The following is a 57,671-nucleotide window of genomic DNA, read 5'->3' as shown; positions in this document are numbered from 1 at the left end:
CGGAAATATTGAGGAAATCAAACGTATTACCCGCCTCGGATTAGTGGATGGCGTAACGACAAATCCGTCGCTTATCGCCAAAGAAGGCAGACTTTTCAAAGATGTAATCAAAGAAATCGTCGCTATTGTGCCAGGCCCGGTCAGCGCCGAGGTCATCGGTCTGAAGGCTGAAGAAATGCTTAAGGAAGCTTACGAAATTGCAGAATGGGCACCGAATGTTGTCATCAAGCTGCCAATGACTGAAGATGGTCTGGAAGCTTGTTATGAATTAACCAAAAAAGGCATCAAAACCAACGTTACTCTCATCTTCTCCGCAGCTCAGGGTCTGATGGCTGCCAAAGCCGGGGCCACCTATATCAGCCCGTTCGTTGGACGTCTGGATGATATCGGTGTAGACGGCATGAAGCTGATTTCAGATTTGAAGACCATTCTGACCAATTACGGCCTTCAATCGGAAATTATCGCCGCCAGCATCCGCAATATTGCCCATGTTGAGCAGGCAGCTATTGCCGGAGCGCATATCGCAACCATTCCTGGCTCACTTCTGCCTTCCCTGTGGAAGCATCCGCTGACAGACAACGGCATTGAACGTTTCCTGAAAGACTGGGAGAAAGTTCCGCAAGCCTAAACATACTTTCAAATATGTATTACAAGCCTTTTCCCGCAGCTGCGGGGAGAGGCTTTTTTGAATTACAAACTGTCTTCATGAAAAGATGCCGCCGCCGATTCTGCTTCTCAAACGTTGACAGGATTAATTGTCTTAATTATAATTGTCATGACAATTAATTTGAGAGGACGAACTGCTATGCCGCATACTTCACCCCAGGAGTTCCTCGGATTTCTGCTGGGCTCTACACACCGGAGGATTTCCAATGCCTTTGCCCGGGTCCTGAAACCCTATGACATCACCCCGGAACAGTGGTCTATTCTGCTGATGATCTGTGATCGTGAAGGCATTAACCAGAAGGATGTTGCCGCCGCTGCCGCCAAAGACCAGCCGACTACAGCCAGAATCGTAGAGCTGCTGCAGAAGAAAGGTTTTATATACAAGACCATGAGCCCTGCCGACCGGCGTGCCTTTCAACTCTATGCGACAGAGACAGGCAAGTTATTGATTGAGCGTACCGTATCCCTGGAGCAACAGACCATTGCTGCGGCGGTCAACGGGCTCAGCACCGGGCAGGTCGAAGACCTCCGCTCCATGCTGGAACTAATCTACCACAACACCGGAAATACACAACAAGAATAGGAGACGCCCCTTTGAATCATTCATCTGAACGACTATGGACACCGTCATTTATAACGCTTACCCTATGCAATCTGCTGCTGTTCATGGGCCTGCAGATGACTCTCTCCACCCTCCCGGCTTATGCCGAAGGAACGCTGCAGGCTTCTTCTGTGCAAGTCAGTCTTGTGACCAGCCTGTTTGCACTGAGCGCTATCGCCTCCCGGCTGTTCTCCGGCAAAGCTATGGAGAAAGGCGGCCGCAATCTGCTGATCTTCCTGGGTCTGGCCGTCTCCATTACTGCGGTAGCCGGCTATTACTGGGCAGGAAGCATTCTTGCGCTCCTGCTCCTGCGGATGCTGTTCGGGATTGGCTTCGGCATGGCCAGCACCGCCTTTCCGACGATGGCCTCCGACATTATCCCGATCCAGCGGATGGGCGAAGGCATGGGCTACTTCGGCCTGTCCACGAGTCTAGCCATGTCCGCCGGCCCGCTGATCGGACTCAGTCTGCTGCAAGGGCCAGGCTTTGGGTCGCTGCTGATCTGCACTGCTGCAGCACTGGTGCTAATTTTGCCGCTCAGCTACCGCCTGACCACGAAGCTGCCTGCACACCATAAGGAGCCTGCCGCTCCTCAGGTAACAGAACTCAAGGGCGGCGCCTTCCGGAGACTGTTTATCCCCTGCCTGCTTAACTTTCTGCTGTCTGTCTCCTATGGCGGACTGCTGGGTTTTCTGGCTCTCTACGGTGCTGAGGCTCATCTGGAGCACATCGCTTACTTCTTTCTGTTCAATGCTGTAGCGATAGTAGTTGTACGACCACTCTCCGGTAAGATTTACGACCGTTTCGGGCCTCCTGCCCTGCTCATTCCGGGGAGCCTCTTCATTGTTGCAGGACTGCTGCAGCTCTCCTTCGCTTCTTCCACGGCTGCACTGTTTCCGGCGGCCATTTTTTACGGAATCGGCTTTGGTTCGATGCAGCCCGCATTGCAAACCTGGATGATCCAATCCGTGGAGCCCCGCCAGCGCGGGATGGCGAACGGCATGTTCTTCAACTCTCTGGATCTCGGTGTGGCTATTGGGACCATGATCCTCGGCTCCATTGCGCTGTACACCAGCTATGGCGTCATGTACCGTTATTCAGCGCTGGCTCCCGTTCTGCTGCTGTTAATATATACAACCCTATTGCTCGCTAAACGTTATAACCGTCAAAAATCTGCGCCGAAGACTTCCACTAGCCACTCTGTGGCCAAATAAGCGTCCAAACTCTTCGTTATGTGCTCCCTCACCAATTGTATTTGCATTCGTTACCCTTCATGTACAGCAACAACCAAAAAACCGTCCCCATTGCCGGAGGCGGTCTTTGTCTATCAAAATATTCCATTCAGGCTGTCTTAGTGCTGCATCACTCCGGCAGCCACCGACTCGCGGACTTCGGCGGGCAGGAAATGATTAGGCTGGCCCAGACTGTAAATATGCAGCAAATGCATAGCCCTGGTGCACGCGGTATAGAACAGCTTGCGTTCACTTTCCCGGCCATATTTAGCTTCGGAGCCGTCATATATGATGACGGCATCAAATTCCACCCCTTTGGCCAAATATGCGGGAAGCACCAGCGTCCCTTTTTGGAAATTGGGCGTATCCTTCGTAACCAGCCTGACCGGAAGCCTGCTCTGCAGCTCGGCATGGACGCGTGCACTCTCCTCTGCCGTTTTGCAGATGACCGCCACGTAATGATAGCCCATGGAGTGCAGATTCAGCACATCCTGCTCAATGGAACCAAGCAGCCCCTCCTCGTTGTCCACAACCGTCAGCAGCGGTGATTCTCCCCGCCGGTTGAAGGGGACAATCTTTTCCCCGCCGGGAATCATTGCACGCGTAAATTCAACAATCTCATAGGTGGAGCGGTAGCTGCGGGTCAGCGAGATGACCTCCGTATTCTCCTTGCCGTAGATGCTGACCAGCCCGCCCAGATCACCAAGCACCTCGCCCTGGGCATAAATCGCCTGATTGAGATCGCCAAGCACCGTCATTTTGGCCCGGGGAAACAGGCGGCGCATGAATTCAAGCTGGAACGGGGAATAATCCTGCACCTCATCGACGATGACATGACGGATTTGCGTATTGGTCCGGAAGCCCTGGCTCAGCTCCTTCAAATACAGAAAAGGTGTGGCATCTTCATAGGCAAGCTCGTTCCGGCTCAAGGACGCCACCGTCTGGCGGCAGATCGAGTCCCAGGCATCCGGCAGCTCCCGGCCGTTACCCAGGCGCTCCATTAACTCGCGGTCAGCAAAAAGCAGACCGTACAGCCCCTTCACATCCACGAACCTGCCCCGTTTGGTCCAGCCGCGCAGCGGCTTCAGACGCTGGCTGACAATGTACCGGGCCAGCACCGTTTTCTCCATATCAAAGTCATCAAAGCTGTCATTCTGCCCCCCGCCCTTGCGGCGGAGCATATTGTATGCCCGTTGGTAGTCACTGGAATCCAGCAGTTCCATCTGATCCTCTACCCACTTTGATTCCCGTTCCTCCACACTGAATGCAGCGATTTTTTTGAGCAGCCAGCCTGTCATCAGATCGATCCGGTTCGCCAGTTTAATACTGGGATCAAAGCTGTAGAATTTTTGCTGCATCTCTTCTTTACTGACGACTGCCCGGCCTTGGAACACAAGCGGTTTAAACAGCATCCCCTCATGCTCCAGAAGATTGACGTAACGCCGGATCACGTCCAGAAAAGCTACGGAGGACTTGTAGGTAATTCCCGCTCTCCGTGTAGCCGCTTCAGGCCCTTCCGGGGCATTCAGCAGGCTTTCTGTCTGGCTGAAGACATCCTCCAGCTCAAATTCCTGGCCCAGACGGTGCTCAAGATACATCTGGAACGTAGTCTGCTGCATATTTTCTTCACCCAGCTCCGGCAGTACAGTAGATACATAGCTGTTAAAAAGCGGATTCGGCGAGAACAGCAGCATTTGATCCGCCTGCAGCACCTCGCGGTATTTATAGAGCAGATAAGCCACGCGCTGCAGCGCGGCTGAGGTTTTCCCGCTGCCTGCAGCGCCCTGCACGACGAGCATCCGGCTCCGGTCATTGCGGATAATGGCATTCTGCTCCTTCTGGATCGTTGCTACAATGCTTTTCATCCGGTCGTCCGCGCTGTGGCTGAGCACCTGCTGAAGCAGTTCGTCGCCAATGGTGACGCCGGTGTCGAACATGACCTCAATCGTACCGTTGTCGATTACGAATTGGCGTTTCAGCTCCATTGTCCCGGAGACAAGCCCGCCCGGTGTTTCATAGGCTGCCGGTCCCGGAGCCCCGTCATAATACAGACTTGAGATCGGGGCGCGCCAGTCGTAAATCAGGAACGAGCCGTTATCCTCCATCAGCGAGCCGATACCCAGATATATCCGTTCTGCCTCCGCATCCGCTGTCTCCTTAAAATCAATCCGTCCAAAATAAGGCGATACGACAAGCTTTCTATATTTTTTGAGCGCTTTGCTTGACTGCAGATGATGGCGCTCGCGTTCATTCAGAATTTGTGCCTGCTGCCGCAGACTTGTCGAGGTTTCCCCCAGGTCATCCGGACTGCTGAAGTTCACTGTAACCTCTTCCCAGAAGTCTTTGCGCATATCCACAACATCACTGCGATGAAGACCAAGCTCTTCGGATAGCCGCCTGATATGGGCCGACAGCAGCTTTGTAATTCCGTTTACCCGTTTCTGCTCTTCTTCCCACTCACTATCATGTTTCTCCATTGCAATTCATCCCCTTCGGAAGGTTGATTATCCTTGCCTATGTCAAGTACAGCATCCTTTTTCACGTCTCTTTATCCATTGATACATAATGATCCGGTCCCTTCAGGGGCCGGATCTTTTGCTATTACCAAACATTGCCCTTCCATGCTATATGCTATAAAGTATGCGCCAATACATGCTTGACAGTCAACGTTGTGCACCTCAAAAACAGGATTCTGATTATTCCTTCTCATCGGCAGTAAGCCGGTTAATCTGGTCCGCAACCTTATCCAGCCGCTCCAGCTGGTATCCATAGTCATAGATCGCAGCCGCCACTACGGAGAGACGCAGCTGGCCGGACTTCTCTGTATCGTAGCCGTTGATTGCCGCTTGGAGAAAGCGGTCGTTATCTTCCGCAAGCGGATCAATATCATTTGCTCCCGGTTTCAGCTTATCTTCGAACTTGAGCAGAATAGTCTCGTGGTATTTGATCAATTGCTCCAGATGACGGTCAAACAGCTCATCGGTCTTCCCGGTGCGCTCCGCCTGGAAGTAATGCCGGTCCACCGCCTCCAGCACTTCAAACCCTTTTTGCAGCGAAGCCAGCAGGTTCTTATAGACCACCATCTGCCGGGTCTGGCTGTATTTGGCCCGGCGGAGCTGTTTCTGCTCTTCCTCGAACAAAACGTACTTATCGGCAAGCGACCGGATGGAGCCCTCCAGCGCATTTTTTTCGTCGCGGAAGACGCTCTCCTTCATTTCATGTGACACAGCCGTCCGCAGCAGCAGCGACAGGCTGCCGAATACATTTTCTATCTGCTGGATATACTGCTTCCGCGGCTGCGGAGGAAATACAGCAATATTGATAATAAAAGCAGCGACAATACCGGTCAGCGTCAGTAAAAAGCGGGTTAACGCAAACTCCCATTGCCCTGAGGCTTCCATAACCGAAATTACGGTGACCAGGGTTAACCCGATCGTATCGGCCCGTTTCATTTTCATACTGATCATAATCACCAGAATACATACCAGCCCGACGGCAATCGGCTCATTGGACAGCAGCATTCCGCCCAGCAGCGCCAGTACCGCACCTATGGTACTCGTCTGAATCTGATCCAGAAAGTACCGCCAGGATCTGTATATGGAGGGCTGCATCGCAAATATTGCCGCAATCGCTGCGCCTACAGGAGAGGAAAATTGAAACAGAGCGGATAGATAAAGTGCAAGTGTTACGGCCAAGCCGGTTTTGAGTATACGGGCGCCAAAAGCCAAATCCATCCCTCCTAAAGTTTTGTGAGCATAACTTCATTGATTTACTTCGTACAAAACTCGCTTCGGAAGCATACACTTAAGTTTTGTGAGCGTGACTTCTCCGATATTACTTCGTGCAAATATGTATAGCCTGACGCGGTTTGGTTCATTTCTAAAAAGGTACAGACATTATTACCCAGGAAGCGGGCTGGCGAATTTTAGTATGGCTTAAGCCGGCTTTCAGGATTCTTTCAGCTTTCGGGGAATACTGGATACAGCAGTCCCCACAAATTCAAGTACGAGGTGAATCATGAGCAACAATGTCAAAAGAATTACAGCCTTCGCTGCAGCGCTTCTGCTCTGCCTGGCACCGGCTGCCGCCTTTGCGGAGAATGCTGCCGGAAGTACACCCACTGCTGCTCCCGGTTCAGCAGTCCGGGGTGAACAGAACCATCGTCATCCCCATCCCCCGGGCATCGATAAAGGCTTCCGGGCCGGAGGCGGACATTTCATTATCAATGAAACGTCCAAGCTGCTGGAGATCGACCGTCATGAGCTGATCCGCAGCCTGAGATCAGGTACAACCTTGTATGCGCTGGCCAAAGAGAAGAAAGGCTGGACCGAAGAGCAATACATCCAAAAGCTGAGCGAAGCAGCTGTCATGAAGCTTGAGACCTCCATCAAAGATGGCCGACTGACCCAGAGTGAAGCAGATCAGCTAAAAGCCGGACTGCCGGCACTTCTGAAGCTGGGCATCAGCCGCATGAATGATTTTCAGAAGTCCAACACTGAAACACCTGCCAGAACCTCTTGAATTCAGGCACCGGCTGCAGCGCTAAAAGAGGCTGAAGAAGGACATTAATATGGCGGATATGCGGATTCCCATGCGAGCGGGAATCCGCTTTTTTATAACAGGTTCTAATTGCTCTTCCGGCAACTCCGGTAGGCCTCAAAGCAGGCAATACATAACATCATCCAGGCTCCGCTGGCCGCATAGCCGCCAATGACATCACTTGGGTAGTGTACCCCCAAATAGACACGGCTCCAGCCAATCCCCCCTGTCATAAGCACGGTGAACAGAATTAGCAGCACCCGCTCACTCCCCCTTCTCATATGCCGCCACAGCAGGTACGCAATGATGCCATACAGCGAAAACGCCGCCATGGAATGCCCGCTAGGAAAGCTGTATCCAGCCTGTTCAATAAGGCGGTGGATATTCGGGCGTTCCCGGTGAAACCACAGCTTCATCCACGTGTTCAGCAGCTGGGAGCCTGCCCCTACGGCAAGAAACAGGATCAGCTCGATACGATGCTTCAGCACAAAGTACAGCAGCACCATAGCCAGTAATGAAATGCCGATTGCAAGACTGGACGCTCCCACCAGGGACAATCCCTTGGCCAGGGAAGTGAGTGCCGGGGATTCTGCTGACTGCACGGCTTGAATAATGAAATTGTCAAACCCGGAGATCCGGTCCATCTTCACGAACACAGCGATTACCGCAAAAACCAGAAAAAAACCGGTAAACCCCCGAAAACCTCTTGACCAGTATTGGTATTGCAGCTTAACTACCCCCTTGTCTATTTTAAGCCGGATGACCCTATTTCCAGAGAAGGTCTTACCCGTGGTATAATGTCCTGGAAGACAATTCAAAAAAAATGGAGTGCTGCCAAAGTGGAAACTCTGAAATTACAGGAGCGTGTGTTGAACCAATGCATCTCAACCAAGGTTCCCGTGACGATCTTTACAACCAATGGAGTTAAGATGCAGGGACTTGTAACCTCTTATGACGCGTATACCATCACATTGCAAGGGCAAGGTGACGGCAGACAGAATGTGCTGTTCAAATCAGCTGTCTCCACAGTTGTACCGCTGAAGCCTGTCTCGCTCAAATAAGCATTCAGTTCAGCATTCCCGTTAATCTAAAATTACAGCCCCTTTTCAAAAGGAACACCGGAGCGTTGTGCTCCGGTGTTCCTTTTGCTTGAAATATAAGGAATCGCCGCATCTTACAAAAAACATCTTCCTTGTATTTGCCGCAGAGCAGGGTTCTTCCGGGACTATTCGGCTGCCGGAAAATATGCAGGTTTGACACACACCGGTCTGGATATCCCGGCGGTGTTTCCGGTGAAGCTGAGCCGCCCGCTGGCGCGGTCAACGCTAAACACCACCAGATTATTGCCATCCCGGTTCGCGGCTATCAGATAGGCGCCGTCCGGAGTGAGGGTAAAGTGGCGCGGATGCCCACCTTGTGTAGAGACATGCTCCACCAGTGTAAGTCTGGCGGTTGCAGGGTCAACGGCGTAAACCACAATGCTGTCATGTCCGCGGTTCGAACCGTACAAAAAGAGTCCATCTGCAGACAAAGCGATTTCCGCACAGCTGTTGCCCGCCGCAGTGTGGCCCTCAGGCAGTGTAGAAATGGTTGCAGCCGTCTGAAGTGTACCTGCTGCACTGTCATACAGGAATGAGGTAACCGTGGAGTCCAGCTCATTGATTACATAAGCAGATTTTCCGTCCGGATGAAAGACAAAATGACGCGGTCCCGCTCCCTCATGCAGCATGGTGTCGCCCAGAGCTTCAAGTGTCTTCGTGTCATGGTTGATTGTATAGGTCCGGATCAGATCCAGACCCAAATCGGAGACGAACAGAAATTTCTCGTCCGGGCTGAAGATGGCGGAATGCGGGTGGGGCTTGTCCTGCCCAGGCAGGTTTCGCTGACCCGTATGTACAGCGGTATCCTCCAGACGTACCGGCAGTCCTTCCTGATCCAAGGACACCAGACCCACAAGGCCTCCATGATAGCTGCATACGATAATAAATTCATTGCGGGAATCTCTTGAAATATGGCAGGTTGTCGTTTGGCCGCTGCCTGCGGCAGGCATAGTGGAAATGCGGTTCATTTCCGTGAGCTTGCCATCCTGCGGATCTATCGCAAAAGATACAACCTCGCCTTCCTTGCCGCCTTCTCCGTTAGCCTTTTCTCCTATGGCATACAGCCGTCCTTCTGCGGCATCTACATTCACAAAAGTCGGGTTAGTAATGCCCTGCACCTTATCCAGAAGGGTAAGCGTGCCCCCTGCTTCCCCATTGAATTCAAATACCTGAACCCCGCTTTCGTCAGCGCTAGCGTAGGAACCGGTAAACAGCAGCAGTCTTGTATTCTTCATCTCGGTAGTCCTCCTCCAATGGTCTTCAGTCTCGTTGCCTCAAGCAGCCCAAATTCGGACCGGCCATTTATATAATTTACATTTTTTCAGCGTCTATGACAAATCGCGTAGTAAAATTTCACAAAATATTTTAAAAGTGAGGCTTTTCAAGGGCAGACCGTTATGTTATAATGAAAGCGCTAACATCAAGTTTTTACTATTTATTAAAGGGGGAACATGAATGAGCAGCCTGCTGGAAGCCAGAAATGTGTATGAGGACTTCGAGGTGGATACGGACATTCTGTTCTTTAAGGTCGGGGACCATGATTTGGTTATTTTTCACGGCAGAAACTATAATATAAAAAAGAGAATGACTGCCGAACAGCTTAACCGTTTAGTATCTAACCCCAATTACTATCATGTGTACGGGGGCTGTTACGTCAATCTGAACAAGATCAGCTCCATCGAAGACGACAGTATCTATTTCGGGGAGATGGGCCTGTTTGCCAAGACTGTACGTGTGCCAAGACGGAAGCAGGAAGGCATACGTCATCTGCTGAGAAGCCTCAGCTCTTAGGGTGATCTACATCCGCTTGAAGCAGAGAAATATGGAGCCTTCCCAAAGCCGGAGCCGCATGTTCTATTCATGCGGCTCCGGCTTTTTCTTGTATCTTAAGAGAAACTTAAAAAGTAAATCGGCTTTTTTATACTTTCTTAAGGTTTGGAATCCTGTTTTCTGGTAAAGTTGTAGAAAGACAGGCAACACCTATATTGAAGGGAGTCATTAATTCTAATGGACAAAAAAGATTTCAATGAGAATGAACATCTTGACAACAATGGAACCCCGGAAGAGAACAACACTTCCGATATTCGTGAAGGAGCACTGGAGGGAACAGCATCGGGTCCTGAGCCGGAACCGGAAACCGCTCAGAAAGCTCCAGAAGTATTTGAGCAGACCGGCGCACCTGACAGCGCTGCCAATGTTCCGGTAATGAATAAGGTTGGCGGCGGCACCCCTCCTTCCTCTCCGGCTTCCACAGGCGGACGGGGCTGGATGATCGCATCGATTGTGCTGGCTGCAGCACTTATCGTCGTTCTCATCGTACAGCCTTTCAAGAAGGATGACAGCAAGGTAGCTGTCGCTTCTGTGAACGGAACCGATATTACCAAGGCACAGCTTTACGATAAGCTGGTTGAAGCCGGCGGTGAAGCCACTCTCCAGAACCTGATCACCTCCACTCTCGTAGACCAGGAGGCCAAAAAAGCCAACATTACGGTGACCGATGCCGACATCCAAGCCGAGCTTGAAGATCTGAAGACCCAATTCGGCGGTGAAGAAGCCCTGAATAATGCGCTGCAGCAAAGTTCGATGACGCTGGATGACCTGAAGAAGCAAATGCCGATGCAGGTTAAAATCCGTAAATTGGTTGAGCCAAAAGTGAAAGTAACGGAAGATGAAATTTCCAAGTACTACGAAGAGAACAAGGCTTCCTTCAATCAGGAAGAAGAGGTCCGTGCTTCCCATATTCTAGTAAAAACCAAAGCTGAAGCGGATGCGATTGTAAAACAATTGGCGGGTGGAGCAGATTTTGCCGCACTGGCGAAAGAGAAATCTGCAGATACCGGCTCCAAGGATAAAGGCGGAGATCTTAATTTCTTCAAAAAAGGCGATATGGTTGCAGAATTCTCCAACGCTGCCTTCAAACTCAAGGTTGGTGAAACCAGCGGCCCGGTCAAGACGGACTATGGCTACCACGTTATCAAAGTAACCGACCGTAAAGATGCCCACAACTATACGCTTGCCGAGAAAAAAGAAGAAATCACCAAAACACTGAAAGCAAAAAAAGTATCTGAAATGTCTTCCACTTGGCTGCAGGAGCTGAACGCTGGGGCGAAGATTACCAACACGCTTACGGATAAACCAGAAGTATCCCCTTCTGCTGATGCCAGCGCAGCACCAGATGCAAACAAAGCACCTGATGCCAGCGAAGCTCCGGCAGCTACAGAAGCTCCAGCTACGAAATAAGACATTTCCACTGCTGCAGCTCGAATCTGCAACACAAACTATACAAAGAGGACAAGCGGTCATCCCCGCCTGTCCTCTTTTTGTTTATTCACCATAGCGATCCATGGTGCTAATGGTTTTTTTTGCGGATCTGCTTCTCATGATTCTCGCCCCACTCTTTGGCCTGTGCCGTGGCAATTGAGATTGCCCTGCCCTCTTCATATCCTTCTTCCAACAGGGCATTGGCGATCTCAATCGCCTTATTCCGCACTGGAGCCATAAAGTTCTTCAGAGAATCCGGATAATCATCTTTGTTCCATGGCATCGCAAAAACCTCCTTAATCGGGCTATAGATATCATTAGCCGGATCAGGGAGGTTTTAAACATTTGGCTTATTTAATCACTTTTACGCGTTCTTCAATCGGCTGGAATTCTTTTTCACCCGGTGCAGTGACCGTTTTACCGAAAGGCATTTGAGCGATCAGCTTCCAGTCAGCCGGAATATCAAAGGTTGCTTTCACTTCATCATCAATGAGCGGGTTGTAATGCTGCAGCGAAGCACCAAGACCTGCTTCAGCAAAAGCAGTCCATACTACAAACTGCAGAATGCCGGAGGATTGGTTCGACCAAATCGGGAAATTATCAGCGTACAGGGCAAAGTTTTCTTGCAGATGCTTCACGACGGCCTGGTCCTCGAAGAACAATACTGTGCCGTAGCCGGCTTTGAACGAAGACAGCTTCTGTGCAGTGCCTTCAAATTGTTCAGTAGGTACAATTTTGCGCAGAGTATCTGCCGTGATATCCCATACCTTATCGTGCTTATCTCCCAAGAGCACTACCGCTCTGGAGCTTTGGGAGTTGAATGAAGTTGGGCTATGTAGGACCGCAGCTTCAACAATCTCTTGAATCTCTGCATCGGAAATCGGGGATTCTTTGCTGATGGCATAGATAGAACGTCTGTCTTTTACCGCTTCAAGAAATTTTTTAGACATAATATAATACCTCCATTTATTTAGTAACTTACTTTTTTAAATCTTAACACTTTTATTCTAAAAACACAATATCCATTCACAACTTCTTCCTCTTGCTTGTTTCCATACCCACTTTATTGTCGCTGTCTCAGAGGATATTTATTCACATTCCACTATTTTCAATAAGCAAATCTGGCGATTAAGAAACAGTTACTCACTTTTCGATATACAATTCTGTACCAAATAGGCTACAATAGTTCAGCAAAAGTGCAGAAGGAAGGTTGAGATTGATGAGAAAGCCTATCGTTAAAGGCTCTTTTTCTTTGCAAAAAACAAACATGTATACCATTACCGTGCTTCTGGCCGCAGGGTTCATCCTCGCGGGCTGCCGGGACACAAATTTGACAATACCGGATAAGACAGTGTCAACCGTAGTACAGGAGGAAGCAGAAACGGCACCGGTGTCCTTCTGGGTGGCAACAGATACCCATTACCTCGACAAAGAACTTCAGGATGGCGGTGCAGCATTTCAGGCCTATGTCAACGGCGGGGACGGCAAAATCCTCCCCTACAGCGATGAACTAATGGAAGCGCTCGTCTACGACGCAGAGCAAAAAAAGCCGGAATTCCTGATTCTCAGCGGAGATCTGACCAACAACGGGGAAACCAGCAGCCATAAGAAGCTCACAGAGAAGCTAAAGCGCGTGGAGGAAGCAGGAACCGACGTCTATGTGATTCCTGGCAATCATGACTTGAATAACCCCTGGGCAAGATCGTTTAAGGGAGACAAGCAGATCGTGGCAGAGCATATTACACCAGAGGATTTCACCAAAATGTATGCCGACTTCGGTTATTCTGAAGCCCTCTCGCGGGATAATGACAGCCTTAGCTACCTTGTCAATGCAGCCCCGGGGCTCTATCTTCTGATGATCGACAGTAGCCAATACGCAAACAATGAAAGTTATGGCTTCCCCCAGACGGACGGGCGCATTCTCCCTTCTACCCTCTCCTGGATGGATGATTGCGCAAAGCTCGCTGCCGGGGAACATGCCTCCATCATTACGGTAATGCACCATAATCTGCTCAGCCACACCTCCATGTCTGTTGCCGGCTTCAAGCTCAACAACAGTCAGGAAACGATGAAGACGCTGCGCAGGAATAATCTGAATCTGGTATTGTCCGGACACATTCACATGCAGGATATCGCCCGCGATCCGTCAAGCGGAAATGAGGGTACAGCAGGCTCAGGAGAATCTCCGGTCTATGATATTGCCACCAGTGCCTTCGCCGTTAATCCGCATCAATATGGAGCGATGACGTTCGATCCCGTTACACGGGCAATTACCTACCATTCTACTTCAGTAGATGTGGAAGGCTGGTCCAAGGCGAATGGCATTACCGATCCCAACCTGTTAAACTTTACAGCTTATGCGGAGAGTGTATTCGCCGGACAATCGTATAACAAGGCGATGGCCCGCCTCAAGGAATCCACCTTCAGCGAGCGTGAAAAGCAGTCCATGGCAGAAGTCATGGCTAAGCTCAACGTGAATTATTTTGCCGGGACCGCTTCGGGTGCACTGGATGAAATTAGGGCTATGCCGGGCTATAAGCTGTGGATGGGGATGGATGGCGGCTTCATGTCCGGCTATATCCAGAGCATGGCCGCAGATAAAGCGCTCAGCAATGTCTCCTTGGAAATGAACCTGACCAAGCCTTGATCTTCCAAAAAAGCCGGAGCCTCTTTTAACAAGAGAGTCCGGCTTTTGTTGTTTATATTTGTTTAAGGACGGTCAATATAAATGTAGCCATCCTCATCTGTTTCTACCTTGGCATGAAGCGCCTCTGCCAGCAGACGAAGCGGCACATAAGCATCACCGTATTCATCGATGAACACCGCCTGCGGAAGCTTCACTGTGGCTCCGTTAATCTGAACCTTGTCAGATCCGATTTTGAACACCAGCTGGTCACCGTAGACATCATCGGTTACCTTAATGGCGCGGTTTGCAGCATCCCATTCCACTGCCGCATCGAGATCTTCAGCCAGATACCGCAGCGGCACATAGGTTGTGCCACCTTCGACAATCGGATAATAGTAATCATCATCCGGAGCAATCACTAAGGATTTGGAGGTAATCCCCATATCATTCTTGAGCAGGTTGTACAGATCAGAACCTTGCTCAAAGCTTCTTAGCGTTTCTCCCGGAGTCAGGTCGGCGGAGGACATATCCAGCGCGCCTTCCGTAGAAATCCGATCAGCGGTCACCGGACCGTTCACATTCCAGGTCTGAGTTCCCAGCTTGAGAGAAATACTCTGAAGCGGCAGGTCTTCGCTCGCTGGCAATGCGACATTCAGATCGATATTCTGCTTGCGGATATGGAACGCGTTGTCCACGTACAGATCGACATTCAGCTTGGTATCTTTGCTGAGTACAGTTTTCAGTTCAGGCGTGGAAGAATAGAGATTATCCAGCTGTTTGTCATAGACAAGCAGAAGTGCATCTACAGCCAACTTAGCCGCATCATGCGCTACAGTCACTACACCTTCCTTATTTTCCAGCGGAATATCGCCCAGTCCCAGATCGCTGAGCTCATTTGCACCGATACCATTGGCTTCCAGCAGCGGATACAGATAATCATAAAGGCCGGAGATGAATGCCGTGAACCCTTCGGTATCCTTGGAAATGGATTTCAGGAAGCTTTTCACCAATGCCGGCATTTCTTCTCCCGTAATCTCCGTATGTAGCTTAGTCAAACTCAGCTGCTCGCCATATACAGATTCACTTACAGAAGCTACGCTGATCGCGCCGGGATTCGGCAGATTTTTAACGACAAACTGGGTAAGCAGCTTGGAAAGCTCAGTAGTTTTATTCTGGTCAAACCCTTTAAGGCCAAGTGATTCCTCGTACCCTTCAAGCGGGTAGTAGAAAGGCTGTTTCGCACCTTTTGCGGTAAAAACAACAGCGGTAGTATCCATAAAGAATGTAAAAGGAATGGATAATTGCTTATAGCCAACAACTCCTGATGCGGAAATGTTGCCATTGTCCTGAAGCTTCACATGGCTGATGTTCAGGGAGAAGGAATTAATCAGATCCACCATTTTCTGATCTTCTGCGCTAATTCCGGCAGCAGGTACAGCATTCACCGACAAGGTGGTGCTGGATTCAGAAGATTTTACATCCAGATCCCCCAGGAGCGCCTTGTTGACATCGAATCCTGCAACCGACTGGCAGCCTGCCAGAATCAGCAGCAATGCGAGAATCGGAAGCAACCACTTGGTCCTTGCTTTCATTTTCTTCATAGCATGTCTCCTCTTGTTAAATTTTGCATTCTATATCCATCAACTCATAAGAGGGAGGATCAGGGTTCAAGTTTCTGCAGCCGCTGCAGGATTATATTGTAAACAGACTCCGCCAGTCTATAGTTACCCATTCCTGGAAAAGCAGAATCTTCACCAAAGCCAGCACGGCTAAATGCAGGGGATAGAAGGACCACCAGATCCAGCGCGGCAGCCGTTTGTTCTCCAGCAGACGCCAGAATCCCGGGGCTCCAGCAATCAGAAGGGTAGGAACTATACTGAGCATTTGCACCAGCCAGCCATAATAGAACAGATAGATGCTGTTCAGCAGGAAATGGGCCAGAATAAGCCAGTAGGAGCGGACGTAACGGAAAATCAGCACGAGCAGCAGACCGTAAGCATTGTAATCCAGCGGCAACCGGTCCATCAGAATAAAAGCAAGAATCACTACAGGAATACCGTACCACGGATTGGGCAACTTATCCAGAACAAACAGAACAAGCGCCGACAGCAGTAAGGTAAAAACGACATTCCAGCCTCCAGGATCAAGCGCCAGATTATAGGGAATTTGTGTTAACAGCGCAATCCAGAGCAGCCTCCGCAAATAACGCGGCCTCGATGATGTATGTATATGCCCTTGCACGAGCGCGTAGCAGTATATTGGAAAAGCAATTCTCCCCACAAACCTCCAACCCATCTCTCCCGGAAAAAATATATAGCCGATATGATCAATCAGCATGGTCAGCATCGCAATAATCTGCATCTCTGGCCTCCAGTGGGGTGAATGGCTGGCAGTTCACACTTATGTCGTTCAATTCGAGTAAGGCTATGGGATTCCAAATCATGTCTCATCTCCTGAAGAATTCAATCTCACCATTACTTCTCCATAAGCATGATGCTAACATTATAGCAGAGAAGTAAGCTTTTCTTCAAAATTGTACAAAAATAGTGCATTAGTCCCTATTAAAAATTACTACATGCGCTTCGAATTCATTCTGTTCTGAAAATTCAGTCTTGACAGCTACCCAGAAGCTGAGTAGTATTTTAAAATACTTCTATATTATCGGAAGGTTATCGAATACAAAGGAGGCCCTATATGATTGAAGCCCTACGGAAACTCGGTTTGTCCGATCTCGAAGCCCGCTGCTATCTGGCGCTGCACGGTCAGCCGCCCTCCTCAGGCTACGAGGTCTCTAAGCAGGTATCCGTTTCACGCTCCAACGTGTATGCCGCACTCCGCGGCCTGGTGGAGAAAGGTGTCTGCCGTGCCGAAGAAGGGGAACCGGTTAGATTCGCGGCGATCCCGATCGGACAAGTGGTGAAACTGCTTCAATCCGAGTTCGAACGCACTGCCCGCATACTGGAGAATGAGCTGACCCCTCTGCCGGATACGCCGCCCTTCTTCAGTAACTGGAAGGGAGATCAGCAAGTGGATCTGGCGATCCGCCGCCTCGCCGCCAATGCCAGGGAGGAGATTCTGGTCGATCTCTGGGCAGAGGACCTGCACCGGGTTGAGGAATCGCTGCTCGCAGCCGAGCGTCGGGGAACCGCCGTTCATCTGATGGTCATCGGTGAAGCGCCGACGGAGCTAAAGCGCGTTATCGTACATAGTGTGCCGCCCGGTGGTCCGCATAAATCACGGAACTTCTCCATGCTGCTGGACAAGGATATGGTGATCCTCGGCAGCTTCAGCCGACACGCACCGGCAACAGCGCTGGAGAGCAACCACCCGGCGGTGCTGAACGTGCTGCAAACCTCGTATTTCCACGATGTGGTGATGATGCGGATCGAGAAGGATTTTGCCAGGGAGCTGGAGGAACGATACGGGAAGGATTACGCCCTGATCCGGCAAGAGCACCCCGAGATGCACCCGAAGAACTTGAATACCTGATATCAAGAGAGGATGACTTGCATTGAATCCAAACGGCTCGTCCGTGCTACATAACCGCTCGTTCCTGCGACTGTGGATCGCGCGGATATTTTCGACCAGCGCTTTTCAAATGCTGTCTGTCGCCATCGGCTGGCAGATGTATGCGCTGACTGACAGCGCCTTCCAGCTTGGCCTCGTCGGCCTGGCACAATTCCTGCCCATGCTGCTGCTGACGCTGCCGGCCGGCCAGATCGCGGACCGCTATGACCGCCGTACTATTGTCTATCTCTGTCAGCTTATGGAGAGCGTTGTGGTCCTGCTCCTTGTCCTCGGCAGTATGCAAGGCTGGCTGGGCTCGCTTCATCTGCTGACCGCCGCCGCCATTCTGGGTGCATGCCGCACCTTCGAAGGCCCTGCCTCGGCAGCACTTGTGCCGGACATCGTGGACCGCGAACAGCTGCCGAAGGCGGCAGCCTGGTCTGCCTCGGCGATGCAGACTGCGATGATTGTTGGTCCGTCTCTCGGAGGTGTGCTCGTAGTCTGGGGTACCGCCGCTGCCTACATTGCGTCGCTGGCCGCGCTCCTGGTATCGACTGTTCTGATCTTCTTCGTCAAGACTGTTCACTTCGTGAAGAAGCTGGACGCCGTCAATATGGACACGTTCCTCAGCGGGCTGCGGTTTGTATTTGCCCGAAAAATCATTCTCGGCACCATTTCGCTCGACCTGTTCGCCGTGCTGCTTGGCGGCGCAACTGCCCTGCTGCCGATCTTCGCCGAGGATATCCTGAAGACCGGTTCACTCGGTCTTGGTCTGCTGCGCTCGGCGCCAGCGGTAGGGGCGATCGTCGTCTCGCTGATCTTAACCCGGTATTCGGTGGAGAGAGCGATTGGTAAGACACTATTCGCCGCTCTCGTTGTGTTCGCCTTGGCGACAATCCTGTTCGGTGTGTCCCACAACCTCTGGCTCTCGCTCTTCGCGTTGTTCCTCATCGGCGCTTCCGACGTCGTAAGTGTCGTAATCCGTTCGACGCTCGTTCAGGTCAACACGCCGCAGGAGATGCAAGGCCGTGTCAACGCCGTCAACTCGCTGTTCATCGGCACCTCGAACCAGCTGGGCGAATTTGAGTCGGGTACGATGGCCGGACTGGTCGGTGCCGTGCCTGCGACAGTTATTGGCGGGCTCGGTACTCTTGTCATCTCTGTGATCTGGATGTACTGGCTCTTCCCCGTCCTCCGGACCCAGAATACGTATACGGCGGAGAAGGGGTAATAGCCAGTGCCGTATTAAACCCAAACAAGCAGATCAAGGACGGCTGCCTTAATCTGCTTGTTTGGGTTATTTGTGCTTCAATACAGTTTTGCCGCCGCATCAGGAGTAAAGGCTTGAATCTCCTCCAACCTGCCCTCCCGGATTTTCTTCGCCCATGCCGGATCACCCAGGAGCGCGCGTCCGACCGCTATTAAATCAAACTCTTGGTTGTCCAGCCGCTTCAGCAGTTCCTCCATTCCTTGGTGGTCCGCTTCCTCTCCTTCCGCGGGATCATTGTCCATGCCTACAGAACCGACAGCAATCGTTGTCTTCCCGGTGAGCTTCTTCACCCAACCGGCTAGGCCCAGCTCCGAGCCTGCGAATTCCGGGTCCCAGAACCGGCGCGTCGAGATGTGGAAGATATCCACCCCTGCTTGTACCAGTACATTCAGGAATTGCTCGAGCTGCTCCGGTGTATCCACCAGCTTCGCTGTGTAATCCCCCATTTTCCACTGGGACAACCGTATGGAAACCGGATAATCCGGGCCGACTGCAGCGCGGACAGCCTGGACAACCTCGGCTGCAAACCGGGTACGCTTCAGGAAATCGCCGCCATAACGGTCCGTCCGCTGATTGGTTTTTTCCCAGAAGAATTGGTCAATCAATAAGCCGTGGCCGCCGGAAAGCTCTATCCCGTCGAAGCCTGCCTGCTGTGCATTCACTGCGGCATCGGCATAGGCCTGAATGACCTTGGCTATTTCTTCTTCCGTCATCGGCTCGCTTATCTTGTTCCCCTGCATATCGAGTCCCGAGGGTCCAATCGATGGAGCATCCGGGTAAGGCTGGGAACCCATGGAACGAATCATTCCCATATGCGACAATTGCGGTACAATCCTCCCGCCGGCTTCATGAACCTGTCTGATCACTTCACGCCAGCCGTTCATAGCGGCTTCTCCAAAGATATTAGGAAGTCCCGGATCACTGGTTGCAGCCGGATGGTCAATCATCCCTACGGTGATGATAAGCCCCACCTCATTCTCTGCACGGCGGCGGTAATAAGCTGCCATATCCTCACCCGGCACTCCCTCCGGTGAAAAAGCACGCGCCATCGGTGACATTACAATCCGGTTAGGTACAGTTAATTGATGAATCGTATACGGTTCAAATAAGGTCTCCAGGGAGTAGATTTGCTCCTGTTGTTCGGTCATGTATAACGCCTCCTATAGGTTCAATGATGATTCTCAGAGCGGGTATGAAAGCAATAGTAACAAGCACCAGCCTGCCCTTCAACCAACAATCTGCCCGAGTTGTTGCTTAAGCAAGAAGTGAAAAAAACTGTCGCATTAAGAGATACTAATTGTTGTCTATTGATTACCTGTTTATAATAAGAGGATTATAATCTTTACTGAAAGGGGTGTTTAAAAGATGGCTGGCGTACTTCCCCCCAACCCAAACGACCCGCGTGTCATCCGGACGCGTCAATTAATTCTGGATGCCTTCGTCCGGCAATTGAATATTATAGACTTCAACTCCATAACCGTCGGAGACATTACCAAGGCCGCCACCATTAACCGGGCGACCTTTTATGCTCATTTTCAGGATAAATATGCGCTGTTTGAAGCCTTTTTATTAGACGCCTTTACGAATATGGTCCTTAATAAAATCGATACGGAAGGACCGTTGACAGAGAAGACTCTCCAGGAGCTTATCGTAGCATTATGCAATTATCATGGAACCAGTCACCGCTGTTTCAAAAAATATGATTCTGTGGCTCTCTTGCTTGAGGAGAATATCAAGGTGCATCTCGAGAAACTTATCCTTCAGCTGATCTCCAGATCAGACGCGACTACAGACCCGAACTCGCTTGCAACTGCAGCCACTCTGCTAAGCTGGTCCTTATATGGAGTAACCTACCGCTGGAATCTGGAAGGAAGATTAGAGCCTACCTCCGAATTGGCAGAGCGGGTAATGCCGCTAATCACGGGCGGCTTCCACATGTTCAATCCGCAAGTCTCTTATTCCGAATAAGTACACTGCCGCTACCCGTATGATAGATCAGCAAAAAGATGCCCTCCTGCCGCTGGAGGATTCCGGCGGCGGAGGGCATTTTTCCTCAAAAATAATTATTCTAATTCAATCGTCTTGTTAAGATCCGACTTCTCCGTATCCTGATTGGTGATTCGTTTGAACATGTAAGTCGCCATCTCCGCCAGGTTACCGCTCTTCCAATATTCTGCGGCTTCGGCATGAACCTGAATCAGGATCACGTCCGGGTCATCATAGGTGGTCTTCAGGAACGTGTTATACCCTGCACTCCAAAATTCTTTCTTCTTCTCCAGATCCTCCACGATCTTCGCTGTTCCGCGGATGGAAACATAGGATTTGTCAGCGTACACAACATTAACCCTTGGATCATGGATAATTTCCCCGAACTTGCTGGTGTCCTTCTTCGTCATGAACCACAGGTCTCCGTCAAACTCAACCTCCTGAGTCTTCATGGGACGGGATACCAGACCTTCTTCCGAGATCGTTGTGAGCATTGCAGTATCAATACCCTTGATAAGTTCTCGTACCGTCTCGACAGCTTCCTGATGATTTTTGTCCAAAGTTGACATGCTTATCGCCTCGTTTCTTCCGGGTTATGGGAATAGGATATCCAAATGCGTATCTATTATTAACCCAAATCGGCGAAACTATCTCCTAACCGCTATCTTCACTCTTCACGTTCCAGCTTATCACCTACGCCGTCTTCGACTTGTTGTAAATGTCAAAGCCCACTGCCAGCAGCAGCACGAGACCTTTGATGCCCTGCTGCCAATCGACCCCGAGGCCGACGAGGGACATGCCGTTGTTCATCACGCCCATGACCAGACCGCCGATGATGGCGCCAACTACTGTGCCAATCCCGCCGGACGCGGAAGCGCCTCCGATGAAACAGGCGGCAATGGCATCCAGCTCGAAGTTGGTGCCTGCTTTGGGAGTTGCCGAGTTCAGACGTGCCGCGAACACCAGACCGGACAACGCAGCAAGCACACCCATGTTGACGAAAACCCAGAAGGTGACGCGTTTGGTTTTGACACCCGAGAGGCTGGCTGCTTTTTCGTTGCCGCCCAGAGCATAGATATGCCGCCCCATCGTCATATGATTCATGACAAAGGAATAAATGACGATCAGCACCAGCAGGATGACCAGGATGTTCGGAATCCCGTTATATTGGGCAAGTACCATTGTGAACAAGTTAATGACAATCACCAGCGCAGCAGCTTTGGCAACAGACAGCCAGACGGAGGATTGCTCGAAACCGTATTTCACAGAAATTTTACGGTTGCGGAATTCCTGGTACACGACCAGTACGGACAGCACAATCCCCACAATTAATGTCAGCACATTCAGCGAGCTGCCGCCCGAGATATCCGGGATGAAGCCGGAGCTGATCTTTTGAAAGCTTTTGGGGAAAGGCGCGATGGATTGCCCGTTCAGCACGATCATCGTCAGCCCGCGGAACAGCAGCATACCGGCCAGGGTCACGATGAAGGCGGGGATTTTGATATAGGCCACCCAGAAGCCCTGCCAGGCTCCAACCAGCGCGCCCATCAGCAGCGAGAGAATAACCGCCAGCACCGGATTCATCTGCATATCCACCATCATAATCGCTGACAGCGCCCCGATAAAAGCAGCAACTGAACCGACTGAGAGATCGATATGCCCCGTGATGATCACCAGCACCATCCCGATGGCCAGCACCAGAATATAGCTGTTCTGCAGGATCAGGTTGGTTACATTAAGCGGCTTGAGCAGAATGCCGTCTGTAAGAATTTGAAAGAAAATCGAGATAAAAATCAACGCAATGATCATGCCGTATTGGCGGATATTCTTTTTGAAAATTTCGCTTATCGCTCCCATGTGGTGTTACCCCCTGCTTCGTGTCATATATTTCATGAGCAGCTCCTGCGATGCGTCCTGCCGCTCCACCTCGCCGCTGATGCGGCCTTCGCACATCGTATAAATCCGGTCACACATCCCGATAATCTCCGGCAGCTCGGATGAGATAACCAGCACCCCTTTGCCTTCTGCCGCCAACCCGTTAATAATCGAATAAATTTCATATTTGGCCCCCACATCGATTCCGCGCGTAGGCTCATCGAGAATGAGGATATCCGGCTGGGCGTAGATCCATTTGCTGAGGACGACCTTTTGCTGGTTACCGCCGCTGAGATTCACAGTTTTCTGTAAAATGCTCGGCGTCTTGATATTCAGCTTCCTGCGGTATTCCTCGGCGACCAGCACATCCTCGTTCTCATTGATCACCCCCCGGCGGGACAGCTTCTTCAGGCTGCTGAGTGAAATATTCCGTTTGATGTCGTCAATCAGGATCAATCCGTAATGCTTGCGGTCCTCGGTCACATAAGCCAGTCCGCTGTCAATTGCTTTATTAATGTCGTTCAGATGAACCTCTGTGCCATGCATGTACAGCCGGCCGCTGATCCGTCTGCCGTACGATTTGCCGAACACACTCATCGCCAGCTCCGTCCGGCCCGCTCCCATCAGCCCGGCTATGCCAACCACTTCCCCGCGCCGGATATGAAGATTGATATTGTCGAGCATTTTGCGGTCAGTCTGCGTGGGGTGGTAGACCTCCCAGTCCCGGATTTCAAAGATGGTCTCTCCCAGGTTCGGCGTCCGCTCCGGATAACGGTTGGTCAGATCACGGCCCACCATGCCTTTGATAATGACATCCTCGGTCACTTCATCCTGCTTCATGTCCAGGGTGCGAATCGTCTGGCCATCCCGTAAAATGGTCACAGAATCCGCTACCTTCCCGATTTCATTCAGTTTGTGGGAAATGATAATGGAGGCAATCCCGCGCTGCTTCAGCTCTAAAATCAGCGTGAGCAGGTTCTCGCTGTCATCCTCATTCAGCGCAGCTGTCGGTTCGTCGAGGATGAGCAGCTTCACTTCTTTGGACAGCGCCTTAGCGATCTCCACAAGCTGCTGCTTGCCGACTCCTATCGTCGATACCTGCGTGAACGGGGATTCGCTCAGGCCGACGGTTTGCAGAAGCTCCTTGGTTTTCACTGTCGTTTCATTCCAGTTGATCACCCCATGACGGGCCTGTTCGTTGCCGAGAAAAATGTTCTCCGATATCGACAGATAAGGGATCAGTGCCAGCTCCTGGTGAATAATAACAATCCCGAGGCTTTCACTATCTTTAATGTCTTTGAACTGGCAGACCTGTCCTTGAAATAAAATATCCCCCTCATACGTTCCATGCGGGTAGACACCGCTCAGCACCTTCATGAGGGTGGACTTCCCGGCCCCGTTCTCTCCGCAGAGCGCGTGAATCTCGCCAGCCTTCACCTGCAGATTCACATCCGATAGTGCTTTGACCCCGGGGAAGGTTTTGGTAATGCCCTTCATTTCCAGAATAATCTCGCTCATTCGCTTCTCACCCAGCTTTCTTTGTGACTGTAGCAGCGGTTATTGCGGCTGGCAGCCACTATATATAAACTGCCGCCGCAGCACCCGCTAGTAGCGTTCCAGCCGGCTATTCACCGAGCTGTTCTTTGGTATAATAGCCGCCGTCTACCAGCACTTTATCCACGTTGCCGGCATCTACAGAGACCGGCTCAAGCAGATAGGAGGGTACAATTTTGACTCCATTATCGTAGGTGGTGGTATCGTTGACTTCCGCTTCCGTACCTTTCAGTACGCTTTCGGTCATTTCCACCGCTTTTTTGGCCAGTTCCCGGGTATCCTTGAAGACGGTCTGTGTCTGCTCTCCAGCCAGGATTGATTTAACGGATGCCAGCTCGGCGTCCTGTCCCGTAACAACCGGGAGCTTTTTGTCGCCAGAACCGTAGCCCACACCCTTCAGAGAGGAAAGAATGCCGATACTGATGCCGTCGTAAGGTGAGAGCACAGCATCCAGATTGTCACTGGCATAGTTCGCACTCAGCAGATTATCCATCCGGGCTTGAGCCGCCGCGCCGTCCCAGCGCAGGGTAGCTGCCTGATCCATCGTGGTCTGCTTGCTGCGGACAACCAGCTTGCCGGAATCGATGTAAGGCTTCAGGATCGACATTGCCCCGTCAAAAAAGAAGTAGGCGTTGTTGTCATCCGGCGAACCGCCGAACAGCTCAATGTTGAACGGCCCTTTGCCCTCTTTGAGTCCCAGCTTCTCCTCAATGTATGAACCCTGCAGAACACCGACTTTGAAATTGTCAAAGGTGGCGTAGTAGTCGACATATTCGCTCTTCTTGATCAGGCGGTCATACGCGATCACTTTCACACCTGCATCATGCGCTTTTTGCAGGACATCTGTCAGGGCTTCACCGTCAATCGAAGCGATGACAATGGCCTTCACGCCTTTGGTGATCATATTCTCAATTTGCGACACCTGGTTCTCTACGACATCCTCTGCATATTGCAGGTCCGTACCGTAACCCAGCTTCTCGAACTCTTTGACCATGTTGTTGCCGTCATTCACCCAGCGCTCCGAGGACTTGGTCGGCATCGCGATGCCCACCTTCCCGTTCTCCCCTTCGGAACTGCCGCCGGAGCTGTTCCCGCCGTTATTGCCGCATGCGGATACAATCAGTACAAGTGCCAATGCCAGCATGATCCATGAATACTTTTTCATCATCTGCGCTACCCCCTGAACTATTCTGGTGTCCCGGGCGGCTCGGCCCGTTTGACAAGTTGAGTATAGCAAGGGGGACAGAGGGACGTATTTACACTGAAGCTACTGTTTTTATAAAATCAGAACTTTTGTCAGCGTTTTCAGAAGTTACAGAACACTGCAAAAGAAACCACATACGGGAATAACCGCATGTGGTTTCTTTTGCAGTATATGAGTTCAATCCTGTTCTTCCGCACGGCCGCCACGCCCCCCTCCGCCGGGAAGCACGCCTTTGCGGAATTGCAGCGGGGATACACCTGTCTGCTTTTTGAAGGCTGTGCTGAAATAATGCTGGGTCTCGTAGCCTGTTTGTTCCGCAACTTCGCTCATGCTAAGCTCTGTGGAATGCAGCAGCTGTGCTGCCTTGCGGATGCGGGTCTGAGTCAGATACGTGCCGAAGGACTCTCCCAGCTCCTGCTTGAACAGGCGGCTGAGATAGACCGGCGAGGCATGAAGATGGCCGGCAATGGATTCAAGCGTAAGCCCGTATTCGCTATAATGCTCCAGCACGTATTGCCTTGCTCTGCGGACCAGCGGAGACAACGGCTGCTCCCTGGAAAGGTTCACTCTGCATTTGCGGTAGGCGGCGGCCAGACCGGCGGCATCGCCCTCAACCGCCTGGGTGCCGACTTCAACGGCGATCTTGAGATGGCTTCGCACTACGGCTTCAACCCCGGCCAGCACCGGTTCCCCGGCCGCATCCCACAGCAGAATAATGATCAGGCCTGCGGCATCCCTGAAGATGACTTTTGGATAATCCTGAAGCAGTTCTGTAACCATATTCTCTATCGCAAAAAGAAACAGCTGCCGCTCCTTCTCCTGCATTCCGGAGTTCTGGGTTTCCCATCTCCAGCGGATCATGCCGACCAGCGCCGGGCACTCGGCCGGCAGCCGCAGGAAGTGCAGCTGCTCCATGATCTCACTTTGGCTCAAATTGCCGTCCAGCCATTCCTGGCAGAAGCGTTCCCGCAGCAGCGGGAAGTTCTTCAGGATCTGCCGGGAAGCCTGCTGGAGGTGCTGGTTCTTCTGCTTCTCCGTTATCAGCTGATCCCTTACTCCGCGAAGCACCTGCATCAGCTGCCTGGGCTCGGCAGGCTTGAGAATATAGTCATTCACCTGCAGACGGATCGATTCCTGGGCATAGGAGAATTCATCATGGCCGGTGATGACGATGATTTTACAGTCAGGCAGCTGCTCCCGGAGCCGCTTCATCAGTTCAATGCCATGCATGATCGGCATGTTCAAATCGACCAGCGCTATGTGTACCTCATGCTGGACAGCCAGCTCCAGTGCTTCCTCGCCGTCCTCTGCTTCCGCTGCTACCTGCAATCCTAAGCTTTTCCAATCTACACATTGCCTAATCCCGTCACGGATAATCGCTTCGTCATCGGCAATCATGACTTTCCAGGAATCCATGGCTTCAGTGGCTCCTTTCGGTTCCATTTAATCATCCGGATAGCTGTTATGAACAACCGGATGCCGAACTGTCACTACCGTTCCAGCCCCGCGCTCACTTGATATTTCGAGTCCGTAGGGTTCACCGTAAGTGAGTCTGATGCGGGCCTGCACATTCAGAATCCCATAGCCGCTGCCCGCAGTTCCCGGCAACGGCTTATCAATTTCTGCAGCCTCACCGGTATTCCTGCCCACTGCCGCAAGACGCTCCTTCAGCATAGCAAGCCGTTCGGCTGTTATCCCTGCCCCATCATCGCGAACCGTTAAGCATAAGTCTCCCTCCTGCTGGACCACCTCAATAGAGATATGCCCGGGACCCCGCCTCTCCTTGATGCCGTGATAGATCGCATTCTCCACAATCGGCTGCAGCAGCAGCTTAAGCACGTACAGCTCGTGAAGCTGCGGCTCCACTTCAATGCTGTAAGCCAGCTTGCTGCTGTACCGGACCTGCTGGATTTTCAGATAGCTCACCATATGCTCAAGCTCGTCAGACAGCGGAACAAGATCGCTTCCCTTGCTTAGCCCCAACCGGAACAGCCTGGATAAGGACTGAACCACCCCGGCAATATCCTCTGCCCCTTTGCTGCGGGCCATCCAGTGAATCGTATCCAAAGTGTTATAGAGAAAATGCGGTTTGATATGTGCCTGCAGGCTGCGCAGCTCCGCTTCCCGCTTCTGCCGGGCCTGCAGCTCGGTCAGCGAGAGCAGCCGGGCAATCTGGGCCAGCATTGAGTTGAAGCTGCGTCCCAGCAGGCCGATTTCATCGGAGCGGCTGCCCCAGTAGCGGATTGTCAGGTCACCGGACTGCGCCTTGCTCATAAAGGAGGCCAACTGGCCGATCGGACGGGATATCGAATACGCCAGATAGAACGAGGCGGTCATTCCCAGCATACAGACGATAAAAACGAAGGTGACCACATTAAATGTAATCTCCCGTACCCCGAACGCCGATTCCTCCATCGGGAAGACGCCCATCGTGGTCCAGCCCGTAAAAGGCGAGGTTCTGTAGATCAGCTGCAGCTGGCGTCCGGCAACAGTCTCGGAGGTAATACCGGAGCTTTCGGTGAACAGTCCCTCCGGGATCGCTTGCATAATCGGATGCTGCGGAGCATAGATCATCTCCCCGCTGCCATCGACGACGGTCAGATAGCCGGTTTTGCCCAGCGTAACATCTCTGGCCGTTTCGGCAATCACCCGAAGCTTCAAATCGACAAGCACAACCCCTTGCACCACCTGTGTCTCCGGATCAACAATCGCTCTCACAGCAGACACAACCTCGCTTTCCTTATAGTCCGCATGCGACATTACGGCACGGCCATAAGGGTGGCCGATGATTTTGAAGATCCCTTTATTGTCTGCCGCTTCCTTGTACCAGTCCTCGTCTGTTATGTGGGTACCGGGCCGGGTATACATCTCATTGCTGATGAAATCGCCTTTCCGGTTCACCAGCATGATTCCGGCAATCTCGGAGCTGAGGGTGGTGAAGCCCTGAAGAAATTTGCGGATGTTATATTCCGCCGGTTCTCCGCCAGCGGCCCATTTGGCTGCCTGCACCGGCTCCTGGATGGAGCCGTCCAGAAAAGCCTGCACCCTGGGGTCAAAAGAGATCAGATAGGTGATCTTCTGCAGATTCTCCACCTCACTCTCCAGTGCGGCGTTGACCTTGCCGATCAGCTGCATTGTATTCTCATTGGTCCGCTCTTCCACATTCCGGTCGACCGTCCAGCCGATCAGCAGCCCAAGTCCGATCGAAGGAAGAATGCTGATCAGGAGAAAATGAATAATCAGCTTATAGCGGATCGGCAGGTTGTTCAGCTTCAGCTTCTCTATGTTCAGACCCTTCTTGCGCATCTGCTGCTCCTTCCCAGAGGCTCTCTACTTGGCATAATAATTGTCCACATTGGCCCGGGTCACCACATCAATCCCTGTATCTACCTTGTCCGGCACCGGCAGCGGCTTGCTGCCTTTATAGGCATCAGGATCTTCCTGCAAATCCCGGTGCAGATGGAACAGCTCGGTCAGCGACCAATAGCCCATGTTCCAGGTGCCTTGCGCCATGGTCGCAGCAATCCTGCCTTCTTTTACAAGGTCGAGGGTCCCCTTATCCGTATCGAAGCTGATGATCTGCAGCGCTGAACCGCCTCCCTGCAGCGCCTGCACCGCTTCGGCCACGCCTATTCCGCCATTTGACTCCGTGGCAAATATCCCTTCAAGCTTAGGATACTGGGACAACAGCTCCTCTGCCGCCTGCCGGGAAGCCACTTGGTCCCCACGGCCGTCCTTTACGGAAACCAGCTTCATCTCCGGAAATTCACTGCGGATGGTGTGGCTGAATCCATCGGTGCGTTCCTGATGGTTATGCTGGTCAGGCGTTGTAATGATGGCAACAGTACCTTTGCCGCCGGTGAGCTCAGCCATTGTCCGGGCTGCTTCGGCCCCTGCATTGAAGTTATCCGTACCCAGAAAAGAGTAAGCTTTGCTGTCCGGCGCCCCCGAGTCAAACAGCACCACCGGAATCCCGCTCTCCACCGCTTTGTCGATCGTAGCCGTCAGCAGCTTGGAATTTACCGCTGATATTGCGATTCCCGCAGGCTTTTTGGCAATCGCCTGTTCCAGCACCGTCATCTGCTCACTGGCATTATGCTGGGTTGAGCCGTGGTATTCTACGGAAACGTTCAGCTCCTCTGCCGCATCCTCAAAGCCTTTCAGCACGCTTTTCCAGTAATCGATGCCGCTCTGGAACGTAACCATCACGTATTTATCTTCAATGTTGCCGCGCAGCCCGGCGGTATCCCATGGGTCCGCAGGATCAGGGTGCAGCTTGTAATTCAACACATAAATCAGGAAAAGGCCAATCAGCAGCACATAGACAAGCCCCAGCTTTTTCACCATGTAACCCCTTTCAAAATTAAAGATAACCACTCCAGTGTTCAAGGTCCTTGCCTACCCCCATATGTTAAGACCAGTTGCTTATTCCGTCAATGATAGTACCAGAACTTTCCTTGCCGGACCAAAAGATAGGGCGAACCAGCTGCTTACAATTCAACAACGGCATTTTTGCCGTTGTTTCGGGACGAACCAGCCTGCCGTGCTTCAACAGCGGCATTTCTGCCGTTGTTTCGGGACGAACCAGCTTGCCGTGCTTCAACAGCGGCATTTCTGCCGTTGTTTCGGGACAAACCAGCCTGCCGTGCTTCAACAACGGTAATTCTGCCGTTGTTTCGGGATAAATCAGCCTCCCGTGCTTCAACAGCGGCACTTTTGCCGTTGTTTCGGGACGAACCGGCCTGCCGTGCTTCAACAGTGGCATTTCTGCCGTTGTTTCCAGTCCACATCGTCCTTTAGTCGAATCAAACTAAAAGACCCTTATTCCCTTACACAACTTATCCACAGCAGAAAAAAATACATAAGTAACTAAACTGCAAAAAAAGAACTCCGCCATTCACAGCAGAGCCCTCATGTATAGATCATCATTTCTATTTAACTCACACTTATGATTTTCCTGTATGGGATTTGGACGTGACTCCAGGGAATGTTTGGACTTCCGGCCGCTGCCCGTCTGCAGATTTCTTAGATTTGTACCACTGTCGCGGTGGAAATCCGCAGACAAAGGCGGACGCTAACGCTCCTACAGTTCCAAACTTCCCCTCCACCACTTTATCCCTTTTTCTAATTTTCAAGTTCAATCTATATAGTCAGAACATCAGATCCGCAGCATAACCTTCGCCTTCCAGCAGGTCATACTCCACCATCCGGTAATCATCCAGCAGCGACTGCTGCTCAGGAGACAGGCTGGAGAGCTCGCCGGAAGCGCCGATCAGCACCTTTTTGCTCAGGCCGGGAAGCTGTGCACGCATCTGTTCCAGCATTGTATAGTAAGGCGGCAGCGTTTGGCCCGACAGCTTGAACACGGCAGGTCCAAGGTAAGCGGGGCTGAGCGTCCCCAGCGGGCTATTACCGATATCAAAATTGGCAAGGATCATCAGCTTGGTCTCATGCTTCAGACGAAGCAGCTGATCCCAGCCCGCATCTGTATAGATTCCCGCAGGCAGCGCCGGGAGATGGTCTCCCCAGAACACAGCAATCGTAGGCCGCTCAATGGTCTTCAGCTCCTGCTGCAGATAAGACAGCGCCTCGTCCGTCAGCTTGGTATCCTGTACATAGGTTTCCAGCTCATCCTTCCAATCGGCCTGCACGCCCTGCGCAGTGATGGTATTCGGGCCGTTCCGGCCTTTGGTGAACGGAAAATGATTCTGCATCGTGACCATATGCAAAAAAGTCGGTGTCTCTGCAGCCTTCAGCTCACGGATCGCCTCTTGCACAGCGGCTTTGTCTGATATATAGCCATCCGGTGTGATCCGCTCGGCGTCCTGCAGATCCTTCTCGCTCGTGAAGCGGTCAAATCCCAGCACCGGGTAAACCCGGTTGCGGTTATAAAAGGTCTCATCGAACGGATGCAGGGCAAGCGCCTGATAGCCTCTCTCTTTCAGAATGCTGACGATGGAGGGAAGCGAGGACATTTTGACAATCCTTTGCTGGTAAGGAATCGATCCATCTCCCAGAAAATACATCGACATGCCCGTCAGCGCTTCGAATTCCACATTAGCCGTATTCCCGCCGAATTCGGGGGAGAGCAAATACCCTGCCGGTGTGGCACTTTCTGCTTGATGAATGAATTTCAGCGGATCTTCACTAAGGGTAACTCCGGGCAGCCGGGTGGGATCAAAAAAGGCCTCATCCATCATGAACATGATGTTGGGCGATTCGACCTTCGTCAAGGCAGAGGACGTTTCCGGTAAAGAGCTGTATTTGGCAGCAATGGCTTCTACCGACTCCCGGCTATAGCCCTCCGGCTGCTCCAGCAGATTCTGGCGCAGATTTCCGGTAAATGCGAACACAAACCCATTCTGCGAGTAATTGACCTTCTGATTCCAGAAAATATTCTGGTAATTTAATGAGGAGGCGAACGTGGTCTGCCCGCTGACCATCACGATAAAACCGGCAACCATCCCGGCAGATACCGCAGTGAGCAGCAGCCGAAGCGGCAGCTGAACTTTGATCCGGGGCAGCTTGACCAGCAGCCAGATTACGGCCGCAACCGCCAGCACTGCGACTCCAACCGCCAGCGGCGAAATCATGCCTTTGGTGATTTTACTCATTTCTCCGGCGTTCTTCACCAGCATCAGATCCCAGGGAAACAGCGGTTCTCCTGTAGTGCTCTGCTTCTTGTAGTTGGCGATGCCGAGCAGAAGCACCAGCAAGAAGCCAATCACCGGACCAATATACAGATTGGGCAGTACCGCCGAAAAGGCCAGCAGAACAAAGAAAAAAAACAAGCTGCCGCCCACATACAGCCAATAGAACTTACCGATCCACTCTACAACACTCATGAAATTCATATCCAGCGAAGCGGCTTGAATAAAAAAGTTCAGCACAAAACCGCCCAGCAGCAGGCCGAGCAGCAGAAATCCCAATTTTTTGGATGGCCTAAAATAACGCATTGCTTTCACTCCTATCTGTACTAAACGTACAGTATACGCCTCCTAGCTTAAAGGAGCATTAAAAATACTCGCAAAATTAACCCATTGTAAACTGAACATAAAATTTTTTCCCTGTTGGTAACTTTTCTGTTCACTCTTTATAGACCAGTGCAAATATCAGATTCACTTGGCGGTGAACCCATCCACATTCTTATGTTTTGTATAATTCTCTAATAATAAAAAACAGGGCGCAGCCACCTTGGCTGCACCCCATCCACTCATCATTCTGGTTGTACCTTGCTGGCCCAGCGTTATTTCACATAAATGCGGCTGGTTTCTTCCCAATATTCACCCGGTTCCAGACCAAACAATCCGATCTCGTCGGCGGGAAGATCCACCTTTGGCGCGTTGACCAGGTTGATTTGCGGCTCCGGACAAAAGAAACCTTCGGTTGCGCCATTGTTCCAGATCATCCATTGCTTATAGGAAGTGCCTACATCATATACAAGAGTAACTCCGGCTTTGCTGTCCGTAAGCTCCATGCGGTTGCGTCCATTCTGGGCGGCAGCAGTGTAATGGTTGTCCATAGGCGCATAGAACGGGTACAAGCCTTCATCACGCAGTGCAATCTCGTCTGCTGTAAGCTCCTGGAAAGAGCCTGTCGGCAGCATGCGGTCGCTGAGCTCCCAGCGGTTGCCGATGGTCAGCTTCACGCGGTAATCCTGTGCGGTGCTTCCCGGTGCGAAGGGGGCGTTAATCGCCGTGTGGAAAGCAAGCAGGCAAGGCATAAGCGCCTCACCATCATTATGAACCAGCAGCTGCTGGGACAAACCGGCTTCTCCGAGGCTGTAGCGCAGCTTGACCGTATATTTGAACGGCAGGTATTGATAGGACGGATGATTCTCATCCACCTTGATGGCAACCGTGACGAAGCTTTCGCTTACGCTGCTGCCGAATTCCACAACCTCCCATGCCGCTGTATGCAGGAACCCGTGCAGATGGTTGCCTGTAGCTTCTTCGTTTACCGGGAAACGGTAGGTTTGTCCGTTCCACGGAAACTCCCCGTCCTCATAGCGGTTCGGCGGAAACAGCACCGGAATGCCGTGAATCCCCGGGCTTGCCTTAAACGCTTCCATTTCTTCGGCACCCGGCTCATGCAAAAAACGGTAACCGTTTTCGGTATCGCGGAAGCAGATCAAATTCCCGCCGATGCCGGGCAGGATGGCTGCTTCATACCGGCCGGCCTTCAGCCACACCGCTGCCTCTCCCTCATATAGACCTTCGTAAGCAGTAATTGACATGTTGTGTTTCTCCCTTCCATAATCTCAAAATGACTCTCTCCTAGATAGATTACCACATCTGTCCAGGAGGGAATATGTCATTTTTACAACTGTTCCACTTCTACGCTCATTACATGCTCAATCTTCTTCACATCATAGTAGATTTCGGTTGCATATTCCCGGTCAGGTGCGGAGATCACCATATCAATCATTTGCCGCCCGTCTTCCAGATCCTTGATTTTCATCCGCCGGATCGTTCTTCCGTTTTTCTTCGACTTCCGGGATTCCACGACATGGCGCTCTTCAATTTTTTGAATGACATCGGTGAGCACATAGTTGTGTTCCATAATGATTTTGACGGAGATTTCATGCTTGTTCAGCACCTCAGGCCCAATGAGCTTGATCAGATGCGGGACGGCATTGACAGCGAACATCAGCAGCACCACCGCATACCCCGCCTCCACATAGAACCCTGCCCCGACTGCGATTCCGATACCGGACGCCGTCCAGATCAGTGCAGCGGAAGTGAGTCCCGAAATGGCATCCCCGCCCCGGCGGAGTATGACACCCGCACCCAGGAACCCGATCCCGCTGACAATCTGCGCCGCAAGACGCATCGGGTCCATATTCGGATGATCCGGCCCGCCGAATTTGTCGTAGGCGTGAATGGAGACGAGCGTGACGAGACAGCTCGCAATACTGATGACCATACTGGTCCGGATGCCCAGCGGCTTCTGCTTCAATTGCCGGTCAATCCCGATAAATAGCCCGAACAGCATGGCCACTAGCAGTTTAACAATTGATTCCATATGCAGGTTAAAATCCATGTTCATAAGTGCCCTCTCTTCTAAGACGATAGGATAAGTATACCTCAAGTGGAAGCGGCTTTGCCGTCCTTTTTAAGGACGGTATCCTTTCAGCGTAAATATAAGATAATTTTATAGCGGAAGCATATAAATTCCGCCTTATATTTTATAAAAACCGCAAATGCGTCTCCTCAATCAGAAAAACAAAACGGCTGCGCCGTCCATGACTGGATAAGGTAGCCGTTTGGGATTTCAGTTTAGCGTTGCCTGGAGAACCCTGTATGAATCCTTCGGCAGTTCCAAGTGGAAAAAGGGTAACTAATTCCGCTCATTTCACTCCTGACGAAGGAATATGGCCCCATTAAGTTTCCTTTTTCCACTTATACCTCACCTTTGTTGATTTCAGGGAGAAATAAGTTCCTTTTTTCCAACTAGCACTACTCACTTGCTTCTTCGCAGCGCTAGATTTTAAAAAAAACGGCACCCCCGCCCTCTGCCGATGCTTCCCAGCCTGATACGCTGTGCATGGTGCAGGGGGCGGAATCCGTTTCTTTGGGCCAACTTTTAAATTAAAGATATGCTTCCCCGGCGGTGCTCTTAGTAGAGGTTATCCGTGCAGCAGCGACTCGGCGCCATCACAATAGATTTCTGTACCTGTAATGTGATCGGAATCATCGGAAGCCAGGAACAATGCCAGCCTGGCGACCTGATCGGGCCGGCCCGGCCCCTTTTCCAGCGGCTCTCCGCCATCCGGGAATTCTACGGTAATCTGCACTTCCTTCAAATCTTCAGATGGATAGGTATTGTCGTCGATATTCGTGGTAATCGCACCCGGGCAGATAGCATTGACGCGGATTTTGTATTGTGCGAGCTCCAGGGCTGCCATTTTCATAAAAGCGATCTGTCCGGCTTTTGTCGTACTGTATGCAGAAAAGCCGATATTCGAGAAGACGCGGTTGCCGTTAATTGAGCTGTTGATCAGGATGCTCCCGCCGTTTGCTTTTAAATAAGGGATCGCATATTTGACTGTGGCAAAGGTACCGCGCAGGTTGATGTTCATGGTCTGGTCCCAAGACTCAATGTCCATGGTTTCAATGGGTGTCATCGCTCCGTTGATACCGGCATTGGCAAAAACAATGTCTAGCCTGCCCCATTTGTCGGCGGCCTGCTTCACGGCTTCTTCGACCTGCTGCGGCTCAGCAATATCACATTCGATGACGACAGCCTCACCGCCTTCAGCCTCCACCTGCTTGCGGACTTTCTCGGCATTCTCGACTGTCCGGTCAAGCATTGCGACCTTTGCCCCGCTGCGGGCAAAAGCCAGCACAGACGCCCGTCCGATGCCCGACCCGCCGCCGCTGACAATTGCCACTTTACCTTCCAACTTTTTCTCTGCCATGCTCGAAGTCCCTCCCTATAGTAATTACGCTTTCAAGTTAAGTTGTTTCCCTAACCTTTACCTCGCATACCAGGAAGTGAATCGTCAACATGGCTGATAACTTCACATGAACCGCTTCTAAATAAGTTTGAATTTATTAAGTTCATCTTATATAGCTGCCCTCCGGTCCATGGGTATCCACGCTCAGGCTCCGGCTAGCCCTTGAGACCGCTGGTGCTGATGCCGTCCACAATCTGCTTCTGGAAGATGAAGAAAATCAGCATGACCGGCGTAAGACTCAGTACGGACATGGCGAACATCGGGCCCCAGTTGGATACGGACTCACTGTCGAGGAACATTTTGAGTCCCATGGATACCGTATACTTCGAAGGAGAATTGAGATACAGCACAGGTCCCAGCAGATCCTCCCAGCGCCAGTAGAAGGAGAAGATCGCCGCGGTTGCCATCGAAGGACGGATCAGCGGAAGAATGATTTTATAATAGAGCCTGAATTTGCCGCAGCCGTCGATTGTTGCCGCTTCATCCAGCTCGGCGGGAATGGTGCGGATGAACTGCAGCATCAGGAAGATAAAGAACGGCACTCCGAAGAACTGCGGAATGACGATCGGCCGGATGCTGTCGAGCCAGTTCAGCTTCGTGTAAATAATATATTGCGGAACGAGCACGACATCTGCCGGCAGCATCAGCGTCATCATCATGATCCCGAACCAGAGGCCATGGCCGATAAATTTGTTGCGGGCAAAGCCGAACGCCACCAGCGAAGAAGAGAAAACTGCGCCGAACGTAGCCACGATAACGATTACAAAGGAATTTTTGATAAAGACACCAAACGAGTAGCCGGCTACCCCTTCCCAGCCCTTGGCGTAATTGCCCCATTCCCAGGGATGCGGCAGCAGGGTCTGTGCGGTAACAAATACGAGACGGCTCTCCTTGAAGGAGCTGAGGACCATCCAGAGAATCGGGTACAGCATAATAATAGCGAGCCCGCCGATGAGAATATGATAGATGGGCCATTTGATTTTATTCTTTGCCATGGCTCACTTTCCTCCCCCCGATTCGTAGAAGACCCACGACTTGGATGTTTTGAACAGAATGCCTGTCATCACACCGACCAGCAGCAGCATGACCCAAGCCATGGCCGAGGCATAACCCATATTGTTGAACATGAAGGCCTGGCGGAACAAATACAGGGAATAGAGCATCGTTCCGTCCATCGGGCCGCCCTCGCCTTTGGAGATGATATAAGCAGGCACAAAAGTCATGAATGCGCTGATCGTCTGCATCACCATATTGAACAGGATGACGGAGCTGAGCAGCGGCAGGGTGATTTTGAAGAATTTACGGAAAAAGCCCGCTCCATCCACACTTGCCGCTTCATACATCTCGCCTGAAATATTTTTCAGCCCGGCCAGGAAAATCAGCATAGAGGAGCCGAACTGCCAGACCGACAGTGTGATCAGCATGAACAGCGCAGCATCCGGGTTGCCGAACCAGCTTACCGGTCCCAGGCCGAAGAAGCCCAGCATGCCGTTGATAATTCCGGTATCACTGAAAATATTGCGCCACATGATGGAGACAGCCACGCTGCCCCCGATGATGGAGGGGAGATAATACACCGTGCGGTATGCTCCCACCATCCTGGATTTGGTATTTAGAATCATGGCTACAAACAAGGCGAAGCCCAGCCGGAGCGGCACACCGACGAACACATACAGCAATGTGACTTTCAGCGAATGCATATATTTAGGATCGCCGGTGAACATTTTGATATAGTTATCGAATCCGATCCAGCGCGGCGGGGCGAACAGATTATATTTGGTAAAAGACAGATACAGGGATATGGCCATCGGCACCAGCGTAAAGCAGAGAAAGCCGATAATGAATGGACTGATAAAGGCGTAACCCGTCAGATTACGGCGCAGCCGCTGGCCCAGCGGTTTCTTCGCTCTATAGGCGCGTGGACTTGTGGTAAGAGGATTGCTTAAGCCCAAGGTTCTCCAACTCCAATCTAGTTAGAATTCACAGTATGGTATGACCCGTTAGCACCGGATTAGCGGTTCGCAAGAATCTCGCTGGCCTCTTTGCGGAACTGCACGGCGGCAGCATCCGGCGTGATCTGCCCGAAGTTCATTTGCTCCGCAAGATCGGTTAGCAGGGCAACAACTTCAGGCGAGCCAACCGGAGGACTCATTGGAGAGGTTTTTGGCTCCATATCGGCAACGAACTTGAACACCTGCTTGCCGGACTCTGTTAGTTCTGTCGCCAGGGAGTCCTTGATTTTGCCTGAAATCGGCACACCGCGCTCGCCCTTGATCAGCTTGTTCGCTTCAACGTTGTTGGTCCAGAAGTCAATGAATTTGGCGGCTTCTTCCTTGTTTTTGGAGTTGGCTGTAACGGACCAGTACATGCTTGGCTGCATATACAGGCCTTTTTCCATATCCGGACCAGGCATTTGGGCCAGCTCCATCGGACGGTTCACGGCGATTTGCAGCGCCACGTACTGGTTCGACCACTGCCAGATGCCGATTCCGGTTCCCTTCACGACATCCGACTCTTCGATAACACCCTTGTTCTGGCTCAGTTTGTCCTGTGAAGGTACAGCTCCTTTGGCAATCAGATCGGACAGCATGCCGAAAAAGCCGCTGAACAGCGCATCGTCATCATACCCAAGCGCGGAGCCGTCAGTGTTATAGAGCGACAGTCCTTTGGTGCGCAGATAGTAGTTGAAAAAAATATCCGCAGCCATCGAGGAGTCCATATAGAGCCCGGCAGCCTTGGCTTTCATAGCAATCTCCTTGTACTGATCCCAGGTCCAGTTGTCAGGAATCGAGTCTACACCCGCTTTCTTCAGTAGTGCGGGATCATAATGGAAGCCCAGCACGTTGACACCCAGCGGGATGCCGTACTGCTTGCCATTAATTTTGCCGGTACCCAGCACGTTTTCATTGACATCGCCCACCTGAATCGTTTTATTCAAGTAAGGTGTCATATCTTCCAGCTGGCCGTTGGAGCCGTATTGGTTAATATAGGACACGTCCATCTGCACGATATCGGGTAGGCGGTTGGCCGCGGCTTGGGGAGCAAGCTTTTTCCAGTAGTCATCAAACGATGCATATTCGGGTTCGATCTTTACATTGGGATTCTGGGCTTCATACATATCAATGACCTGCTGCGTATACGAATGGCGTGTATCCCCGCCCCACCAGGCGATGCGCAGCGTTACAGGGTCCGATGAGCTCGCGGCCGTTGCCGGTGCTGGCTGATTGCCGGCTGCGCTGGTCGCTGCGGAATCCTGAGTGCTGTTATTGTTGCCGCCGCATCCGGCAAGCATGGACAGCAGCATCGGAACAGCCAATAATGCGAATCTTTTTTTCAATTTAATATCTCCCCTTTTCGTATGATGGCAGGAAGTCCAGTTTTACTGGCAGCGCTTCCATATGTAAATTTTCGCAAATTCCGCCGCTTTCTTGAATACAAAAAACCGTCTTTTTTGTTCAATAATCAGGTTCAAAGTGGGGTGTCCCCTGTTACGGCTTCATGAACTCCGTAGGTGTCATTCCGGTAACCTTCTTGAACACCTGGCTGAAGTACTGGGCATTCCCGCCAAAGCCATACAGTTCCGCCAGCTCATACACCTTCACATCGCCGCTGCGCAGAATATGCTCGGAGGCTTTGCCGATGCGGAAATTGGTGACGTAATTGGAGAATTTCTCGCCGGTCACTTTTTTAAAAATCTTCCCGAGATAATCGGGATTCATGTACAGCATCTCCGCAGCCACCGAGCCGAGTGACAGCTCTGAGTTGCAGTAATCGGCCTCAATGATCCGAAGCATTGCATCCACAATGGAGGATTGACGGGTCACAAAATGGCGGTCATACATAACCGTAAGCCGTTCTGCCGCCCTCATGACACTAGCTTTGAGACTCCCCAGTGTACCCAGCTCTGCCAGCTCGGCAAGTCCCGAGGTAAAGCTGCCACGCTCACCCGGACTGCAGAGCCGGATCATGGCTGAATACAACTGGAGCACATAGGAACGCGTCACATTGATATCAAACCGCTGGTCCCCAAGTTCGCTGAATAAGCGCTCAAGCTCGTTGTGTACAGCAATTTGGTCCCCGGACTTGATCAGCAGGCAAATCTGCTCCTCTTGGAGATCCAGTTCACTCTGAACGCTGAGCTCATCCGCAGGAATGTCACTTCCGGTAATCAGACTGCCTTCCTCCAGATAAAAACGGTGATTCATACACTGCTGCGTCTGCCGGTAGAGATCACGCGAATGGATCATCCGTCCCTTGTCGCTGACAGCAATTGTTGCATGAATTTTGTAAAAGTTATAAAAGATCTCCTTCACTCCGGCAATCCGTTCCAGCAGATCACGCGGATGGTCTGCTTCTTCGGGCTGTTCCAGCAGAATCAGCAGCTGCGGGCCGATCGTCGTGCTGAGAAGCACTTCACTGAGCATATCCTCAGCGATATTTTGCAGGGCGAACAAATGCTCATACTCAAAGGATTCCTCCAACCTGAAGAGGATCAGCCGGACGTTTTTGCTGCCCAGTTCAATGCCGAACAGCTCCTGATAGTAGTCCAGATCATGGCTGCCGTAAGTTTTATTGGAAATCCATTCCTTCAGGAACTGCGCTTTGACATGCGGCAGCACCTTGGTCAGCCGGTGTTTCATTTCGGTGATGAACTGCTCCCGGCTGTTGCGTTCGTTCAGCTCCTGCACCAGCTCAGTCAGCGCCTCTTGAATCTGCTGCTCATTGCAGGGCTTCAGCAGATAATGTCTTACGCCGTGCTGCATGGCAGAGCAGGCATAATCGAAATCCTTGTATCCGGTCAGCATCACAAACTTTAGCGCAGGGTACAGTTCACTGCACCGTTCCACAAGCCCAAGCCCGTCCAGCCCCGGCATGGAAATATCGGTGATTACGATGTCCGGGCTAAGCCGCTCTATTTGCTCCAGCGCTTCGATCCCGTTGCGTGCCGTACCCGCCAGCTCCGTGCCCGCCTGCGCCCAATCCACCACTTGGGAGATTCCTTCCAGAATCAGGCGCTCATCATCCACCAGCAGTAATTTGTACATGTCTGTATTCTCCTCTCACATACGGGATATGCACATGAATCGTCGTGCCTTTGCCCGGTCTGCTCTCAATCCCGGTTCCCCATTCCTGCCCAAAAACAATCCGGATGCGCTCCGTAATATTCGCCAGTCCAATCCCTTCACCGCGGGTCTGAATCCGGCCCTGCTCCAGTTCGCGGATGAATTCAGCCGTCATGCCCGGCCCGTTGTCACTGACCCGCAGATCCAGGCCATCCTCCGTGCGGGAAATGGAAATGGAGATGATGCAGGCCCCGATGTTCGGCTCCAGCGCATAACGGATCGCGTTCTCCACCAGCGGCTGCAGTGTAAGCTTGGGAATCAGCGCATCCAGCAGACCGTCCGGCACATCCAGCCGGAAATCAAGCCTTTCCTCAAAGCGCGTCCGCTGGATAATCACATAGCTGCGGACGATGTTCAGCTCTTTTTCCAATGAAATGAGCGGATCTTTCAGTCCGATTGAGCTGCGCAGCAGGAAACCCAGCGCCTCGACCATCTCTGATATCTGCTTCTGCTTGTTGACCTTTGCCAGCCAGTTGATGGATTCCAGCGTATTGTACAGAAAATGGGGATTGATCTGGGCCTGAAGCGCCTTCAGCTCCGTTTCCCGGATCACCAGCTGCTTGGCATAATTCTCATCAATCAGCTCCCGGATGCGGCGGATCATCATTTGGAAGGTCCGGTTGAGCTGGCTCACTTCATCCTGCGCAGTCTGCGAGACAAAGCCGAGCGCCTGCTCCTCCAGATTGTCCAGGTCCCCCTTTTCGATCCGCCGCATCTTCTCTGTCAGCTTGGAGATGGGACGCACTATACTCCGGGCCAGCCGGTATCCCAGCAGCAGACCCAGCAGCAGAATACAGCCAAAAATGAACACGACCAGTCTTTTGACAAACGTGATTTGCCTGAACATTTCATTGAACGGAGTAGCATTGATGTATGTCCAGTCCATGTACGAGGAATTGGTTTTGGTCACAAAATACGTGCCCTTGCTGTAGCCGACGGTCCGATACGCTTCCGGGCGCTGTACTTCTCTGGCCAGCTCCCCGGGGAGCAGCAGCGGTTCTCCGGGATAAACGGACCGTCCGGTTCCCTTATCCACTACGATCAGCTGTCCGCCGTCCCCGGCGATAATGGTGCTGTCGGCAATAATCCGCTCGACGCGGATACGGATGACAAGCGTCCCCAGATTATCCAGGGTGAAGGTGGACCCGGTATACGATTTAATCTGCCGCACCGCGAGCAGTGAATTTTTGCTGCCCTGGGTGTACCAAATATTGCTGCCGGCACCTGCGACAGCGAGCGGTTTGAGCTGATCCTGCAGGGTTTCAGACAGCCACTCCCGGTTGCCGGCTGTCATCACACCGTCATTGGCATCCATTAGTATCATCGAATATACATATTTCTCCGCACCCGCAAAGGCCACTAGCCGGTTGATAATCTTGTTATGCAGCAGCTGCCTCTCGTAAGGCGAAGGATTGTCCAAAAGCTGCCGCAGGCAGTTCTGAATTTGTTCATCCGACACCACCGTGAACGACAGCTGTTCCAGCTCCTTCAGCTCGTTCTCGATACTGACTGAGGACATCCCCAGCACCTCTGATGCCTTCTCATAAATCTGGTGGTCATAAATGCGGTAGACGTACTGGAGGAAGATTAATGAGAACAAAAAGGACAGCAGCAGCAAAAACGAAATCAGCATAATCATTTTGTTAAAGATTCCCGGGTTTTTGAAAGCGCTCTTATTTTTAAATAACAACATGCGGCTCACTCTGCTTTCTCTGTGGATTCTTCAAACGGACAGCATTGGGCTTGAATCGTTACAGTAAATACTAAAATGATAAAGCATGATGTAAACTATACATTTGATACTATCTTAATCGAAAGTGCCTCCCATGGAAATATAAACCAAAAAAACTTGGAAAAGCAGCCACATTTGACTGCATTCCAAGTTTTTGATTCTCTCTAAATTCAGCTTTACTTACCCCAGCATCATCCGGTCATCTGCCAGCTTATGCCCGCTGATGCCCTCGAATTCACCGAGCAGCCGCTCTACAGTGAGATCCTGTTTGCGGTCTTCATCGATATCGAGAATAATGCTGCCCTTATCCATCATAATCAGACGGTTGCCAAGCCGGATAGCCTGCTCCATGTTATGGGTAACCATCAGTGTCGTCAGCTTCAGCTCGCGGACAATGGACTCGGTTAAGCGGGTGATGAGTTCAGCGCGCGCGGGATCAAGCGCGGCTGTATGCTCATCCAGCAGCAGAATCTGCGGCTGGGTGAAGGTCGCCATAAGCAGGCTCAGCGCCTGCCGCTCTCCACCGGAGAGCAGCCCTACCTTGGCCCGCAGCCGGTTCTCCAGGCCGATGCCAAGCCGGCTCAGCTGCTCGCGGAACAAGGTCCGGCGTGCAGCCGAGACGCCGAAGGACAAGCCCCGGCCCTGGCCCCGCTTGTAGGCCATCGCCAGATTCTCCTCAATCGTCATATGAGGAGCCGTGCCGGCCATTGGATCCTGAAAGACCCGGCCGATCCAGCGGGCCCGCTGGAATTCGGACTGTCCGCTGATCGAAGTGCCTTCAATGCGCACTTCCCCAAGATCGGGTTTCATTACGCCCGATATCACATTCATCAATGTGGACTTCCCGGCACCGTTGCTGCCGATGACGGTTACGAAATCTCCGGCCCGCAGCTCAAGGTCAATACCGAGCAGCGCAATTTTCTCATCCGGGGTGCCCGGATTGAACAGCTTGGAGACATGGTCAAGCTTTAGCATCGGCTGCCCCCCCTTTCTTGCCGGCCCGTGCCTGATTCGCAAGCTCCAGGCTGCGTCTGCGCGCCAGGCGGTTCTGCTTCATGAAACGCTGGATGGACGGGAAGACAAGTGCAATAATAACGATGATTGCGGTAATCAGCTTCAGATCCGAGGCCTGCAGCCAAGGAACCCGCAGGGCCAGCGCCACAACGATACGGTAGACAATGGAGCCCAGGATGACTGCCAGAGTTGCCCGGAACACATTCCCGGCTCCAAAAATCGCCTCGCCGATAATGACTGAAGCCAAGCCGATTACGATCATGCCTATCCCCATTGTCGAATCGGCAAAGGAAGAATACTGGGCGATCAGGGCACCCGATAATGCCACCATCCCATTGGACAGGCTGATTCCAAGAATGGTAGTCGTGTCTGTATTGACACCGAAGCTGCGGATCATCCGTGCATTATCTCCGGTTGCCCGCAGGGCCAGACCCAGATCAGTGCGCAGGAACAGATCCATCAGGATTTTAACGGCAATCATTACAAACGGCATTACCAGGAGCGGGTTCATAGAGGTAAATAAAGAATCCTCCCCCATAAGTGACACATTGGGCTTCACCAGAATCCGCAGGTTAATGGAATACAGTGCAATCATCATCAGAATCCCGGACAGCAGGCCATTGATCTTACCCTTGGTGTGCAGCAGACCGGTACACATCCCCGCTGCCATTCCGCCAGCAAGCGCACAGATCGTCGCCAGCCATGGCGCGTAGCCATGCGTAATCATCACTGCGGCAATCGCTCCGCCGGTCGTGAAGCTTCCATCCACAGTCAAATCCGGAAAATCAAGAATACGGAATGTAATATATACCCCTAAAGCCATAAAAGCATACAGCAAGCCCATTTCCACGGCTCCAAGTATTGAATCAACCATCGCTGACTTCCTCCCTCAAGCGGCAAGGGGCGTTCCTCGCGGAAGCACCCCATTATAATGTCTATAATTTATTGAATAATATTGTTATCCGGATCGGAGACTTCGGCCTTCATGGCATCCGTCACTTCAACTCCCTGCGCCGCCGCTGCTTTCAAGTTGATAATAAGATCCAGCTTCTCCTGCATAGCCACCTTCATGTCACCCGGCTTGGCACCGTTCTTCAGCACCTCCACAGCCATTTGGCCAACCTGGTAGCCATGATCATAATATTTGAAGCCTACGGTTGCAAAAGCCCCCTTCTCCACCGTATCACGGTCTGCAGAGAAAAATGGGATTTTGTTGTCATTCGCAGTCTGAATGATCGTGTCAACTGCGCTTACAACCGAATTGTCCAGCGTGATGTACAAGGCGTCCACACGGCCAACAAGCGACTCCGCCGCCTGTTTTACTTCCGAAGTGTTGGTGATGGCCGCTTTGACCAGCTCGATCCCATGCTTGTCCAGCTCTTTCTTGGCAGTATCAGCCATAACTACCGCATTCGGTTCTCCTTCATTGATGATCAGACCCAGCTTTTTGACCTTTGGGAACTGTTCGGCGATGAAGGTCATCAGGCGGGTGGTCGCCTCCGGGTTAGTGTCTGACGCTCCGGATACATTGCCGCCGGGATGCTCCAGATCCGTTACGATCTTAGCGTCGATCGGATCGGTTACTGCCGCGAACAGAACCGGCGTGTCCTTGCTTCCAGCCTGTACTAAAGCTTGTGCCGAAGGTGTGGCGATCCCCAGCACGAGATCATTCTTATCTGCGGCAATTTTTTGGGCGATGGACAGGTTATTGGAAGCGTCTGCCTGGGCATTCTCCAGATCTACCTTCAGATTCTTGCCTTCCGCGATTCCAGCGTCTTTCAGCGCTGCCATGAATCCTTCTCTGGTCGCATCCAGTGAAGGGTGCTCCACATACTGGGAGATGGCAATTTTGTAGGACTTCGTGTCAGAGCCGCCAGAGTCTGCTGTTTTATTGTTTGTGCCGCAGGCGGTAGCCGCCAGCATCAGGCTTAGGCTTAAACCAAGCCATAATTTTTTTGTTTTCATCTTATAAACCCCTCTTCTTCTTTTTACGGATTCAGCGCGTGTCCCGGTAGTAGCGACTCAGCAGTATTGCTTTTATCTATAAAAGCGTTAAAGCATAAGCTCCCGCGAAACCTGCACCAAATCGTTACTATAATAAACTTATCTTATATAAAGGTTGATTTTCCGTCAATCACTTATAGTACCACCACAATTTACAATAAACGCACAAAGACGGACAATGAACAGCTTCATGCAGGGTTCCTTTGACATAGATTGCCTAAATTCCTTCTACATAAAAAAAAACCTGCGCGCGCAAACTTTAATTACAGTTTGAACATGGAGCGTGCCAAAATGACCTTGAAACCTGTAAAATCCATTGCCGCCGCTGTTTTGCTGACTTCGGCCATGGTATCTACCCCCGCTTGCAGCTACAATAAAACCGACCAGAAGCCTAAGGTCAATTCAATGACTCCTGCCGGATCACTTTCAGGGAGCTACTATGAAAAATCCTCCTTCACCGACAGCCAGGGGAAATATTGGATTCCCTTGAAACCTGCAGCAGCGTCCATTGGCTACCGGATGAAGGATGATACTTCCAGCGGCGGTTATGCCAAAATCGGATATACCGATGTTATGTATATGCTTCATCCGGATTCTACCCACGTGTTCTCTTTGGGACAAAAGATAACGCTGCCGGATGCCCCGGTGCGCAGGAATGGCCAGATCTATATTACTCCAACTGCATTATCCAAGCTGCTGCAAACAGAGGTCGGCTGGAACCCTAGTACCGGTGAGATCAACGTCGCTTCTCCTTCGGATCGTAAGGACAACGGAAATACCGGAACAAGCAGCGGGACGAATTCAGGAACAACTGAACAGCCGAAGTCCCTGCATATTCAGAGTCTGTCTGCTGCTGACAGCAGCGAACTGGTAGCCTATGCCAAGAAGTTCCTGGGCGTCCCTTATGAATTCGGTGCAGGTCCTTATGAAGAAACCAAGCGGTTCGACTGTTCCTCTTTTACCCGGCATGTCTTCAAAAAATTCGGAGTGGATCTGCCCCGTTTAGCCAAAGACCAGGATAATCAGGGCAGACGGGTCAGCCGCAGTGAACTTGAAGTAGGCGACCTTATCTTCTTCACAGTGCCCGGACGTTTTGAGAGTGATGCGGTTCCGGGACATGTCGGCATCTACATCGGAGACGGCAAGTTCATTCACACATGGGGTGATCCTGGCGTGCAGATCAGCGATCTGGACAGCGGTTATTGGAGCAATGTCACCCTGCATATGCAGAGAGTGCTCTAACCCGCCCCCAACTTGGCCCCAATAACAATGCAAGGAGATCCGGACTTCGGACAGCCGAAGCTCAAGATCTCCTTGCATTTTTTCTATATAACGATCAGCTTCACGCTATTGTAGCTGCGTGTGGTTCAGCGGCTGGATTAATCCCAATTTTTACTTTTCCCGCTGATTCGCAGCCCTATCTTCACCAGCTCTACAATTACTACAATCGCTGCGGCAGCTCCACAGACAATCCCCCACTGCAAACCGCTCAGATGGCTTACACCGAACCATTCATTCAGTCCCGGGATGATAATAACCAGCACCAGCAGAAGGCCGGAAATTACAGAAGCACCCAGCATGTAAGGATTCGTGAACCAGCCGATCTGGAACAGCGACTTGGTGTTTGATCTGACATTGAACGCATGGGTAATCTGCAGCAGGCCCAGGGTTGCAAAAGCCATTGTAACCGCAACACCCTCGTTGTAATGGGTATGCGCCCAATAATAGACGAGCAGTGTCAACGCTGCTTCAATGATCCCCTGATAGATAATCCCCGCCCCGACCCCTCCGGCAAAAATGCTGCTGCTGGACTTGCGGGGTTTTCTTGACATCACATCGGCTCCCGCCTTCTCCAGACCCAGTGCCAGCGCAGGCAGGGTATCTGTTACCAGATTGATCCAGAGAATATGGATCGGCTCAAGGATACGCCAGCCAATCATAGTGGCAATGAAGAGAGTAAGCACCTCGCCCAGGTTGGCGGAGAGCAGGAACTGGATCGCTTTACGGATATTGCTGTATACCTTCCGCCCTTCTTCAACAGCCACTACAATGGTCGTGAAGTTGTCATCGGCAAGCACCATGTCTGATACTCCCTTGGCGACATCCGTACCCGTAATCCCCATACCTACACCGATGTCGGCCGCTTTGAGTGCAGGTGCATCATTGACACCATCACCGGTCATCGCTACGATCTTGCCCTTCTGCCTCCAGGCTTTGACAATCCGTACCTTATGTTCCGGGGAGACCCGGGCATACACGGAATAGTCACTGACCTTCTCGGCAAAATCCTGCTCGCTGATCTTATCCAGCTCACGCCCTGTGAGTACAGCCTTGTCATCTTCGATGATTCCAAGCCTCATGGCAATGGCAGCTGCCGTATCTCGGTGGTCTCCGGTAATCATTACCGGACGGATGCCTGCTTTGCGGCAGACCGCTACGGCATCGCGCACTTCGTCCCGCGGCGGATCAATCATGCCGACAAGTCCCGTAAAGACCAGCTCACGCTCAGTCTTCTCCGTAGACAGATCAGCAGGCAACTGATCATGATCCCGGAAGGCAAAAGCCAGCACCCGCAGCGCTTCATCGGCCAGTGCTTTGTTATTCTCGGTAATCTGGCGGGAATGCTCTTCCGTCAGCGGGATCACTTCACCGCCTGCATAGATGTGGCTGCATCTGGAGAGGAGCACATCGGGTGCTCCTTTGGTCAGCACCCGGAAGCGGCCGTCTTCCACCTCATGGATCGTTGTCATCAGCTTACGGTCCGAATCGAAGGGCAGTTCGCCCTTACGCGGATATTTCTGCTCCAGTTCCCTCTTGTCTGTACCTATGCTAAGCGCATAGTCAACAAGTGCGGTCTCTGTCGGATCGCCAATGATAGCTTTGCCGCTTTTGGTCTGCTCCGCCTCTTTGCCTTCGTCGATGCTGGAGTCATTGCAGAGCGTCATCGCCTGCACCAGCCGCTCACTGCCATGAAGCCCGGCAAGGGACGAGCCGGCATCCACCTTTTGCCCGTCTACATACAGCTTCTCCACCGTCATTTTGTTCAGGGTCAGCGTTCCGGTCTTGTCGGAGCAGATAATTTCCGTGCTGCCCAGCGTCTCTACCGCCGGGAGCTTGCGGATAATGGCTTTGCGCTTAGCCATCCGCTGCACACCGAGTGCCAGTATGATGGTCACGATGGCTGGCAGCCCTTCAGGAATAGCGGCTACTGCGAGTGATATAGAAGTGAGCAGCATATCCAGCAGATTCCGGCCCTCCAGCAAACCGACGGCAAATATGACAACGCAAACCCCCAGAATAATGAAGGTGAAGTATTTCCCCAGCTCATCGAGTTTCTTTTGCAAGGGGGTGACATCAGCTTCCGCCTCCGAGATGAATCCGGCGATCCGTCCAACCTCCGTCTCCATTCCCGTCGCTGTCACCACACCGACACCTCTGCCGTAGGTCACACTGCTGCTCATATAAGCCATATTCGTCCGGTCACCAAGCACCAGATCATTGCCCTCAAGCGCACCTGCCTGTTTATCCGACGGCAGAGACTCGCCGGTCAGCGCAGCCTCCTCGGTCTGCAGCGAAGCCGTCTCCAACAGCCTTATGTCGGCAGGAACCACATTACCGGCTTCGAGCAGCACAATATCTCCGGGCACCAGCTCTTCGCTCTTAATCTCAGTGACCTGTCCGCTCCGGCGGACCCTGGCGAGCGGCGAAGACATGCTTTTGAGCGCCTCCAGCGCCTGTTCAGCCTTGTTTTCCTGAATGACACCCAGCACCGCGTTCAAGACAACAACCAGCAGGATGATGACTGTATCTGTCCACTCACCCAGGATTCCCGATAAGACAGCGGCGGCCAGCAGGATAAATATCATTACATTTTTGAACTGCTCAATAAACTTGGCCAGCAGCGATTTCGTCTGGGTTTCCTTCAGCACATTCCGGCCATAACGCTCCAGCAGTCGGGCGGCTTCATCCGGAGACAATCCCTGCTCCCGGGTGTTCAGTCTTTTCATCACTTCAGCCGTATTCATTGTGTGGTACGCAACGCTGGTTTTAACCAGTGCTTTTGCAGATTCTGGATTCAATTTGGCAGCTCCTTCCCCTATTTCATGATATAGGCTTACCTCTTATATGGAGTTTTACCCAAAAATAGCCGGAGGATTCTGAAAAGATATGGATAATTATCAAAGGTTTCAGCGCACAAAACCTTTGAATCTGGTTCCCTGATAGCTGAGCTGCCCCCTGTCACCCTCTACAATGAGGCCGAACTCCTTGTCGGGCACCATCAGCTCAACCCGTTGCCCATCCTGAAATTCAAAAGTGACATAATAGCTGGTGCTTGCGCTGGAGTCCCCGGAACCGCCCCATACCTCTGTACGTTTGGTTACGGCAATTGCTTGCGCTGAGAGTTGCGGACTGGCGTTATTGGACAACCAGACCTTCAGGGATTTGAAAATAACAAAGACGAAAAATCCAATAACCAGTAAAAACATAAGCTTGAAAAACAAAGGCATTTCATGTACAAAGCTCTGAAATCCGCTGCGCTCCTGATAACCGCCAAAGGCGTTAAAACTGCCCCATCCGTTCAAATTCATCTCTTCCTCTGCAAATTGTTTTTAAAAAGTTAATTTTACTACGAATTACGCAGTGTAGCTGGTCCGGTTTCATTTTTTCGTGTTCATTTTTTGCAAAAAAATCAGGATTCAATTTGGCTCACCCCAAGATCGTATGTTATGGTTAATATACAAGATACAGTAAGGAGGTGATCCCAGGATGATATATATAGCGCGTTCCCCCTTGTTTCGGGTGTTGAGAATTGCTCTTTTTCCACTGATGCTGCTGTCACTTCTGGCGGTAAATTTATCGTTGATTGACAACAGTGAACAAGAGCACAGCCAATATGAAATAGAACACTATGAGCATAAAATCATTCAGCCCATCCGTACCCATACGGCACACTCAAAAGTTCTTCCGCCTCAGCGCCTGAACTATTCCGGGATCACCCCGCCGCATGCGCCGGTGACTTCCGCCACAGTGCTTGCAGTATCGCTGTATCCCATTATTTATTTGATCAAGAAGCGGCTGCTGCTGTATCCGCTTAAATATACCTCGCATTATGTGGGCAGATAATGACCAATAACCCGATACGATATGCAATACCTTGCATTTATTTCCATGAATTATGGAACTACTAAATGACATCCAACTGGAGGATTGAACTTCATGAATTATAGAGAATCGGATTTGCCGGGAATCGGCAAAAAGTTCGTGATGCAGACGCGCAGCGGCGATAAGCTGGTCGTGATCGTCCATGATGACGGCAGACGTGAACTGTACCACTTTGAATATGACGACCCGGACCAGAGCATCTCCATGATTACATTGGACGATGATGAAGCGCGGTATATCTCCGCTATCGTCGGGGGAATCACCTATAAACCCAAAGCTCTGGAATCCATCGAGGTAGCCCTGGACGACCTGATTATCGAATGGTACCGGTTGGAGCAGGACTTCAAATGCATCGGACACAGCATCGGTGAATTGGATATCCGTGCCCGCGCAGGGGTCACCATTATTGCGATTATCGAGAAAAACCATCAAAAACACATCAATCCCGGTCCGGAAGTGGTGCTGCCTGCAGAGTGCACCGTTGTTGCGGCCGGGGAAAGACATCAGCACAAACAGTTCAAACACATTCTGCGGAACGGATGTGGTTAATGGATGAATCATTATATCGTATTTGAAGTCGGCCTCGCCCTGGTGCTGATCGCCCTTGCCGGACTGATCTCCACCAAGCTGCGTTTTTCCGTAATTCCGTTCTACATTCTGATCGGCATGGCCGTAGGTCCCCATGCCTTCAAAATATGGCATTTGGACTTCCGCTTCATCGAGAGTGCCGCCCTGATTGAATTCATGGGCCGGATCGGTGTTCTCTTCCTCTTGTTCTATCTGGGCCTGGAGTTTTCCGTAGGCCGCCTCGTCAAAGCCGGACGCTCGATTGTCTCGGGCGGAACCATCTATATACTCATCAACTTTACGTTAGGGCTTATCCTCGGCTGGGGACTCGGATTCCCGCTGGAGGAAATTCTCGTTATTGCTGGGATTACAACCATCTCCTCCAGTGCAATCGTCGCCAAGGTGCTGGTCGATCTGAAGCGCACCGCCAACTCAGAAACCGAGATGATTCTCGGAATCATTATGTTCGAGGATGTTTTCCTCGCCGTCTACATTTCGATTCTGTCAGGACTGGTGCTCAGCGGCTCGTCTTCCTTAGGCGGCGTACTGCTGTCCGCGCTGATCGCGCTGGGGTATATGCTGGCGCTGCTGGTCATTGGCCGCAAGCTGGTGCCCTGGCTGAACCGGGTGCTGAATATCCGCTCCGGTGAGCTTTTTGCGCTTGTCATCTTCGCCGCACTCTTTCTGATATCCGGTTTCTCCGAGACCATCCATGTGGCTGAAGCCATCGGCGCACTGCTCGTCGGACTGGTGCTCGCCGAAACCGAACATGTCAAGCGGATCGAGAAGCTGGTGATTCCCTTCCGCGACTTTTTCGGAGCCATCTTCTTCTTCAGCTTCGGGCTGACGATTGATCCGCTGTCCTTGGGCGGAGAAGCGCTCTGGTACTCACTTGCCGCAGTCATCATTACTTTGATCGGGAATTTCGCCGCAGGCATGCTGGCCGGACGCAGCGCCGGGCTCAGCCCGCGGTCTTCCGCCAACATCGGCCTGACCATTGTCTCCAGAGGCGAGTTCTCCATTATCATGGCCAATCTTGGCAAAGCGGGCGGCCTGCTGGCCATCTTACAGCCTTTTGCCGCCATGTACGTGCTGATTCTCGCCATACTCGGCCCGCTGCTGACCAAAGAATCAAAAACCATCTACAAGCTCCTGGATAAAGTTTTTAAATTCGAGAAGCGGCACCTGGCCCGTTCCTCCAGACAGCCCGCTCCCGCAACGGACAACGAGTAGTGTCCGGTTCTCTCTTGGAAGGGAGGAGAACATATGAATACTCTTACGAAGAAGGCTAAACCGCTTCGGCAGCGCATGGGTGTCCGCATCCTGGGTGTCATTGCCGGAGGGCTGCTCGCAGCGGTCGGACTCGAGCTGTTTCTGATGCCGCATCAGCTTGTTCCCGGCGGAATTGCCGGCCTGTCGGCACTTTTCGCACACACTACGGAAATGCGGCTGGGGCTGTTCCTGTTCTTGTTCAACCTGCCGTTTATACTGATCTCACGCAGACAGATTCATCTGCGCTTTGCGCTCTATGTGATGCTTGGATTAGTCTGCCTGACCGCGGGTTCACTGGCCCTGCACCGTTTCCCGTCCCTGACGGGCGAACCGCTGACGGCCTCCATTGCCGGAGGGCTTTCACTGGGCTTTGGCATCGGAATTTCCATCCGCTTCGGCGGCATGAGCGGGGGAGCCGGAGATCCGGGTTATGCCCTCCTCAGCCAGGGGCCGGCGAAATCGGCTGAATTCATCATCATGGTCTTCAACTGCGCCATATTATTGTGCGGTGGCGCGTTGTTCGGCTGGGATCAAGCTATGTATTCCATACTTGCCTATCTGCTGGCTTTCGAGGCTGTACGGATCTGCATAAGAGATCTCTCCCACACCCGCGCTGTCTGGATTACCAGCAGCCGCCCCGATGAGATCCGTCTCGCACTTTACCGCAAGCTGGATCGCGAGGCCAGGCTTATCCGTGCTTCAGGCGCCAAGGGCCAGCCCGGGACCCTGTTCTGTATCGCAAGCAAGCTGGAAGAGGAAGAACTGGCTTCCATCGTCCGCACCTGCGATCAGGACAGCCAGATCGTCTTCCGGTCCACCCGGCGCGGGCGGCGGGCTGCCCGGTTCCGGGATTAGCTGCAAGCGCGGTTCCCGGATTGACCGTGAGCGCGGTTCCGGGATTAAGCCACTGGCTCCGCGCTGAGCATCCATTTTCAACAAATCCAAATGGGCCGAAGGATAGAAACGTGGAACTTGCGAATCTTGGCTTGTTGTACATGTACAAGTTAAGTACTATCCGGTGTACACAGAGCTTCGATCCGCCAGGATGCGGACAGGAGAGCCCTTATTGAGAATGATCAGGCATTTTCACGAGGGACGGACTGAAATACCACTATTTTACCGTTTGCCCCCCATTATGGGTTCAAAAGAATGATTTAAGGACTCCTGAGTCCGGACCAACCTGAAAAGGCCAGTTTTCTGCAAAATAGCGTCTTCTCTGTCCGTAGGCTCCGGCAAATAGGGCCATTGCCCCTGCCCCCCGGGGAGATTCAAGCTATCTACCGTTTTGACTCTATTGTTTCCCCTACAACAGGCAAAAAGCGTTCCCGCTGTATTTAGCGGGAACGCTTTTTAATGAACACCGGCTTGCGCCATTTCTATTACGTGAGTTGCTGCCCTCTACCGGAACATCCCCCATAACCGGATCAAATGAAATGTATTGTTGGGGTCAATCTTCTGGGCAATTACAAACTTTACAATTTGTTCTTCCTGTGCCGAGGTCAGCTTTTCCCCCAGTACCGCCGAAGCTTTGCGCACCAGTCTGCGCACCACCGCAGTGTCCTGAAGCTCCTGTTTGGAGATTCCGTTGATCATATTCTTCACTCGTTCTTTAACAGCCGGATTCTTCATCTTCAGCTTGATGCGATCCACCAGCTGGGGACTGATTCCATATTGCTGATAGCCCACGCGCAGCACCTCCTGTCATATTCCAATCATTCACAGTATATGAGGGAAAGCCGGTGCATGTGCCTAATTAATCGATGATATCCCCTTGAAAAATTTGCTCGTTCTGCAGATAGCTCCGCAGCGGCGCATAATCAGTGGAGGTCCAAAAGTCTGTTTCCTTGAGCAGCTCCGCCGCATCGTCCCTGGCTTGCTCCAGCACTTCAAAATCGGCGGTCATGTCCGCCAGCCTGAACTCCGGCAGCCCGCTCTGCTTGGTCCCGAAGAAATCTCCAGGCCCCCGCAGCTCCAAGTCTCTGCGCGATACCTCGAAGCCGTCATCCGTATCGGTCATCGCCGTCATCCGCTCACGCCCGATCTCGGACTTCGGATCTGCTACAAGCACACAAAAGGAAGCGTGCTGGCCGCGCCCAACCCGGCCGCGCAGCTGATGCAGCTGGGACAATCCAAAGCGGTCGGCATCCATAATGATCATCAGCGTGGCATTGGGAACATCGACGCCGACCTCGACAACCGTCGTGGAGACGAGCAGCTGAATCTCATTGCTGTAGAAGGCGCGCATGACTTCATCTTTTTCCCCGGGGGTCATCCGCCCGTGAAGCAGCCCCACCTTGTAATGGGGAAAAGCCTGCGACATTTGGATATGCAAGTCAATCGCATTCTGCACATCCAGCTTTTCCGATTCCTCAATCAGCGGACAAATCAGATAAGCCTGCCTGCCCTGGTCGACCTCGCGGTTAACCAGCTTCAGCACCCGTTCCATCAGATCAGGTTTGACCCAGTAGGTCATGATCGGCACGCGCCCTTTGGGCCGCTCCGAAAGGGTGGATACATCCATATCGCCAAAGACAGTAATCGCCAGCGTGCGAGGAATAGGCGTTGCTGTCATGGTCAGCACATCCGGGTTATAGCCCTTGCGGCGCAGGATACTGCGCTGGTTCACGCCGAAACGGTGCTGCTCATCTGTAACTACCATTCCCAGCCCGCGGAAAAACACATCCTCCTGAATCAAGGCATGCGTACCGACTACAATATCGAGCATTCCCATTTGCAGCGAAGCCAGCAGGTCCTTGCGTTTGCGGCCGGTCACACTTCCTGTCAGCAGGCCTACGGTAATTCCGAACGGTTCAAACATCTTGGTGAGCGATCGCATATGCTGCTCCGCAAGAATCTCGGTGGGCACCATCAGCGCCCCCTGAAATCCGGATTTCACGGTGGCATAGAGGGCAATTGCCGCCAGTACGGTTTTGCCTGAACCCACATCGCCCTGTAAAAGACGGTTCATGCAATACGGTGAACGCATATCCTGCAGGATTTCCAGTTCCACGCGCTTCTGGGCATCCGTCAGCTCAAAAGGCAGGCTGCGGACAAAAGTCCGAACCGTGGCGTTGTCAACCGTATGCACAACACCGTCCATCCTGCCGCGGTTCAGCACACGGAATGCCTGTACCTTGAGCTGAAACAAAAAAAGCTCCTCATACACCATCCGGCGCCGCCCCTGCTGGCCCTCGCGTGTATCCTCCGGCCGGTGGATCGTAGCAATGGCGCGCTTGCGGGACATGAAATCATATTTCCGTATAATGGAATGCGGAAGAATTTCCAGAATCAGCTCGCCGTATTGCTGTAGCCCCTGATTGATTATTTTGCGTATCCAGGTTTGTGTAATCTTGCCCCCAACGGAATAGACCGGCTGCAGGGTGCCGATCTTACCTTCTCCCCGGTCTGTAAATTCATAATCCGTCACGGTGATGGCATTCCGCTTTTGATCCCATTTGCCGGTAATCACAATTTCGCGCTGGGCTGTCAGCTGCTCCCGCACATAATGCTGGTTGAACCAGGTTGCGGTGAACATCCATGGCTCGGCTACCATTTTGCAGCTCAACCGGGATTTGCCCCCAAAGCGCTGCAGTACCGGGATGCCAATCACCTTCGCAACAAGAGTCGCTTTGTCGCCGTGTTTGATTTCGCTTAAACTGCGGGGCCGGAAATCATCATAGCGGAATGGATAATACTCCAGCAGATCCTTGACTGTAAAGACGCCAAAGGCGTGAAGCTCGTTTTGCTTTTGAGCGCTCACGCCATTTATTTGTTTTACTTCGATTGAATCCAAAGAAATCCCCATGTTCATCCCCTATTTACGCGGGCCAGATGAATACGGCTAAAGTACCGTTGCCGACATGGCTCCCTACAACAGGACCCACGTTCGTCAGCACTTTCTCTTCCAGGGTGAAGTGCCCGGCCAATTCCTTAAGGAACTCTTCGCCGGCAGCCGGTTCAGCCGTATGACCCACGGCCACATTGATTTTGTCCACACCCGGCAGATCCTGTTTGAACAGCTCGATCATGCGGGCTACTGCCTTCTTGCGGCCCCTAACCTTCTCGACCGCGTAGATGATTCCTTCCGCATCAATTGACAGGATCGGTTTGATGTTCAGCAGCGTTCCCAGAAAAGCGGAGGCTTTGCCTATTCTGCCGCCCTTTTGCAGATATTCCAGCGTATCGACCAGGAAATACAGCTTGCGGGACTGGCGGAGACGCTCTGCCTGTGCCAGGATGTCCTCCGGGCTATGTCCTTCCGCAGCCAGCCGTGCCGCCTCGACCACCATAAAACCGAATCCATAGGAAGCGGAAAGTGAATCTACAACGGTGATCGGCTCCCCCTTCTCTTCCAGCATGGATTTAGCCAGAACAGCCGATTGATACGTGCCGCTGAGACCCGAGGAAATATGAAAAGAAAGGATGCGGCATCCCGGATAACGTTCCAGAATACCCTGATATACATTCATATACTCAACCGGTGACGGCTGAGAGGTAGTCGGCAAGGAAGTGGAACGGGGAAGCCGTTCATAGAATTGCTCCGGTGTCATATCCACATTATCCCGGAATGCTTCCTCGCCGAACATCAGGGTCAATGGAACGACCTCGATGCCCAAAGCTTCGGCCATGGACGGCGGGATATCGGAAGTGCTGTCGGTGACGATTACGGTACGATTCATGGTATACCTCCCCTAACTATGATTGGACAGAAGCGCCATACGCTCACTTGGTCAGGAACACCGCAGCGCTTCTGCATGAGACTATATAAGGAGTAAAGTGTCTACCTAGGGTTCAACGGAAAAAAGATAATAATACAGCGGCTGGCCGCCCTTGTGGATCTCTACTTCCACCTGAGGATAGGCTTCTGCAAGCCAGTTTTCCAGCGCTTCAGTAACATTATCCTCAGATTCAGCTCC

Annotated in this window: 51 protein-coding genes (2 of these 51 running past the window's edge); 16 read left to right on the top strand and 35 right to left on the bottom strand. The window is 52.0% G+C overall.

Annotated elements, in window-relative coordinates:
• From fsa to BLQ82_RS03350, 3 genes are all read left to right on the top strand, one after another.
• Positions 1–628, top strand: the 3' portion of a protein-coding gene (gene fsa / locus BLQ82_RS03360; protein ID WP_020431819.1) for a fructose-6-phosphate aldolase. It extends 20 nt beyond the left edge of the window; the window shows 628 of its 648 coding nt (coding positions 21–648); its start codon lies beyond the left edge, outside the window; it ends in the stop codon at positions 626–628.
• A 177-nt stretch (positions 629–805) separates the two neighbouring features.
• Positions 806–1,249: a MarR family winged helix-turn-helix transcriptional regulator gene (locus BLQ82_RS03355; RefSeq protein ID WP_062524124.1), complete on the top strand. Its 444-nt coding sequence runs from the start codon at positions 806–808 to the stop codon at positions 1,247–1,249.
• Positions 1,250–1,260: 11 nt separating this feature from the next.
• A complete protein-coding gene (locus BLQ82_RS03350; RefSeq protein ID WP_062524123.1) occupies positions 1,261–2,481 on the top strand; it encodes an MFS transporter in 1,221 nt (406 codons plus the stop codon).
• 137 nt (positions 2,482–2,618) lie between these two features.
• Here the strand turns inward: BLQ82_RS03350 and helD are convergent, their stop codons facing one another.
• Positions 2,619–4,976, bottom strand: coding sequence for an RNA polymerase recycling motor HelD (gene helD / locus BLQ82_RS03345; protein ID WP_062524122.1), 2,358 nt, complete (start codon positions 4,974–4,976; stop codon positions 2,619–2,621).
• A gap of 219 nt (positions 4,977–5,195) precedes the next feature.
• On the bottom strand, positions 5,196–6,227 hold the full coding sequence (locus tag BLQ82_RS03340) for an FUSC family protein (protein WP_062524121.1): 1,032 nt from the start codon (positions 6,225–6,227) through the stop codon (positions 5,196–5,198).
• 289 nt (positions 6,228–6,516) lie between these two features.
• Here BLQ82_RS03340 and BLQ82_RS03335 point away from each other — a divergent pair, with 289 nt between their 5' ends.
• Positions 6,517–7,020 carry a hypothetical protein gene (locus BLQ82_RS03335; protein WP_062524120.1) on the top strand — a complete coding sequence of 168 codons (504 nt, stop codon included), beginning with the start codon at positions 6,517–6,519 and terminating at the stop codon, positions 7,018–7,020.
• A 104-nt stretch (positions 7,021–7,124) separates the two neighbouring features.
• Here the strand turns inward: BLQ82_RS03335 and BLQ82_RS03330 are convergent, their stop codons facing one another.
• A complete protein-coding gene (locus BLQ82_RS03330; protein WP_244280678.1) occupies positions 7,125–7,856 on the bottom strand; it encodes a phosphatase PAP2 family protein in 732 nt (243 codons plus the stop codon).
• A 21-nt stretch (positions 7,857–7,877) separates the two neighbouring features.
• Here BLQ82_RS03330 and hfq point away from each other — a divergent pair, with 21 nt between their 5' ends.
• Positions 7,878–8,099: an RNA chaperone Hfq gene (hfq, locus tag BLQ82_RS03325; protein WP_025706896.1), complete on the top strand. Its 222-nt coding sequence runs from the start codon at positions 7,878–7,880 to the stop codon at positions 8,097–8,099.
• A 164-nt stretch (positions 8,100–8,263) separates the two neighbouring features.
• On the opposite strand, the gene BLQ82_RS03320 is transcribed toward hfq, so the two are convergent.
• On the bottom strand, positions 8,264–9,373 hold the full coding sequence (locus BLQ82_RS03320; protein WP_062524119.1) for a lactonase family protein: 1,110 nt from the start codon (positions 9,371–9,373) through the stop codon (positions 8,264–8,266).
• 220 nt (positions 9,374–9,593) lie between these two features.
• On the opposite strand from BLQ82_RS03320, the gene BLQ82_RS03315 reads away from it, so the two are divergent.
• Both BLQ82_RS03315 and BLQ82_RS03310 read left to right on the top strand, forming a co-directional pair.
• Positions 9,594–9,929, top strand: a complete 336-nt coding sequence (locus BLQ82_RS03315) for a hypothetical protein (RefSeq protein WP_062524118.1) — start codon at positions 9,594–9,596, stop codon at positions 9,927–9,929.
• Positions 9,930–10,145: 216 nt separating this feature from the next.
• Entirely contained in the window at positions 10,146–11,378 is a 1,233-nt protein-coding gene (locus BLQ82_RS03310; RefSeq protein ID WP_062524117.1) for a peptidylprolyl isomerase, read from the top strand.
• Between the two features lie 109 nt (positions 11,379–11,487).
• Here BLQ82_RS03310 and BLQ82_RS03305 read toward each other — a convergent pair whose 3' ends face one another.
• A complete protein-coding gene (locus BLQ82_RS03305; protein ID WP_062524116.1) occupies positions 11,488–11,682 on the bottom strand; it encodes a DUF2188 domain-containing protein in 195 nt (64 codons plus the stop codon).
• Positions 11,683–11,749: 67 nt separating this feature from the next.
• Positions 11,750–12,352, bottom strand: a complete 603-nt coding sequence (locus tag BLQ82_RS03300) for a nitroreductase family protein (RefSeq protein WP_208810850.1) — start codon at positions 12,350–12,352, stop codon at positions 11,750–11,752.
• Positions 12,353–12,618: 266 nt separating this feature from the next.
• On the opposite strand from BLQ82_RS03300, the gene BLQ82_RS03295 reads away from it, so the two are divergent.
• On the top strand, positions 12,619–14,046 hold the full coding sequence (locus tag BLQ82_RS03295) for a metallophosphoesterase (RefSeq protein WP_062524114.1): 1,428 nt from the start codon (positions 12,619–12,621) through the stop codon (positions 14,044–14,046).
• A gap of 62 nt (positions 14,047–14,108) precedes the next feature.
• Here BLQ82_RS03295 and BLQ82_RS03290 read toward each other — a convergent pair whose 3' ends face one another.
• Positions 14,109–15,626, bottom strand: coding sequence for a copper amine oxidase N-terminal domain-containing protein (locus tag BLQ82_RS03290; protein WP_062524113.1), 1,518 nt, complete (start codon positions 15,624–15,626; stop codon positions 14,109–14,111).
• A gap of 91 nt (positions 15,627–15,717) precedes the next feature.
• Complete coding sequence (locus tag BLQ82_RS03285; protein ID WP_062524112.1) at positions 15,718–16,386, bottom strand: TraX family protein; 669 nt, start codon at positions 16,384–16,386, stop codon at positions 15,718–15,720.
• 333 nt (positions 16,387–16,719) lie between these two features.
• Between BLQ82_RS03285 and BLQ82_RS03280 the strand changes: the two genes are divergently transcribed.
• Together BLQ82_RS03280 and BLQ82_RS03275 are read left to right on the top strand one after the other, a co-directional pair.
• On the top strand, positions 16,720–17,514 hold the full coding sequence (locus BLQ82_RS03280) for a TrmB family transcriptional regulator (RefSeq protein WP_062524111.1): 795 nt from the start codon (positions 16,720–16,722) through the stop codon (positions 17,512–17,514).
• 22 nt (positions 17,515–17,536) lie between these two features.
• The gene (locus BLQ82_RS03275) at positions 17,537–18,763 is read left to right on the top strand and encodes an MFS transporter (RefSeq protein ID WP_062524110.1); all 1,227 of its coding nucleotides are present in this window, start codon (positions 17,537–17,539) and stop codon (positions 18,761–18,763) included.
• Between the two features lie 77 nt (positions 18,764–18,840).
• Here the strand turns inward: BLQ82_RS03275 and BLQ82_RS03270 are convergent, their stop codons facing one another.
• A complete protein-coding gene (locus BLQ82_RS03270; protein ID WP_062524109.1) occupies positions 18,841–19,950 on the bottom strand; it encodes an NADH:flavin oxidoreductase in 1,110 nt (369 codons plus the stop codon).
• A 217-nt stretch (positions 19,951–20,167) separates the two neighbouring features.
• Between BLQ82_RS03270 and BLQ82_RS03265 the strand changes: the two genes are divergently transcribed.
• The gene (locus BLQ82_RS03265; protein ID WP_062524108.1) at positions 20,168–20,770 is read left to right on the top strand and encodes a TetR/AcrR family transcriptional regulator; all 603 of its coding nucleotides are present in this window, start codon (positions 20,168–20,170) and stop codon (positions 20,768–20,770) included.
• 95 nt (positions 20,771–20,865) lie between these two features.
• On the opposite strand, the gene BLQ82_RS03260 is transcribed toward BLQ82_RS03265, so the two are convergent.
• From BLQ82_RS03260 to BLQ82_RS03165, 20 genes are all read right to left on the bottom strand, one after another.
• On the bottom strand, positions 20,866–21,357 hold the full coding sequence (locus tag BLQ82_RS03260; protein ID WP_062524107.1) for a pyridoxamine 5'-phosphate oxidase family protein: 492 nt from the start codon (positions 21,355–21,357) through the stop codon (positions 20,866–20,868).
• Between the two features lie 124 nt (positions 21,358–21,481).
• Positions 21,482–22,645 carry a multiple monosaccharide ABC transporter permease gene (gene mmsB / locus BLQ82_RS03255; protein ID WP_062524106.1) on the bottom strand — a complete coding sequence of 388 codons (1,164 nt, stop codon included), beginning with the start codon at positions 22,643–22,645 and terminating at the stop codon, positions 21,482–21,484.
• 6 nt (positions 22,646–22,651) lie between these two features.
• Positions 22,652–24,181: a multiple monosaccharide ABC transporter ATP-binding protein gene (gene mmsA / locus BLQ82_RS03250; RefSeq protein WP_062524105.1), complete on the bottom strand. Its 1,530-nt coding sequence runs from the start codon at positions 24,179–24,181 to the stop codon at positions 22,652–22,654.
• A 106-nt stretch (positions 24,182–24,287) separates the two neighbouring features.
• A complete protein-coding gene (gene chvE / locus BLQ82_RS03245) occupies positions 24,288–25,382 on the bottom strand; it encodes a multiple monosaccharide ABC transporter substrate-binding protein (RefSeq protein ID WP_062524149.1) in 1,095 nt (364 codons plus the stop codon).
• 216 nt (positions 25,383–25,598) lie between these two features.
• Positions 25,599–26,837, bottom strand: coding sequence for a response regulator (locus tag BLQ82_RS03240; RefSeq protein WP_062524148.1), 1,239 nt, complete (start codon positions 26,835–26,837; stop codon positions 25,599–25,601).
• A gap of 27 nt (positions 26,838–26,864) precedes the next feature.
• Positions 26,865–28,727: a cache domain-containing sensor histidine kinase gene (locus BLQ82_RS03235; protein ID WP_074647702.1), complete on the bottom strand. Its 1,863-nt coding sequence runs from the start codon at positions 28,725–28,727 to the stop codon at positions 26,865–26,867.
• Between the two features lie 24 nt (positions 28,728–28,751).
• Positions 28,752–29,765, bottom strand: coding sequence for a substrate-binding domain-containing protein (locus BLQ82_RS03230; RefSeq protein ID WP_062524147.1), 1,014 nt, complete (start codon positions 29,763–29,765; stop codon positions 28,752–28,754).
• Positions 29,766–29,911: 146 nt separating this feature from the next.
• Entirely contained in the window at positions 29,912–30,211 is a 300-nt protein-coding gene (locus BLQ82_RS03225) for a hypothetical protein (protein WP_074647699.1), read from the bottom strand.
• A gap of 360 nt (positions 30,212–30,571) precedes the next feature.
• Positions 30,572–32,377 carry an LTA synthase family protein gene (locus BLQ82_RS03220; protein WP_062524102.1) on the bottom strand — a complete coding sequence of 602 codons (1,806 nt, stop codon included), beginning with the start codon at positions 32,375–32,377 and terminating at the stop codon, positions 30,572–30,574.
• A 290-nt stretch (positions 32,378–32,667) separates the two neighbouring features.
• Positions 32,668–33,657, bottom strand: a complete 990-nt coding sequence (locus tag BLQ82_RS03215; RefSeq protein WP_062524101.1) for an aldose 1-epimerase — start codon at positions 33,655–33,657, stop codon at positions 32,668–32,670.
• 83 nt (positions 33,658–33,740) lie between these two features.
• Positions 33,741–34,463, bottom strand: a complete 723-nt coding sequence (locus BLQ82_RS03210) for an MgtC/SapB family protein (protein ID WP_062524146.1) — start codon at positions 34,461–34,463, stop codon at positions 33,741–33,743.
• 586 nt (positions 34,464–35,049) lie between these two features.
• Entirely contained in the window at positions 35,050–35,841 is a 792-nt protein-coding gene (locus BLQ82_RS03205) for an SDR family oxidoreductase (RefSeq protein WP_062524100.1), read from the bottom strand.
• A gap of 194 nt (positions 35,842–36,035) precedes the next feature.
• Positions 36,036–36,875 (bottom strand): carbohydrate ABC transporter permease, encoded by an 840-nt coding sequence (locus BLQ82_RS03200; protein ID WP_062524099.1) that lies wholly within the window; start codon positions 36,873–36,875, stop codon positions 36,036–36,038.
• 3 nt (positions 36,876–36,878) lie between these two features.
• Complete coding sequence (locus tag BLQ82_RS03195) at positions 36,879–37,775, bottom strand: carbohydrate ABC transporter permease (RefSeq protein WP_062524145.1); 897 nt, start codon at positions 37,773–37,775, stop codon at positions 36,879–36,881.
• A 116-nt stretch (positions 37,776–37,891) separates the two neighbouring features.
• Positions 37,892–39,217: an ABC transporter substrate-binding protein gene (locus tag BLQ82_RS03190; protein WP_062524098.1), complete on the bottom strand. Its 1,326-nt coding sequence runs from the start codon at positions 39,215–39,217 to the stop codon at positions 37,892–37,894.
• A gap of 151 nt (positions 39,218–39,368) precedes the next feature.
• Entirely contained in the window at positions 39,369–40,925 is a 1,557-nt protein-coding gene (locus BLQ82_RS03185; RefSeq protein WP_062524097.1) for a response regulator transcription factor, read from the bottom strand.
• A complete protein-coding gene (locus tag BLQ82_RS03180; RefSeq protein ID WP_062524096.1) occupies positions 40,900–42,696 on the bottom strand; it encodes a sensor histidine kinase in 1,797 nt (598 codons plus the stop codon). The genes BLQ82_RS03185 and BLQ82_RS03180 overlap by 26 nt, the downstream gene beginning before the upstream one ends.
• 219 nt (positions 42,697–42,915) lie before the next feature.
• Positions 42,916–43,710 (bottom strand): ABC transporter ATP-binding protein, encoded by a 795-nt coding sequence (locus BLQ82_RS03175; RefSeq protein WP_060860756.1) that lies wholly within the window; start codon positions 43,708–43,710, stop codon positions 42,916–42,918.
• A complete protein-coding gene (locus BLQ82_RS03170) occupies positions 43,697–44,623 on the bottom strand; it encodes an ABC transporter permease (RefSeq protein WP_062524095.1) in 927 nt (308 codons plus the stop codon). Before BLQ82_RS03170 ends, BLQ82_RS03175 begins: the two co-directional genes overlap by 14 nt.
• Positions 44,624–44,691: 68 nt before the next feature.
• On the bottom strand, positions 44,692–45,714 hold the full coding sequence (locus BLQ82_RS03165; RefSeq protein WP_062524094.1) for an ABC transporter substrate-binding protein: 1,023 nt from the start codon (positions 45,712–45,714) through the stop codon (positions 44,692–44,694).
• A 330-nt stretch (positions 45,715–46,044) separates the two neighbouring features.
• Between BLQ82_RS03165 and BLQ82_RS03160 the strand changes: the two genes are divergently transcribed.
• Positions 46,045–46,995, top strand: a complete 951-nt coding sequence (locus BLQ82_RS03160; RefSeq protein ID WP_062524093.1) for a C40 family peptidase — start codon at positions 46,045–46,047, stop codon at positions 46,993–46,995.
• Between the two features lie 137 nt (positions 46,996–47,132).
• Here the strand turns inward: BLQ82_RS03160 and BLQ82_RS03155 are convergent, their stop codons facing one another.
• Positions 47,133–49,778 (bottom strand): calcium-translocating P-type ATPase, SERCA-type, encoded by a 2,646-nt coding sequence (locus tag BLQ82_RS03155; protein WP_062524144.1) that lies wholly within the window; start codon positions 49,776–49,778, stop codon positions 47,133–47,135.
• A gap of 162 nt (positions 49,779–49,940) precedes the next feature.
• Positions 49,941–50,336, bottom strand: a complete 396-nt coding sequence (locus BLQ82_RS03150) for a DUF2500 domain-containing protein (protein ID WP_244280677.1) — start codon at positions 50,334–50,336, stop codon at positions 49,941–49,943.
• Between the two features lie 184 nt (positions 50,337–50,520).
• Between BLQ82_RS03150 and BLQ82_RS03145 the strand changes: the two genes are divergently transcribed.
• The 4 genes from BLQ82_RS03145 to BLQ82_RS03130 all read left to right on the top strand — a co-directional run bounded on the left by BLQ82_RS03145 (position 50,521) and on the right by BLQ82_RS03130 (position 53,610).
• Positions 50,521–50,877 carry a hypothetical protein gene (locus BLQ82_RS03145; protein ID WP_062524092.1) on the top strand — a complete coding sequence of 119 codons (357 nt, stop codon included), beginning with the start codon at positions 50,521–50,523 and terminating at the stop codon, positions 50,875–50,877.
• A 93-nt stretch (positions 50,878–50,970) separates the two neighbouring features.
• On the top strand, positions 50,971–51,465 hold the full coding sequence (locus BLQ82_RS03140) for a cation:proton antiporter regulatory subunit (RefSeq protein ID WP_062524091.1): 495 nt from the start codon (positions 50,971–50,973) through the stop codon (positions 51,463–51,465).
• A 3-nt stretch (positions 51,466–51,468) separates the two neighbouring features.
• A complete protein-coding gene (locus BLQ82_RS03135) occupies positions 51,469–52,716 on the top strand; it encodes a cation:proton antiporter (RefSeq protein ID WP_062524090.1) in 1,248 nt (415 codons plus the stop codon).
• Between the two features lie 33 nt (positions 52,717–52,749).
• Positions 52,750–53,610 carry a YitT family protein gene (locus BLQ82_RS03130; RefSeq protein WP_062524089.1) on the top strand — a complete coding sequence of 287 codons (861 nt, stop codon included), beginning with the start codon at positions 52,750–52,752 and terminating at the stop codon, positions 53,608–53,610.
• Between the two features lie 543 nt (positions 53,611–54,153).
• On the opposite strand, the gene BLQ82_RS03125 is transcribed toward BLQ82_RS03130, so the two are convergent.
• The 4 genes from BLQ82_RS03125 to BLQ82_RS03110 all read right to left on the bottom strand — a co-directional run.
• A complete protein-coding gene (locus BLQ82_RS03125) occupies positions 54,154–54,441 on the bottom strand; it encodes a stage VI sporulation protein F (protein WP_062524088.1) in 288 nt (95 codons plus the stop codon).
• A gap of 67 nt (positions 54,442–54,508) precedes the next feature.
• Positions 54,509–56,560 (bottom strand): ATP-dependent DNA helicase RecG, encoded by a 2,052-nt coding sequence (gene recG / locus BLQ82_RS03120; protein ID WP_062524087.1) that lies wholly within the window; start codon positions 56,558–56,560, stop codon positions 54,509–54,511.
• A 13-nt stretch (positions 56,561–56,573) separates the two neighbouring features.
• A complete protein-coding gene (locus BLQ82_RS03115; protein ID WP_062524086.1) occupies positions 56,574–57,434 on the bottom strand; it encodes a DegV family protein in 861 nt (286 codons plus the stop codon).
• Positions 57,435–57,539: 105 nt separating this feature from the next.
• Positions 57,540–57,671, bottom strand: partial view of a DAK2 domain-containing protein gene (locus BLQ82_RS03110; RefSeq protein ID WP_062524085.1) — the 3' portion only. It continues 1,647 nt past the right edge of the window; 132 of the gene's 1,779 nt are visible here — the last part of the coding sequence; the start codon falls outside the window, past its right edge; the stop codon is at positions 57,540–57,542.

This window comes from Paenibacillus jilunlii (genome assembly GCF_900102965.1).
Classification (GTDB): Bacteria; Bacillota; Bacilli; order Paenibacillales; family Paenibacillaceae; genus Paenibacillus_AQ; species Paenibacillus_AQ jilunlii.
Note: the sequence above shows the minus strand (reverse complement) of the source record. Positions and strands in the feature narration are given on the sequence as shown.

Excerpts from the sequence above, each read along its gene's own strand:
- BLQ82_RS03145 (WP_062524092.1), top strand. The coding sequence starts at position 50,521 with ATGATATATATAGCGCGTTCCCCCTTGTTTCGGGTGTTGAGAATTGCT.
- BLQ82_RS03155 (WP_062524144.1), bottom strand. The coding sequence starts at position 49,778 with ATGAATACGGCTGAAGTGATGAAAAGACTGAACACCCGGGAGCAGGGA.
- BLQ82_RS03270 (WP_062524109.1), bottom strand. The coding sequence starts at position 19,950 with ATGACCGAACAACAGGAGCAAATCTACTCCCTGGAGACCTTATTTGAA.
- BLQ82_RS03310 (WP_062524117.1), top strand. The coding sequence starts at position 10,146 with ATGGACAAAAAAGATTTCAATGAGAATGAACATCTTGACAACAATGGA.
- mmsA (WP_062524105.1), bottom strand. The coding sequence starts at position 24,181 with ATGAGCGAGATTATTCTGGAAATGAAGGGCATTACCAAAACCTTCCCC.
- BLQ82_RS03225 (WP_074647699.1), bottom strand. The coding sequence starts at position 30,211 with ATGTGGACTGGAAACAACGGCAGAAATGCCACTGTTGAAGCACGGCAG.
- BLQ82_RS03160 (WP_062524093.1), top strand. The coding sequence starts at position 46,045 with ATGACCTTGAAACCTGTAAAATCCATTGCCGCCGCTGTTTTGCTGACT.
- BLQ82_RS03130 (WP_062524089.1), top strand. The coding sequence starts at position 52,750 with ATGAATACTCTTACGAAGAAGGCTAAACCGCTTCGGCAGCGCATGGGT.
- helD (WP_062524122.1), bottom strand. The coding sequence starts at position 4,976 with ATGGAGAAACATGATAGTGAGTGGGAAGAAGAGCAGAAACGGGTAAAC.
- BLQ82_RS03235 (WP_074647702.1), bottom strand. The coding sequence starts at position 28,727 with ATGCGCAAGAAGGGTCTGAACATAGAGAAGCTGAAGCTGAACAACCTG.
- BLQ82_RS03200 (WP_062524099.1), bottom strand. The coding sequence starts at position 36,875 with ATGGCAAAGAATAAAATCAAATGGCCCATCTATCATATTCTCATCGGC.
- BLQ82_RS03280 (WP_062524111.1), top strand. The coding sequence starts at position 16,720 with ATGATTGAAGCCCTACGGAAACTCGGTTTGTCCGATCTCGAAGCCCGC.
- BLQ82_RS03260 (WP_062524107.1), bottom strand. The coding sequence starts at position 21,357 with ATGTCAACTTTGGACAAAAATCATCAGGAAGCTGTCGAGACGGTACGA.
- BLQ82_RS03215 (WP_062524101.1), bottom strand. The coding sequence starts at position 33,657 with ATGTCAATTACTGCTTACGAAGGTCTATATGAGGGAGAGGCAGCGGTG.
- recG (WP_062524087.1), bottom strand. The coding sequence starts at position 56,560 with ATGGGGATTTCTTTGGATTCAATCGAAGTAAAACAAATAAATGGCGTG.
- BLQ82_RS03305 (WP_062524116.1), bottom strand. The coding sequence starts at position 11,682 with ATGCCATGGAACAAAGATGATTATCCGGATTCTCTGAAGAACTTTATG.
- BLQ82_RS03170 (WP_062524095.1), bottom strand. The coding sequence starts at position 44,623 with ATGGTTGATTCAATACTTGGAGCCGTGGAAATGGGCTTGCTGTATGCT.
- BLQ82_RS03240 (WP_062524148.1), bottom strand. The coding sequence starts at position 26,837 with ATGGATTCCTGGAAAGTCATGATTGCCGATGACGAAGCGATTATCCGT.
- mmsB (WP_062524106.1), bottom strand. The coding sequence starts at position 22,645 with ATGGGAGCGATAAGCGAAATTTTCAAAAAGAATATCCGCCAATACGGC.
- BLQ82_RS03285 (WP_062524112.1), bottom strand. The coding sequence starts at position 16,386 with ATGCAGATTATTGCGATGCTGACCATGCTGATTGATCATATCGGCTAT.
- BLQ82_RS03205 (WP_062524100.1), bottom strand. The coding sequence starts at position 35,841 with ATGGCAGAGAAAAAGTTGGAAGGTAAAGTGGCAATTGTCAGCGGCGGC.
- BLQ82_RS03140 (WP_062524091.1), top strand. The coding sequence starts at position 50,971 with ATGAATTATAGAGAATCGGATTTGCCGGGAATCGGCAAAAAGTTCGTG.
- BLQ82_RS03210 (WP_062524146.1), bottom strand. The coding sequence starts at position 34,463 with ATGGATTTTAACCTGCATATGGAATCAATTGTTAAACTGCTAGTGGCC.
- BLQ82_RS03355 (WP_062524124.1), top strand. The coding sequence starts at position 806 with ATGCCGCATACTTCACCCCAGGAGTTCCTCGGATTTCTGCTGGGCTCT.
- BLQ82_RS03185 (WP_062524097.1), bottom strand. The coding sequence starts at position 40,925 with ATGTACAAATTACTGCTGGTGGATGATGAGCGCCTGATTCTGGAAGGA.
- BLQ82_RS03135 (WP_062524090.1), top strand. The coding sequence starts at position 51,469 with ATGAATCATTATATCGTATTTGAAGTCGGCCTCGCCCTGGTGCTGATC.
- BLQ82_RS03265 (WP_062524108.1), top strand. The coding sequence starts at position 20,168 with ATGGCTGGCGTACTTCCCCCCAACCCAAACGACCCGCGTGTCATCCGG.
- BLQ82_RS03115 (WP_062524086.1), bottom strand. The coding sequence starts at position 57,434 with ATGAATCGTACCGTAATCGTCACCGACAGCACTTCCGATATCCCGCCG.
- BLQ82_RS03180 (WP_062524096.1), bottom strand. The coding sequence starts at position 42,696 with ATGTTGTTATTTAAAAATAAGAGCGCTTTCAAAAACCCGGGAATCTTT.
- chvE (WP_062524149.1), bottom strand. The coding sequence starts at position 25,382 with ATGAAAAAGTATTCATGGATCATGCTGGCATTGGCACTTGTACTGATT.
- BLQ82_RS03295 (WP_062524114.1), top strand. The coding sequence starts at position 12,619 with ATGAGAAAGCCTATCGTTAAAGGCTCTTTTTCTTTGCAAAAAACAAAC.
- BLQ82_RS03290 (WP_062524113.1), bottom strand. The coding sequence starts at position 15,626 with ATGAAGAAAATGAAAGCAAGGACCAAGTGGTTGCTTCCGATTCTCGCA.
- BLQ82_RS03315 (WP_062524118.1), top strand. The coding sequence starts at position 9,594 with ATGAGCAGCCTGCTGGAAGCCAGAAATGTGTATGAGGACTTCGAGGTG.
- BLQ82_RS03165 (WP_062524094.1), bottom strand. The coding sequence starts at position 45,714 with ATGAAAACAAAAAAATTATGGCTTGGTTTAAGCCTAAGCCTGATGCTG.
- BLQ82_RS03220 (WP_062524102.1), bottom strand. The coding sequence starts at position 32,377 with ATGCGTTATTTTAGGCCATCCAAAAAATTGGGATTTCTGCTGCTCGGC.
- BLQ82_RS03175 (WP_060860756.1), bottom strand. The coding sequence starts at position 43,710 with ATGCTAAAGCTTGACCATGTCTCCAAGCTGTTCAATCCGGGCACCCCG.
- BLQ82_RS03320 (WP_062524119.1), bottom strand. The coding sequence starts at position 9,373 with ATGAAGAATACAAGACTGCTGCTGTTTACCGGTTCCTACGCTAGCGCT.
- BLQ82_RS03335 (WP_062524120.1), top strand. The coding sequence starts at position 6,517 with ATGAGCAACAATGTCAAAAGAATTACAGCCTTCGCTGCAGCGCTTCTG.